Source organism: Deltaproteobacteria bacterium, from assembly GCA_016709225.1.
GTDB lineage: Bacteria > Myxococcota_A > Polyangia > Nannocystales > Nannocystaceae > Xiheibacterium > Xiheibacterium phototrophicum.
In genome coordinates, this window is sequence record JADJEE010000012.1 from 2236543 (window position 1) to 2293580 (window position 57038).

Below are 57038 nucleotides of genomic sequence, written 5' to 3' on the forward strand. Positions count from 1 at the left end.
GCGCGACCGAGCTCGAGCGCGCCACCCTGGTCGCCGAGACCCTGGCCGAGATCGTCGGCCGACGACGCATGCGACGATCGCTCCGCGCCGTGCAGCGTGCCCGCGCCTACCTGCGCGAGACCCTGAGCGAGCGCATCACGCTCGACGCGCTCGCCGAGCACGCCGCGCTCGACAAGTTTCATCTCGCCCGTGCGTTTCGCAGCGAGGTCGGCCTACCGCCCTACGAGTACCTCACGCACTTGCGCGTCGATCGTGCGCGCGAGCTGCTGCGAAACGGTGCGCGCGTCGCCGAGGTCGCCCACGCGGTCGGGTTCTACGACGAGAGCCAGCTGCACCGACACTTCCGTCGCATCATCGGGGTTGCTCCCGGCGCGTATGCGCGCAGCTTCGGGAGATCGCGAGCGCGCCGCCAACATCGCCCAAGCCCCGCGCGCGTGCCCGGCGAATGATCCGATCCATGACCGATCGAGACCACCATGCCCACCCGCCGGCGACCATCCGACTCGGCGACCTCGAGGTTGCGCGCATGGGCTACGGCGCGATGCGCCTGCCCGGCAAGGACGTGTGGGGCGAGCCCGATGATCCCGCGCGGGCGCGTGCGGTGCTACGTCGCGCCGTCGAGCTCGGCGTCGAGCTCATCGACACTGCGTGGTTCTACGGGCCGCTGGTCGCCAATCGCCTGATCGCCCAGGCGCTGCGCCCGTATCCGAGCAATCTGGTGATCGCGACCAAGCTCGGCGGCAAGCGCCTGCCCGACAAGGGCTGGGCACCGGCGCTGCGCCCCGAGGAGCTGCGCAAGGGCGCCGAGGACGACCTGCGATCGCTGGGCGTCGAGCGGCTCGACGTCGTGCACCTGCGCCACATGCCCGGCGCCGGCGTGCCGCTGATGGAGTCGCTCGATGTCCTCGTCGCGCTGCAGGCAGAGGGCAAGATCCGCCACCTCGCGCTCAGCAACGTCGGCGCACGCGAACTCGAGCAAGCACTCGCGCGCACGCCCATCGTCGCGGTGCAGAACCTCTACAATGTCGGCGGCGGCGACGGACCGATGGCGCGCCAGGCCCACGCCGTGGTCGAAGATCCCGAGGGCGTGCTCGAGCTGTGTACACGCAAGGGCATCGCGTTCCTGCCGTTCTTCCCGCTCGCGGTCGGCAACATCGCGAGCGAGCGAACCGCCCTCGCGGCCATCGCCGAGCGCCACCGGGCCAGCCCCGCTCAGATCGCGCTCGCGTGGCTGCTGGCGCGCTCGCCCGTCATGCTGCCGATCCCCGGCACATCCTCGCTCGCGCACCTCGAGGAGAACTGGGCCGCGCGCCGCATCGCGCTGACGCCCGACGACGTCGCAGCGCTCGCGGCCGAGGGTTGACCAGGGCGCTTCGCGCCACGCGCCGGCGAGCGCGACCGCCACGCGTGTCGGCGGCGCGAGGCCGGATCGGCCCCGTTGGGGTGGCGCGCTAGGGTCCGCACTGCGGTGGCATCGTGCAGTTGCGCGTCGCGAACTTCCGATCGGCACCGGCCGGCAGCAAGAAGCCGAGCGTGTAGCCGATCGGCATCGGCTGCGGGTCACCCGGGCACGGCGAGCGCATGCGTTCGATGAACGTCACCGTCGCGCCATCGTCGACGATGATCGTGCCGGCGCCGGCGGGGGACAGCGTGCGGTCCTCCACCATCAGCTGCAGCTTGCCGAAGTCGATGCCGCTCGCCACGCCGCGCGGGCACGAGAATCGCTTCGCGAATGCGGCCTCGCTGGCGATGGTGCCCAGGCCAGCAGGTCCACTGCGTCCGGTACACTCGGTGGGCGCGGCCCACGGTTTCAGCGGCCTCGCGGCCGAGAGCCCCAGCAGGGACGGCGAGCACGGGTCGATGGCCTTGGGCTGTGCCTTCGTTTCGACCTTCGTCGCTGCCTCGAGCGCGGCGTCGAGCTCGTGCTTCGGTGGCGGCTGTCGCTCGGGCTTCTCGTCCGGTCGTGAGGAGCACGCGAGCAGCGTGGTGAGAGCGACGGCGATCCTTCGCGCGTGGGTGCGTCCCATCGCGCGCGAGCATACTCGCTCGCGCGCGGATCTGGCGACGTTGGGGACTCGACGAACCGCCTGTTCGACGGGCCGGCGCGCCCGGGCACAGCGTCAGGGGACGCGCTCGGCCGCGAAGTAGTGGTTCTCGCCCCCGTCGACCCACGACCTCATCGGCGTGAGCCCGGCCGCGATCATGCGGGCGTGGTACGCCGAAGCGCCGAGCGACTGCGACGATCGTTCGGTCAGTACGTCGGTCCACGAGCACGCCTGCGCGGGCGCGCTGAAGAGGAAGCGACCTCCGGGTCGCAGCGCCGAGGCCACCCGGTCGATCACCGCCAGCTGCACCGCCTCCGCGAGCAAGAACATCAGGCCGACCGCGACCACGCCGTCGAAGCTGCGACCGAAGAAGCTCGAGTGCTCGACCGCTTCACAGATGACGCGCGCGTCTGGGCAACGGCGGCGGAACGCCGCCACCAGCGTCGGTGCGGCGTCGATGCCATGGAGCTCGAAGCCGTCGTCGAGCAGCGCTTGCGAGATCGGTAGGCCGTGGCCGCAGCCGAGATCGAGGATCGACGCGCCCGGCGTCAGACCTCGGGACCACGCACGCACGGTCTCGAGGCCGATCTCCCCGCGGCCGCGGCGGGTCATGAACTCCGTCGCGACCCCCTCGTAGCCGTTCGAGGCCGCTTCCGCGCCCACGCAGGTCGGCTCCGGTCGCGCGGCCATGGCACGACGCTAGCAAAGTCGGCGCGCCGATGGCCACCGCGCCGGCCGACGTGCTAGATGCGACGACAATCATGGCGTGGCGAGCTCTGAAGGTACTCCTGTCGATGTCGTTGGGACTCGTGGCCTGTAGAGCCGGAGTGGTCGGTGAGGCGGTGCGGCCCGTCGATCCCAAGGGTTCTGCAGCGCTCGACGGCAACCCGACCAAGTGTCGCTCGACCGCAGGCCCAGCCGAGCCGCTCGTGGTCGATTGGAAGTCCGACGCGCGCGCCGAGCTCGAGCTCGCGATGCGCGGCGGTGTCGTCGTCGTGCGCTACGACTGTGAGCAGCTCGCAGTGCTAGACCGCTGTCGCCTCGACGGCAGCTACGCGTTTGCTGGCGTGACACGAAAGGAAGAGTCGGTGCAGATCGTCAATCGCGACGAGCTCGCCGCGAACGTACCGCTCGCGAAGGCGACCTTCAGCGCCGCCCTCGACCGTGGTAGCAGCCTCGACATCGCGTTGGTGATGATCGGCAAGCAAGCGACGACGGTCGGCTCTGCGATGCGCCCGCAGCTGCAAGGCGAGTGCGATGGCGCCACCCACTACGTGCGTGGCGCCTACGTCGGCGCATTTGCGCTGCGCACCGGCACCGCCGGCAAGGTTCAGGCGGTGGCCGACATCTTCGGCGCGGGGATCAAGGCAGGCAGCGCCAGCGATCGCAACACGGCGACGAAGGAGGGCGAGCTCGATGCCTGTCGGGCCGCGACGGCGCGCGCTGAGGTGCCGCCGGAGCAGTGCGGTGCGGCGATTCGACTGCAGCTCGAGCCGATCGGCGACGCGGGCTCGAAGCCGAGCGACGACAAGGGCGAACGCAGCCCGTGTCCGTCGGGGATGGCGCTCAGCGAGGGCAAGTGCTCGGCGTCGGTCGCTTCGAAGGCACACCTTTGTGATCCCAAGTGACAAGGCCGAGTGCGAGGCGCAGTGCGAGCTCGGCGATTCCGGCAGCTGCTACAACCTCGGCGTGCAGCGTGAGGTCGGCGACCTCGAAGGTGCGCTCACGGCTTACGAGCGCGGCTGCGACGGCGGAAACGCGCGAGCATGCTCGGCGGCGGGCTTCGCCTGGATGACGCGACGCATGCAGGCCAAAGACGATCAGGCCAAGCTCGACGCACGACTGAAGGCCGAGAACCGTCTGGCACAAGCCTGCGATCGCGGCGATGCGTGGACCTGTTGGAACACCTCCACCTGGTACCTGCGCACCGGCGCACTCGAGGTCTTCCCGCGCGATCCCACGCGCGCGATGTCGTTGCTGCGGCGCGGCTGCGACCTCGGCTACGCGCCGAGCTGCAGCAGCCTCGCCGACACGCTGATGGCCGGCAAGGACGCGCCGCGCGACGTGCCGGCTGCGCTCGGGCTCTTGGTGCGCGGCTGCGACGGCGGCAGCGCCGAGGATTGCACGCGTCTGGGCGACACCCAGCGGCAGGGCAAGCTCGTGATGAAGGATCCCGCGGCCGCGGTCGCGGCCTATCGCAAGGGTTGTGATCGCGGCGGCGCGATCGCGTGCTTCAAGGCCGGCACGATGCTCGCCAACGGCGAAGGCGTGTCGAAGGACGACGCGGCAGCGGTCGCGGTGTGGTCGCAAGCCTGCAACGAGAACATCGCCGGCTGGGACGCCTGCAAGTCGCTGGGTCAGGCACTCGAGCGTGGCGAGGGCACGGCCAAGGATGCCGAGCGCGCGGCCGTGGCCTACCAGCGTGGCTGCACGCGCGGCGGGTGCCTGCGCGCCGGCGAGATCTACGAGAAGGGTCTCGGCGTCACGGTGGACTTGACCAAGGCCCGCGAGGCGTACGACCAGGGCTGCAAGCGCTTCGCCGACGCGCAGGCGTGCAAGGCCCTGAAGCGCCTCGGCGCAGGTTCGTAGTCGCGGGCCCGCTGCCCGCATCACCGCCGCCCGCGGCGTCGCGCTACCAGTCGCCCAGCTTCTCGAGGACGCCTCGTCGCTTGACGATGTTCTTGTAGTCCCACTGGATCGTCTTCGCCTTGCGCAGGCATCGCTTCACGACACGAGCATCGAGCTGCGCGAGGTCAGCGAAGCGCAGCTCGGCGGCCTTGAACTTGCCCTCGGCGTGCAGCGCCGGCTCGTCGAACGACTGACCGCTCCAGAACAGCAGCTGCACGTCCTTCTTCCGCACCCAGTAGCCGACCACGGGGTTGTCGGCGAGAAACCAGACCGGACCTCCGTGCCAGAGCTTGCTCTGTGCGCGGGTGAGCCCTGCGTCGATCAACGCCGCGAGCGCGTCGCAGATCGCTCGGGCGTCGTCGGTTTGCGCGGCGTTGTAGGCTTCGATGTCCGAGTGCATGGGGTCCTTCCGTTGGTGCGGGTGACGATCGCGTGGCCGCGGCCACGGCGAGTCTACACGCCCGTGGCGGCGCGCCACGACCACGCGAGAACGCTGACGCGGCGGAGTTATCGCGCGCGCGCGGTCCGGCAAGTGGATCGCGGCGGCGCGCGCATCGGCTCGATGGAGATGTACGGCCACACGCACTCGAGCCTTCTGCGAGGGGCCGAGATCGTCGCCTGAAGCGCGCCTGAGCGTCGATCTCGTTGCCCCGCCCACTTCAGGACGCCGGACACCCCGGAAATCGACCGTGGTCATGCGTCCGTCTGGCCGCGACCGGCAACTAGCCTGCGTGCGCCGACGTCACGCATTCTCCACCCTGTTGACCCTGGTCGCCGCCGTGAGCGGTTGCGACGTCTACGAGACGCGACCGCAGGAACCGCCGCAGGGTGACCGTGAGGGCCTGGGCGCGCGGTACGTGACCGCATTCGGCGACACCGTGTCGTTCGAGCTCGATGCCCTCGAGGTGCCGGGCGACAACGCGGGTGTGCGCGGCTTCGTGGCGATCACCCCGGCGACGCGCTCGCTGATCGCGGCGGTCGTCGTACGCGACGCCGGTGGTCAGGCGTGGCCGCTCGATGAGCTCCTCGGTGCCGCGCGCATCGACCCCGTACTGCGGCTGCGTTTCGACAACGGCACAGTCATCGACATCCCTGGACGCTCGAGTCTGACCGAGCTCGCCTTCGACCTCAGCGAGGTGGCACTGCCGCGGGGCACCAACCCCGAGGTCAGCGTGCTGCTCGGCGGTGACAGCATCGGTGGCGGTCACGCGGTTCACGTCGCGCGCATGGGCGACGTCGACCTCGACGGCGCGGTCGACTCGTCGGACCTCGTGACCCTGTTCGCAGCTGGTCGCTACGAGACCGGCGAAGCCGCGAGCTACTCCGAGGGCGACTTCAATGCGGACGGCGTGTTCGACTCGAGCGATCTCGTGGCGCTCTTCGGCGGCGGCGACTATCAGGCCCCCGGGGTCGCGACCCCGAGCGATGACGAGCTGGATGAGGCGCTGATCGTGCGCGACTATCCGCCGTACTGGCTCGCATCGGGGGAGGTCGCCGATGCGCTGTTCGAACGCCAGGCCGAGGTCGACGATGCACTCGCGTCGGAGAACCTGACCACGCCCCAGCGCGACGCGTTGAACGAGCAGCGCGAGGCACTCACGCGACAGATCGAGGCGGTCCGCGGTGCCAGCTCGCGACCGGACCTCAACTACAACGACATCGACCTGCTCGGCTACGAAGGATGTGCGGTGACCTGTTGGCTATCGGCGCGTTCGATTGGCGCAACGCTCTGGGAGGTGGAACGCACCGAATCGGGCACATTCTGCGAACAGTGGCACGACGACGACTGCGCCGGGGAGCTCGCAGTCGACGGGCGTTTCCCGATGAGCTGTGATCCGGTCGCGGGGCACGGCGGTCACGCGGACGCGCCTGGCATCGAGGGCTGGCTCGACGGCGCGCACTATCAGTACCAGGCATGCGGTCCGCACGACGTGCAACCACCGCCGCTGGGCTCGGGCAGCTCGGCCGCCACTGCGGAATGCGAGCAGCACGTCGCGTTGACCATGCACTGCGAGAACTTCGGCAAGGCCTGTGGGCAGACCGGCGCAGGCGCGGCGGCCTGCGACTATCGAGAATCGCGCGAGGCCGACGTCCACATTGGTGCGGCGACGCGACGGGCGCAGGGCTCGGTACTCGCGCCGCGGGCCGAGATCAAGGGCAAGGTCCAGTTCTCGTCGACGCTCGAGAGCGAGTTCGGCGTCATGATCACGCCCGCGACGCAATCATTGACGGGTGTCGGGATCGCGAACTCGGATGACGTGCCCACGGCCAACGACCCCTGCGAGGAACTCGAGGGCGACGCAGTCGGGACCATCGGTGTCGAATGCTACATCGAGCAGGAGTTCCTCGCGGCCAAGAAGCCCAAGGTGGCGTGCAAGCTCTTCTTGCGCGGCGAGCTCAAGGCGACGATGTCGGTGGCGGATGCGAGCGCCTGCATCGGTAAGCTCATCGGTGGCGACGAGTCGGGCGCGCGCGAGATCCAGGGCGCGGGTACCCTCGAGAATCCCGTCTATCGCCACCTCACGGTGACCACCGGAGGCATCGCTGAATCGGCCGTGCGAGACCTCCCGCTCGATCCTCTGGGCATGCGAGTCGAGAATCGTACCCACGCCGAGACGGTCACGGAGGAGGACGTCCACCCCGAGTTCGGTCTCGTCGGATACACGACGCTCTCGTCGACCGCCCAAGCCTGGGCGGACGTGTCGGTCGCAGCGACCTTGAGCGTCGACGGGCCCGGCGTGGGTGCAAACACGGTGTGCCTCACCGCCCGCCCGGCGGGTCTGCCCGAGTCGAGCTTCGTGCAGGATCACCTCCTCGGTGCCCACGACGACGAGAACGCGGCACGATTCGGCCACTGGTGGGGCTCGCAGCTGAGCCTCAACTGCGACGACAAGTGGAGCTTGTTCCCGCTCGCGCAGCGGCTGCCGCTGCCGTGCGCGGCCGAGCTGGCAGAGCAATCGGTGGGTTGGGAGTGCAAGTTCGACGAGTTGTGCGGCGCGACCGTGGGGACCTGCATCACACCCGAATCGGTGTGACCCGCCCTCGGCGCTTGACATGCGTCGGCAGCGTGGCATCTTTAGACCAGCGGTCGAACCGATGGTTGCACCGCTGGTTGAACAGGGACACGCAAGCATGGACATCCTCATCGTCGGCACCGGCATTGCCGGGCCCACGCTGGCCTACTGGCTGCGGCGCGCGGGCCATCGGCCGACGCTGGTCGAGCGCGCGCCGCAGCTGCGTACAGGCGGCTACCTGATCGACTTCTGGGGCGCCGGGTTCGAGGTCGCCGAGCGCATGGGCATCGTGCCGGAGCTGATCCGGCGGGGCTATCGCGCGCGCGAGGTCCGGCAAGTGGATCGCGACGGCGCGCGCATCACCTCGATGAACCCCGAGGTGTTCGTGGGCTCGCAGTCGCGCTACGTGAGCCTGGCCCGCAGTGATCTCGCCGCTGTGGTGTACGACACGCTCGCGGGTGAGGTCGAGACGATCTTCGACGACACCGTGCGTGTGCTCGATGACGACGGTCGTCGCGTGCACGTGGAGTTCGAGCGCACGACCGCAAGGGAGTTCGATCTGGTGGTGGGCGCCGATGGTCTACATTCCGCCGTGCGGCGGCTGGTGTTCGGCCCCCACGGCGACTTCGAGCGCTACCTCGGCTTCAAGATCGCCGCCTTCGACCTGGTCGGCTTCCGGCCGCGCGAGGAGTCGGTCGCGACCCTCTACACCGAGGTCGGCCACCAGATCACGTCGTTCCCCATGCGCGACGACGCCACGATGATCGCGATCACCTTCATCGATGAGCGCCCCGAAGTGCCGGCGACGCGTGCGGAGCAGGAGGCGCTGCTGCGCTCGCGCCTCGCGGGTGCGGGCTGGCACGCGCCCGAGATCCTCGCGCAGATGTCGGCGGCGGAGGGCCTCTACATGGATCGCGTGAGCCAGATTCGCATGCCCGGGTGGTCGCGCGGTCGTGTGGTGCTGCTCGGTGATGCCGCCGCGTGTCCATCGCTGCTGTCGGGCCAGGGTTCGGCGCTCGCGATGGTCGAGGCCTACGTGCTGGCCTCGCAGCTGGCGCACGCGCCCGATCACGAGGCGGCCTTCGCCGGCTACGAGCAACTGCTCGCGCCGCTGCTGCACTCGAAGCAACAGGCAGCCCAGCGGCTTGCGCTCGCGTTCGCCCCGAAGAACCGATTCCAGTTGTTCGTGCGCAACGGCGTGATGAAGCTGATGGGAGTACCGTGGGTCGCGAGGCTCGCCGCCGGCAAGAGCTTCAACGACGCCATCCGGCTGCCGCCGCCGCCCGACACGTGACCACCGAACATGCCCCGACCGCGCTTCCACAAGCTTCCCCCCGAGCAGCAGCAAGAGATCGTGCGATCGTGTTCGGCGTGGGCCAGGCCATCGACACCTGGCTGCTCACGCAGGAGCTCGACGCCAAGTCGCTGCGAAAGTACGGCCCGATCTTGATCGGCATGTTCCGACGAACCCTGTCACCCGAGGAGCCCTGAGATGGACATGTACGGCCACAAGCACTCGAACCTGCCGCAGAAGACGGTGATCGTCGCGATCGAGCTGGTGCTCCTCGGGATCGCAGGCCTCGTGCTGTTCGGCCCGCTGGGCGCCAGCATCCGCGCGGCACCAAGTGACACGACCGCCGAGTACCAGCCGGAGGCGATTGGAATTCTGCGTGGCTTCGGATGATTCCGGTCCCAGCCGCGGAGGTTCGCTTACGGCGGGGGCTTTTCTTTCGTAGGGTCGAGTCTTCGAGATTACGGGCACTCGACCGTGTCGGTGACTTCGCAGTCGATCCCCCACGCGCTGAAGTCGGCGCAGTCGCTCGTGCCGAAGGGCTGTCCTTGGCAGGGCTCGAAGATCTCTCCGCGCAGGGTGCAGCGTAGGATTTCTCCGTAGCTCGTCACGTCCGTGGTGCTCCAGGCCTGCACGTATAGGAAGCCGAAGCTGATGAGTAGGTCGGTACCGGAGCAGCCGATGTCGCAGTAGGACTCGGTCAGCTCGGAGACGTTGCCTTCGAGGGAGGACAGGAGTGCCTCGTGAATCGCACACTCGAGGTTCGGATCGACCGCCTCCTGGTTCGAGCCCGGATCGCGGGAGACCGGCTCGCAGGGCACAGGCGCGTCGCATCGCTCGAGCATCGACGCCGGCAGTGGGTCCCCCGTCGTCGTGTCCTCGCCCGTGTCCGAGGTTGCACCACCCGAAGCGCCCCCTTCGTCCTCGATCTGCTCCGGCCCACATCCGAGCGCCAACGTCCCGACAACAAGAGCCCCAACCAAGCCACGAATACCCACGGCTGGGAGGCTAGCACAGCTCGGCCGGCGGACTACTTCTCGAGTGACGCCGTCGCCAGCAGCGTGATCTCGATGCGCCGGTTCTTCTTCTTGCCGCGCGAATTCTTGTTGCCGTGGGCCAATCGAGTCACCTTGTGCCCAGCCTGGCTCAGCATATCCCTGAGCGGCCGGCTCGGGCCAGACGACTTCGAGCCGTCTTCATGGAAGCAGTTTCGGGCAGCAAGTTTGACGGGCCCGTCCACAGGCCTGCCGGGCCAGCCGCGGTGGACATCGGGCCGAGGGCGCGCTGCACTGCGCGGCAAAGACTCGGTGATCGCGGCGCGCTCGTGCTGGCGCACGAGCAGCAACGCCGGGCCGCGGCTTGGGCCGCGGCTTGGCCCACCGCTGTGTCACGACGCCCTACGTTCCGCGTACGACCGCGCGCAGCGATGCGGTGGCAGAACCGATTCCAGTTGTTCATGCGCAACGGCGTGATGAAGCTGATGGGAGTACCGTGGGTCGCGAGGCTCGCCGCCGGCAAGAGCTTCATCGACGCCATCCGGCTGCCGCCGCCGCCCGACACGTGACCACCGAACATGCCCCGACCGCGCTTCCACAAGCTTCCCCCCGAGCAGCAGCAAGAGATCGTGCGCGCAGCCCTCACAGAATTCTCCGAGCACGGCTTCAACGCCGCGTCGTTGAACCGCATCATCGACGCGGCCGGCATCTCCAAGGGGTCGATGTACTACTACTTCGACGGCAAGGAGGACCTCTACGGCCACGTGGTCCGCGTCGAGCTCGGGCGGCTCTTCGAGGCCTCCGGTCCGTTCCCGGTGCCCTCCGCCCGCGATGCCGCCAGCTTCTGGGCCACGCTCACGGAGTACTACGGCCGCATCATGGGCGCGCTCATGGCCTCGCCGGCCCTCGCCGCGCTCGCCCGTGGCTGGCTCGCGGCGTCGGCCAGCCCCGCGCTGCAGCAGGTCCAACGCGAGATGGAGTCGGCCGTGCTGCCGTGGTTCGAGCGGGTGCTGACCGCCGGCCAGCGCGCCCGTGCCGTCCGCAAGGACATCCCGACCAGCCTCGCGATCGCGATCGTGTTCGGCATGGGCCAGGCCATGGACACCTGGCTGCTCACGCAGGAGCTCGACGCCAAGTCGCTGCGAAAGTACGGCCCGATCTTGATCGGCATGTTCCGACGAACCCTGTCACCCGAGGAGCCCTGAGATGGACATGTACGGCCACAAGCACTCGAGCCTGCCGCAGAAGACGGTGATCGTCGCGATCGAGCTGGTGCTCCTCGGGATCGCAGGCCTCGTGCTGTTCGGCCCGCTGGGCGCCAGCTTCCGCGCGTTCGGTGATTCGCCCCACCTCGGTCGCAACCTGACGCTGCTGGTCTTCGACATCGTGGTGTTCGCGCGCTACCTCGCGACGATGTTCGTGTTCGTCGAGCGGCGGATCCCCTGGGACGAGGCATTCTCGATCCCGCTCGCGTTCGCGCTCTACCTGGTCGGCTTCCCCTTGCTCGCGAAGCCGGCGTCGACGGGCTTCGGTGCGCTCGAGCTGCTCGGGATCGGCCTGTTCGTCGGCGGATCGTTCATCAACACCTACGCCGAGTACCAGCGACGCCGCTTCAAGCGACGGCCACAGAACGCCGGCCAGCTCTACACGGGTGGATTGTTCGCCATCACGATGCACCCGAACTATTTCGGCGACCTGCTGTGGGTCGCCGGCTTCGCCTGCGTCACCCACAACGCCTTTGCCTGGCTCATCCCCGCGTTCCTGCTGGGATTCTTCTACTTCTACAACATCCCCAAGCTCGACGCCTACCTGCGCAGTCACTACGGCGCGGCGTTCACCGCCTACGCGCAGCGAACGAAGCGGCTGGTGCCGTTCGTGCTCTGACGGTGCTCTGCTTGGGTGATCCGTCACCTGTCGCCGCGGGCACCGTGTCACCGACCTCGACGAGGTTCTACGGGTGTGGCGAGTGACGGCGGTGCGAGGCACCTCGCCATCGACTCGTCGCTTGCCTCCGTCCTGATCTCCCGGCATCGTCGAGCGGTGGTTCGCACCTTCGCGTTGCTCGGCATCCTCATCGCCGCATGCGACCGCTCCGAGCCGTCGCCGGCCGGCCACGACCCCGCGTCGACGCCGACGGCCGACGAGCCGTGCGCGCGGGACGAGGACTGTGTGTTCGCGAGCGGCTGCTGCACCGGCTGCTCGTTCTTCAGTGGCCGCACCGCGAGCGCGCGCATGAGATCCGCGAGCGAACAGGCCAGCGAAGATCGCAAGTGCTGGCTGCGCGGATGGTTCGAGGACTGCCCGCATGTCGACTGCGCCTCGCCGCCGCCGTGTCGCCTCGATCTCGGCCCGGCGTGCGTGGAGGGCCGTTGCCGACCCCGCGCGACCGGGGTCGTGGGCGACGCCAACGATCGCTGTCGGGCCGACGCCTGCGGCGAGCCACCGGCGTTCACCGGCTCCGACTGCGATGACTTCGCCCAGGCGGCGTACGAGCGCTGCGCGTGCCTCGACGGCGGCGGCCCCTGCCCGCCGGAGATCTGGCGCGGCCTGTGTGCGGACGCCAGCCGCTGCGTGGGAGACTCGCCAGGCGTCGCGGTGACGCGCGCGACCGCCGACTGCCCGTGATCGATGACGCCACGACCATGTGTGCGACGCCGCGGCGGGTGCGGGACGCCGCCCACGCGGCGAATGGTCGCTCGTTCACTCCTCGAACGGGTTCGCGAACGCGGGGTCGAGGAGGAACTCGTCGTCGGTCATCGACTCGAGGAATGCGATGACGGCGTCGATCTCTTCGTCGGTCGCGGGGAATCCGCGCACCAGCCCCGACTTGAGCGGGCTGACCCGACCATCGCCGGCGTACGGGCCCGTCTCGGTCACGGTGCCACCCGCGGCGTAGTGGTCGAGCACGTCGCGGAGCGTCGCCTTGCTGCCGTCGTGCATGTACGGCCCGGTCACCGCGATGTTGCGCAGCGACGGGGGCCGGAACAACCCGCGATGGTCTGGATCGAAGGTCACCTCGAAGAGGCCCTGATCGTACGGCGGATAGCTGCCGTCGCCACCGACGTTGTAGAGCCCGTTGTTGAAGAACGGATACTGGATCGACCCCGGGTCGGAGTCCGCGTCGCGGTACGACGTGGTGAGGTTGATGCCATTGTGGCAGTGGAAGCACTCGAAGCGCTCGCCGAAGAACAGCGTCATGCCCTGGCGCTGCTGCTCGGTCAGCGCGTCGTGGTCACCGGCCACGAAGCGATCGTAGGGGCTGCGACCCGGGATCATCGTGCGACAGAAGCTCGCGAGCGCGAACACGATCTTGTTGACGGTCGCGCCCGACTCGCTCTCGGGGAACGCGGCCGCGAACATCGCTGCGTACATCGGATCGTCGTCGAAGCGCGCGAGCACCTCGGCCTCGTTGCCATCGTTGATCCCCAGCTCGACCGGATTGTCGTTGCGTAGCGGCACCTGCAGCTGGTCCTCGAGCTCGAGCAGCACGTTGCTCGCCCACGTGAACGTCGTGCGATACGCGACCATGCCGAGCGCCTGGCTGTTGCGCTCGAGCACAGTACCGGTCGAGCCGCTCGGCGTCGTCTCGGGGTCTGCAAATCCCAGCTCTTGGAAGTGGCAGTCGGCGCACGACTGCTCGAGGTTTCCCGACAGGCGACGGTCGTAGAACAGATGCCGCCCGAGCTCGATCTTCTCGGCCGTGAGCGGATTGAACTCGGGAATGTAGGGGGTCTCGAGGTGATCCGGCAGCCGCAGCAGCTCGCGAACGGGATCGACCGGGACGCCGCCGCTCGACGAATCGGCGGCGCCCGTGTCGGTCGGCACACCCGTGTCGTCGCTGCTGCCGCTCGTGCTCGTGCTCGTGCTCGTTCCGGTGCCCGTGCTGCCGCCGCTGCTGCTGCTCGCACTGGCGTGCTCACCCGCGCCGCTGGGCGACGAGCATCCGATCGACGCGCACAGCGCGAGCGCAAGCGACGTTGCCGCCCGCGCCCGCGGCCGCTCTGCCTCACTGGGCAGCGAACACCGCATCTTGATCCGCCGCCGAAACGCCATCGTCGATGTCGACGCCGAACGAGGCAAAGATGGTCCCACAGTGCGGCTGCATCGGCGACGAGTGACACTCGACGCCGGGCCCCTCGCCGATGATTTCGAACGTCTTGGGGTCATAGATCGGCGCGAGGAAGTCCACCCCCTCGAGCGCGCGCCCGAGGTCGACCGCGACCACACCGGTCGCGAGATCGAACCCGTCGAGGTCGACCTTCGGTGTGTTCAAGAATCCGCACGCGTCTTGGTTCTCGAGCGCGAGCTCGCCATCCCCCGCGCAATCGGTGCTCCCGATGTGCAGGTAGCCGCCGCCCGCGACCGCCTCGGGGTCCTCCACGGAGAAGTTGAACACGAAGTGGCGGTAGCCGGTCGCCCACGACCAGTACATCTCGCCCAGCGGCGACGGAGCCGCCTCCGCGCTCGTGGTGTTGATGAGATCCTTCATCACGGCCTGCGGCACACCGACGTCGAAGCTGATCCGCGTCACGTCCGCGACCTGCGTCATGCCGGTGATCACGTCGTTCTCGCGCGCGGTGCCTTCGGCGAAGGCAATCGCGGAGGCTTCGCAATCGCCTTCGGTGTTGCTGGTGAGATCGATGAGCGAGACCTGTCCGGCATCACTCGTGTACTGGAAGTCGTTGACGTCGAGCTCGACGGTCACCTCGCTGCCGTCGGCGGCGTACATGTGCAGGTTGCTGATGTAGAACCGCAGATCCGCTGGGCTCGCGGTGTGCTCGCCGTCGGGGCCGAGCCCGGTGATCGTGCTGCCGCAACCGACCTCTTCGCCGTTGGCGACCGCCGCGAACCGCAGGCTGAACGGCGCGAGCGCCTCGCCGGTCGTGCTTCCGCCGGAGCTGTCGAGCCCGGTCGGGTCGGTATCGCTCGTCGCCGTGGTGGCGCTGGTGGTGGTGGCGGTCGGGTCTGTCGTGGTCGTCGATGCGGTGGTCGCCGAGGTGCTCGACATCGTCGGATCGCCGGTCGAGCCGTCGGCGTTCGTCGAAGTCTCCGCGTCGTCGCCACCGCAAGCGCCGAGGACCGCAGCAAACAAAAGGGTGGGCGCGAGTGTCCGGCAGTCCATCGTCATGTGTCGCGACGCTAGCCAGGCCGACCGCGCGCCGCCAGCGAGAATGGGGGGGCGCGAAAATTCGCCACATGCCTGGTGCCGCGTAGGCTCGAGTCGCGCATTGGGCATCGCAGGTGTTCCGCGAGGTGTTCAAGACTTGGCCAGCGCCGCCGGAGGGTCGCGGTGGCTGCGATGCCGTCGCGAACAGCGATGCCTCCCGCGTGACAGATCCGCAACGGGCATTCTCCGCCGCGTGCGCTAACCTCGGCGGAGGTCCGCCTCCGACGGGCAGCGGGTAGGATCATGCGAAGGACCCTCAAGTTCCTGCACGAGGTCGGCAGCGCGGGGCTCATGGGCGCCGTCGCGGCCCAGGCAATCCTGTCGTTCGCCGCCGACGGTCGCGGGCCGCTCGAGTACGCGGCGATGCGCCACGCGATCTTGCTGGTCTCCCAGTGGCTGCTGGTCCCGTCCCTGCTGGTCGTGCTCGTCAGCGGGCTCGCCGCGATCGCAGCCCACCACCCGTTCCAGAACGCCGGCTGGGCGTGGATGAAGCCGCCACCACCTTGCTGGTGCTCGAGGGCACGCTGGTCGCCCTGTCGGGCCCCGCACAGGGGGCCGCGGTGGTCTCGGCCCGGATCGCCGCCGGTGAACCGGCCGACGCCGAGGAGCTCGCCGACTTCGTCCGTCACGAGCGCGGCGGCCTCGCGATGATCGCGTTGCTGTCGATCGTCAACATCGCGCTGGCGGTGTGGCGCCCTCGATTCAAGCGAAGGACGCCGCCGCCGCCGGAGTGAGTCCGTCGTCGATCGCGGCGCAGCTTGGTCTCGACCCGAAGGTGCCGTGCCTCAGCCGGCGGGACAGCTCGGCGCACGCAGAACTTCGACGGCTGCGGTGGCGCGATCGATGACAGCGAGGCTGCCGGTCGGCGCGTCCAGCCGAACGACGACGATCGACCCCTCCGGCTGCCAGCCGACCAGCGATGCGTGCCGCTCGCGGGGCGAATCGAACCACAGAGCGTCGAGCGAGTAGCGGGCGATCTCCGTGCCCGTCGACACGTCGAGCACGAGCAAGGTGTCGAGGCGATCGACCAGGAAAGCCCAGTGATCGCCGCCGAGCCACGCAGGCTCCGTCGCAATTCCACCTCGAGGCTCGTCGATGACGCTCGTGAGCCGGTTGCCGTGTCGGTCGTAGAGCCAGCTCCGCACGCCGGGCTCGTCGCAGCCCTCGAGCAACACGTACAACGTATCGCCCAGCCAAACGTGGCTCGCGCAGCGCAACTGCGGGTCGTCGAGCTCGAATGCGGCGACTCGTCGGTGATCCCGGTACGCCCAGATCTCCGCGCTCGCGGGGCCGCTCTCGAAGGTGTTGGTGACGGCGAGAACGCTGCGTTGCGCGGTGCTGGTGACGTGGCGGTCGAGCACGCCACTGCGCGGAACGCCGACGCGCAGCACGAAGCCCAAGTCGTTGGAGACCACGCCATCGAGGTCGATGCGGTCGATCCACTCTTGCGGTGTCGCGGGGCGGACGGTGGCGAACGCCGCTTCTGGCACGCGCGCGTCGGTACGCTGGTACTGCTTGTCGGCGAGGTCGACGAGTACGAGCACGGGCGAGATGCCGTAGTTGAACTCCAGCCCGAGCTGCCCGTCGACGATTCTCCCCATTGCGACGGACTGCGCCTCGGGAACACAGTCGCCGCTCGCCGCTTCGGACCTCGCGGACGCGGAAGACCGCGGGGCGACGGGCTCCCCGGGGCGCACCGGTGCGACGTCGACGGGAGAGGCCCTGCGCTCGGTGCTTCCAACTCGACAGCCCGCGCCGACCAAGAGCGCGATCGACAACGCCGCCCTGAGTGTCCGAGAACGCAGGTGCATCCACGCCGCAACGTCCCGGCTCATCGCCGGCGAGCGTAGCCGTCTTGCTCCGCGGGTTCCACCGACGCCAGGGAAGCCGGATCGGCTCATTGCGGGTACCCGGCGCTCAGAGTCTGCATGTCGTGCCAGACCCGCGACGCGAAGCGGAGCTCACGGGATGTGCGGCACCGTGAAGCATGTCCCGAATCCCGCACGGCGTGCTGGCCTCAGGTCTGACATGAGGACGAACGCGCCCGCGCCTGGGGTGGTGTCGGCGAGCACGCACTCGGATACGCTGCGGCCCCATGATTCGCACGGGTTCTCCGGGCTGGCTTGCGTCGGTGACATTCGGCGCGCTCGCATGCGCTGCTCGTCCAGCCGGCATCCCCAACGGTGCGCCGCACCTCGCACGCTCGAATGCGGGCTTCGACGCCGAGCAGCAGTTGAACCGGGCCCGAGGTCCGCTCGAGCTCCAGGCACCACCCCAGGGCTGGTGGGAAGCCGAGCACGCGTGCCCCGCGGGCACGACGTTGCTCGTACAGGGGAGCGACTACGATCCGGCGCACCCCGAGACCGCAAGCGACTTACCGCGCATCGGGTGTGTGCGGCCGGATGGCACACAACACGGGCCATCGACGATCTTCGCTCGCAACGGTGTCGCGATCCAGCAGGGCCACTACCGCAACGGGCGCCAGCACGGCACGTGGGAGGAGCACAGCGCCACGGAGCCCGACGACGGCGGACGCGAGTACTGGGATGACGGAGTCGGGATCGGAACGTGGTCGAGCACGTTCGGCGGCAGAGAGCGGTTGCTCGAGCATCGCGGACCCGGCGAGATCCATCGAACGATCCGTGAAGAAGGCGCCGTCGTCGAGCAGGGCCTGCTGGTCGATGGCCTGCGTCAGGGCCCGTGGACGATCACCACCGATGGTGTCACGCGCGAGGTCGAGTTCGTCGATGGACGGGCAGCCGGCGCATCCGCGTTGATCGCCGTGCAAGCATGCGACGACTTTCTCCGCCGCATCTCCGTTTGCTTGGAGAGCAAGTCGGGCGCCGAGCGCTACGAGCTATCCTCGCTCCTCATCTTGCTCGTCGACCTCTGGGAAGACTTCGGCCTCGAGGTCTCTCCAGGAAGGAGCGAGCCGCTGTGTGTCGTCAACGTGCGCAACACGCAGGACACACTCGCGGCGCACGGCTGCGAGTGACCGTCGTCGGTGACACGGGGAGCGAGTGCTGTCGTTCGGCGACACCCGCTCCCCATGTGCATCGTCACGCCCCCCTTGAACGCGAGCAACGGCCGCAGCCGTCGCACCGCGCGGGTCAGCTCCCGCTGCGCGCGCATCACCGCGCCGATGTCCTTGTACGCATCGGGGGCTTCCTCGACCAGCCGTGGCGCGACCCGGTGGTCGAACCACACGCCCTGCATCGATCGATGCAGCGATCTAGCCGGCGATGAGCGCCATCATCTCGGGGTAGTGATACGTCGCGCTCGCGGCCGGATGGCGCTTGGCGGTGGCGACCATCGCCTTGGCGATCTGCTGCACCGTGATCGATTTGTACTTGGCCGGCGTCACGAACGAGAGCAGCGGCAGGGTCTTCTCGAGCAGCCACGGCGTGTGCTGCGAGCCGATGATCATGGCCGGCCGGAACACGCTGACGATCGCAGGGCCACCGGCGCGCACCGCCTCCTCGGCCTCGCCCTTCACACGGCTGTAGCGCGCCATGCCGGCGGCACCGCTGCCGGTCGACTTGGCGGTGGGGTCGGCACCGGCGGCGCTCATGAATGCCAGGTGCTGCACCTTGCCGGAGTCGCGCAGCGCGCGGGCGAAGGCCTCGTTGAGCACGACATCGATCGCGCGGTGCTCGTCGAGGCTCAGCTTCGACGTGCCCGCACCGACGCCGAGCACACTGAACCCTTCGGCCTCGCCATCGATCACCTTCAACGCGTCCAGCGTTGCGGCCGCGAGCGACGCGGCGCTCATCTCCGGCACCAACACCTCGACCAGCCGTCGATCGCGGGCCTGTGCCATCGCGACGGCCTCGGGCAGCGATCGACGCGACAGCGTGATCACCGTGGCGAAGTCGTCGGCGAAGACCTCTTGCAAGAGCGCGGCGCCGACCGAGCCGGAGCCGCCCAAGACGATCGCTGTGCGTGGGCTGGGCATCGCGTGGGGATGGTACGCCGGCTTGGCTGCGTCCGGGGCCGCCGGCCGACACTCGAAACGTCATCGGTCGGATCCCTCATCGGCCTGCGCCAGGGCTCATGGCAACCAGCGCTGGCATCTGCCGTGCGGCGCGCGATCGCTTCACCGCGGCCAGCCGACGAACCACGCCTCGCCGCTCACCCGCTCCCACGTGAGCGTGAAGCCGCCGGCGGTCACCTCCCACTCCGACCAGCCAGCGGTATGCATGCCGGCGAAGCGATAGCTCGTGACCGCGTCGGCACTGACTTGTCTGGCCTCGACGATCTCGCCGGACAGCGGCGCTGCGGCATCAGCATGCGCGACCCAGGCCTGCGCGGCATCGTCGAACAGGCGCGCGCGCTCGCCAGCGACGTCGCGCAGCAGCAGCACGCAAGGCTGCACGCACACCGCGGTCGGCTCGGGGTTGGCGGGGTGCTCGGCGCGCAGGTTGGCGTGGCCGAGTCGCAGCGAGATGCCGTCGCGGGTGCGCTCGATCGCGAGGATCGGCGCGTCGTGCAGGTCGAGCAGGTCGAAGCGCTCGGACGTGGACGGCATCTCGTCGTGGCGATGCTAGCATCCCGCCGACATGGAACGCCCGTCGGACGACGCCGCACGCACGATGCTCGGACTCCCCATGGCCTACGTGCTGCCCGCGACCGACGTGATGATCTCGGAGGCGCGCCGCATCGTCGAGACCAACCTCGCGCTCGCGCGCGAGCTCGGCCCGCTCCAGCTGCCATCGCCGATCTGGGAGCGCAAGGGCAGCCGCGCGGGCGTACGCCTGGTGACGCTGCCCGCCGCGTTCGCGCAGCGCTACTTCACCGGGGGTGGCGCGCTCGTGCTCGGTAAGGATCGCGTGCGGACCTTGGTCGCCGAGCTCATGCCATGGATGGCCGAGGATCCCGCCGGTGCCGCGGTCGCACTCGAGGACACGCTCGAGGTGTGGACCACCGACGGCGCGCCGCTGCGCGAGCTCGAGTCGCCCTACGGCGGCCACTACAAGTTGTTGTCGCTGATGCTCGCCGACTTCGCGCGCAAGGCCGATGCCGGCCTCGACACCCTCGACTGGATCGCGTCGCTGGGGCTTCCGGTGGAGGAGTTCCGCGACGACGACGATCCCGACGCCGACGCGATCCTCGAGCGCATGGAGGCCCGCGTCGACGCGATGTGGGCCACGGAGGACGCCTGGCTCGAGGCCGCCGCGCCGCGCCCCTAGAGCGTGCATCACAGCGCGCGCACGTAGCCGCGGGTGCAGCGGGCACCGCGGATCTGCGCATCGTCGCGGACGAAGCCGTGTCGCTCGTAGAACGCGATCGCGGCCGCCATGCCCTCGATGGTGTCGAGCACGATGCGCTCGCCGCCGCGGGCCTTCACCCACGCGACCGCCTCGTCGAGCAAGCGCTTGCCGACGCCCAGCCCGCGGGACGCGGCGCAGAGGTACATCTTGCGCAGCTCGAAGCTGCCCGGTGCGACCGGGAACACGCCGCAGGTGCCGACCAGCGTGCGTCGATCGCCCTCGACCTCGTGCGCCACCCAGAACGCACCCCCGTGATCGAGGTACGACGATGGCAGACCACGCACCGCCTCGTCGGTCTCGCTACCGACGCCGAAATCGAGTCCGAACTCGGCGAGCACCGCGGTCACGTGCGCGACGACCTCGGGCACATCCGCGGCTTCGACCACCCGCACGACGATCACGGACGCGAAGGTAGCACGCCGCGACGCGGCCGCGCCTCCGCGAGCTCAGTTTGCCGGCGGCAGCGGCGTGCCGTCGTCCCACACGTTCGCGATCCACTGATTGCCCGGCCGCGTCTCGTCGAAGTCGGTGATCGGAAAGTAGTATCCACACTGCCCGCCGCGCCCGCGCTGGAACACGTTCTCCTCGAACACGATGTTGTTGGCCTGGTCGCCGTAGGGCTTCGAGCCGTCGTCGCCGCTCGAGCCTCCGTACGCGCATGCACCCCCGGTGGTGGCCATGAACAAGTTGCGATGGATGGTGTTGTTCTGGATCGGCGCAAAGTCGCCGTAGCCCGTGAGATCGGCAGAGCAGCCGGCATCGGGCGGGAAGTCGGGCGCGTTGCAGAGGATCGAGTTGTGCTCGATCGTCGAGCCGTCGCCCATGCGCACCGCGGACTCGTGGGCGGTGCCGGTCGGATCGGGCGCCTGATCGTGGATCCACGAGTCGGTCACGCTGCACGCGAATTCGCACCACACGCCCCGCTTGCCGCCGTAGACGTCGACGCGCGTGGCGGTGAAGTCGCTCTTGCCGATGCCGCTGTCGTCGTCGGTGCCCTGCACGGGGCCCGCGTCGATCTCGCTGTCGGAGATCGCGAAGGAGTAGCCCATGCCGGGCGCCTCCACCAACACGCTGCCGTTGATCTTGGTGCGCGTGATCCGAACGTCGGCCGCACGGATGACGAGGGGATCACACGTCACCGACTTCGCATCGATCTCGGTGCCGTTCTGCGTGATCGTGCATTCGCCGTCATAGTCGGTGAGCGTCGTGCCCGCGGGGATGCCCGTGCGCGTCGCATCGGGCCAGCATCCGCCGAACGGGTCGGGGCCTCCCGGCGTGTTGGCGGGTGCGTCGCACGGCAGCGAAGCTCCACCGCTGTCGCCGCTGCTGCCTTCACCACCCTCGCTGGCGTCGCCCGAGCTGCCCGCGCCGGTGCTCCCGCCCTCGCTCCCACCGCCGCCGGAGGTGCCGCCGCTGGTCGCGGTGACCACCGCGCCGCCGGTGGTGTCGGCCTCGGTGCCGGTCGCCGGCCCGCTCGACGGGCAGCCGAGGATCAGCCATCCGAACCACACGGAGCGACGATGCACGTTCGACACCTCAGCACGCTATCACCCGTCCGCACGCGCCGTCGAGGAATCCCGTGCCGGGGCGCGCCCTCGACTGCGGACGAATGCAATCTCGGTCCGCCGTCACTGCGTCCCGCGATGGCCCGCGTCGCCGCGAACGGCGACTTCGAGATCCGGCAACCCATCGAGTGCGGCATCCACCGGGTCCGCCGCCACCGCCGACGGCGCGGGTGCGATGACCTTCAGCGCGCGTGGCAACGCCGTCAGCGTCACCGGCGTCTCGCCGAAGGGCTCGCCGTCGAGCAGGATCTGCTGCCGTGGATCCGTGCGAATCGTGACGGTCGACGACGCGAGCGAGCCGACGTTGTCGCGGTTCGCGGGCTCCCCCTCGAGCGCGCTGCGGTAGAGGTGCCACGTCGTGGCAACCGCCTCGCTGATGCCCTCGGCGGCGACGATGGTCGTGTCGAGCAGGCCGTCGTCGGGCACGAGGTGAGACGGGCCCTGGGCCATCATGGCGCGCGGCGGCGCAATGTTGGCCACGCCGACGCCGATCGATCGACAGCGAATCTCGTGTGCGTCCGACGTGATTTCGACGGCGAACGACGCGAGGCTCGCGAGCTGACGCAGCGCCGAGCCCACGTACGCGAGCACGCCCCAGTGTTGCTTCGACTCGACCGTCGCGGACGCGATGGTGTCGGCGTGGATGCCGATCATGCAGTGCAAGATCATCGTGCGCTTGCCGGCCTCGGCCTCCGCCACGCCGACGTCGATCGTGCGCGTCGGGGCCGACTCGAGCAGCGCGATCGCCTCGTGGAGATCGCCCGGAATGCCGAGCGCGACCGAGAACGAGTTCGACGTGCCCATCGGCAGCACGCCGAGCGCTGGTCCGTTCTCACCCAGGCCGAGCTCGAGCAGCGCAGCGGCCACCGCCGACACCGTGCCATCGCCGCCGGCCGCGACGATGCGATCGGGCTGCGATCGCAGGCAGTGCCGCGCGCGATCGACAGGGTCCTCGTCCTCGCCGAGCTCGCACACCGTCACGCCCTCGAGCTTGGCGCGCGCCTCGTCGAGCAGCTCTGCGGTCGCACGCGAAGCCCGCGGGTTCCACACCAAGATCGTCGTCACGCGGGCATGCTACCCGAGTCGACGACAAGCGCACGCAGGCGGCACGGCGCGCGAACCCGCCGGCGAGCGCGAGGCGTCGACGCCGTGACCGAGCCGACGACCAGACCGCGTGACCGAGCGCCCGCGTCTCACATGCAGCAGTAGGTGATCGCGTCGGTCGGCGCCACGCCGCCGACGAGCGATCCGCCCGACGGGGTGCAGCTGGCGTCTGGCTCGGGATAGTAGGTCGCGTGGCTCGCCGCGGGCTGGACGGCACACGTGCCGGGCGAGGCGTCACCGAGGTAGATCACGCCGCAGCCTTGGTTGTTGAGCTCGACGTACCCGCCGCAGCTTCCGGTCGGCGTGCCGCAGCTGCACGCGGTGCAGTCGCGATCATCGTCGAGGTCGCCATACGTGATCACCTGCTGCGACCACGGCCCGGGCGGACATGCGGCCTCGCCGGCGGCCCAGATGCACATCTGATGAGCATCGGGCGTGCTCGGCAGACAGCCGCCGCCGTCGCAGCCCTCGGCAATCGCCGCGCTGCAGCTGCGAACGTCGCGGCCCCAGGTGGGCGCGGGGATCGACTCGGTCGCCTCGGGGTCACAGCTCGCGCCGCCGATCTGCAGGCTCGGCGTGCTGATCGCGTAGGTGCCGGCGGCGTTGCTGACGAACGTGCACACGTTGGGCTGGAGCACGTCCGCGAGGCCTTGGCTCGCGGTGCACATCGCGTTGGTCTGCTGCACGGTCACCGCGCCGCAGCTCACGCCCACCGCGTCACCGCACTCGCAGCCGCACGTGGCGTTGCCGGGCGAGAGCTCCGCGTGTTGATCGCCGTGCACGAGCTGCGGGAAGTCGGCGGGACACGGGTCGGCGTCGGCGCCCTCGTTGATCACCACCGGTCCCTGCCAGCCGCCGGGCACATCGGGCGCACACTGGCCGGCGCACACCGGACCGCCGCTGTCGCCCGAGGTGTTGCCGTCGTCGCCGGACGAGGTCGACGGGCCGGTCGCGGTCGGGTCGGTCTCCGAAGCGGTGCTCGAGCCTCCCGTCGACCCGTCGGTGTCGGACGAGGCTCCCGTCGGATCGCCGGACGAGGCTCCCGTCGGGTCGCCGGACGAGGCTCCCGTCGGATCGCTGGTCGCCGTGTTGCCGGTGCCGGCGGTCGACGCCGTCGTCGATGCGGTCGTCGCCGAGCTCGAGGACTCGTCGCCCGAGGTCGGCGCGCCGACGGTGCTCTCGGCCGAGGTGCCGGTGGGATCGAAGCAGGCGGGAACGAGGGCGAGCAAGCCGGCACAGGCGATCGAGGCGCGTGACATGCCCCCGAAGACCGCGGCCGCGGCGGTTCTGATCACACCGCGGGGTGGGTTTTCGGCTTGCCGAGCGAACGGCCACGCGGGCGGCCGCCGGTCAGCGATCCCCATCCGCGAGCGATTCGCCGCCACGCCCCATCGCGACGTCGGCGGCGGCACGAACCATCGAGGTTGCCGCCGCGGGCTCGGGCGCGTGCGGTGCCTCCGTATCCTCGGGCATGTGCGGCCCGTGACGCACCTTCTCGTTCACCACCACCAGCCACAGGGCGAAGAGCGCCAGATAGATCACCGCGAACATCACCAGCGACACCATCACCTGGTCGGCATCCACGGCGACGGAGTTGGCATCGCGCGTCCGCAGCAGTCCGTACACCACCCACGGCTGGCGACCGACCTCGGCGGCGACCCAGCCGCCCTCGTTGGCGGCGTAAGGGCCGAGCACCGCGAGCACGAAGATCCACAACAGCCACCGCTGCTGCCACAGCACACCGCGCCACCACAGCACGCACGCCAGCGACGTGAGGCCGATGAACGCGGTGCCGAGCATCGCCATGACGTGGTACGCGAGAAACGGGATCACGACCGGCGGGCGCTCGTCCTCGGGCACGCGATCGAGCCCGGCGACCGGCGTGTCGAAATCCTCGTGGATGAGGAAGCTGAGCATGCCGGGGATCGCGATGCCACCGCGGACCCGCTGTGCGTCGACATCGGGCCAGCCGACGAGGTACATCGGCGCACCGCCTTCGCCGGTCACGAAGTGGCCCTCGAAGGCGGCGAGCTTCGCGGGCTGGTGGCGCGCGACCATGTTGGCCTGTGCGTGCCCGGACACCAGCTCGCCCCACGACGCCAGCGTGGCGATGACGAGCCCGATCGCGAAGCTGCGCCGGGCGAAGCCGACGTGGCGCCCCCGCAGCAGGTACCACGCGCTGATGCTCATCACGAAGAAGCCACCCAGGATGAACGCGCCCAGCAGCACGTGATTGAGCCGGTGCACGGTCGAGGGGTTGAAGACCATCGCCCAGAAGTCGGTCACCTCGACGCGCGCGGCGCCATCGTGCACCACGAGGCGGTGCCCGGCCGGCGTCTGCTGCCACGAGTTGGCGATGATGATCCACACCGCGGAGAACGTGCTGCCGAGGAACACCATCACGGTCGCGAAGAAGTGCATGCGCCGCGACACGCGGTCCCAGCCGAACACCAGCACCGCGAGGAAGCCCGACTCGAGGAAGAACGCGAAGATGCCCTCGGCCGCCAGCGCCGAGCCGAACACATCGCCGACGAAGCGCGAGTAGGTGGCCCAGTTGGTGCCGAACTGGAACTCCATCACGATGCCGCTGGCGACCCCGACCGCGAAATTGACGGCGAAGATGCGGGTCCAGAAGCGAGCCATCGCCTCGTATGCGGCGTCGCCGGTGCGCAGCGCAAAGCCCTCGATCACGACCATCACCAGCCCCAAGCCGATCGAGAGCGGCGGGAACAGGTAGTGGAACATGATCGTGAACGCGAACTGGATCCGCGACAGCAGGACGACGTCGAGATCCACCGCGATCACCTCACTTGTCGAACAGACCGTCGAGGTCCTCGCGCCGCGCACCCTTGGCGTCGCAGACCGCGAACTGGCCCCCGGGATAGAGCGCCGCGCCGCCGTAGCGACCGCCGCGATCGACCGCGTAGAAGTTGACGTTGAAGTCGGGCCGCCCATCCGCGCGCAGCAATCGCTTGGCGCGGGTGGTCTCGACGATGCGCTTGCATGCGGCCATGCACGCGTCCTTGGGGTGCTTGCCCGCGCGGATGAACTCGACCACCGTGTGACTGCCGGCGCTGACGATGTTGGCCTCGCCACGCCCGGTGCTGCCGGCCGCGCCGACGAGGTTGTCGACGAACAGACCCGCGCCGATGAGCGGCGAGTCGCCGACGCGACCGGGGATCTTGAATGCGAGCCCGCTGGTGGTGGTGACACCGCCGAGGTCGCCGTTGCGATCGACGCCGCAGCAGTTGATGGTGCCGGTGATGCCGAAGTGCGCCTTGACATCGGCGGGCACGTCCTTGCCGGTCTTGGGCAGCCAGTCGTCGCGATCGGACAGCGTCGACTTCCAGTACAGCCAGATCTCGCGCGCCTCGGGCGTGAGCAACTCCTGCTCGACGAAGCCGTGGGCGTTGGCGAACGCGCGCGCGCCCTCGCCCGACAGCAGCACGTGATCGGTGTAGCGCAGCACCGCCAGTGCGACCTGGCTGGGGTTCTTGATCCGTCGCAGCGAGCACACCGCGCCCGCCAGACCGCTCGGTCCATCCATGACCGAGGCGTCGAGCTCGACCTCGCCGTCTTCGTTGGGCAGGCCGCCGAGGCCGACGCTGTGATCGTTGGGATCGTCCTCCACCAGTGTCACGCCCTTCACCACCGCGTCGACCACCGGTGCACCGTCGAGGATCGCCTTCATCGCGGTCTCGACGCAGGCGGGATGACCGTTGGCGGAGGCGACCACGACCGGGTGCTTGGGCTTGCGCAGCACCGCCGGCGCGGCCGCACTGGCGCCGCGGCTGGGCGGCGCCATCAGGCAGCCGGAGCCGAGCACCATCGACGATCGGAGCAGGAAACCGCGGCGTCGCAATCGGGGCATGGACACCCGCGAGCGTGCCAGAAAATCCGGGCTAGCCGTCGGCCAGCGAGAGATCGCCGCCGCGCTCGCGCAGCCACGCCTCGTAGGTCGCGAGCCGCGTGGTGTCCTGGATGCCGCTGTCGCGCCAGGTGACGAGGGCCTTGCGGCCGAGCTGCAGCGCGCGCGTTCGCTCCGCCGGACCCGAGCTGCTCGCGGCCCACAGCGCCTGCGCGAGCACGAAGTAGCCGGTCGAAAGCTCACCGGGATCGAACGACACCCCCTCGCGCAGTCCGACGCCGCGCTCGGCCATCGCGACCGCCTCCTCGAAGCGCTCGAGCTCGATCAACGCACGAGCTTTGTCGAGGCACTCGAAGGCCAGCCCGGGATGATCGGGGCCGAGCGCCTTGGTCTTGATCTCGAGCGAGCGATCATAGCGCGCGATCGCGGCTTCGTAGTCGCCCATGTCCAGCAACACATTGCCGGCGTTGGAGTTGGGCACCGCGACCTTGGGGTGGTCGGCGCCGAAGCGCAGTGTGTAGATGCGGATGGCCTCGGCGTAGTGCGCCAGGGCAGTCGGCCCATCGTGCTCGGCGTTGGCGACGGTGCCGAGGTGGTTGTGTGCGATCGCCACGTGGACGTGATCGGGGCCGAGCCGGTGCTCGAAGATCTGCAGCGCGCGCTGGCCATGCTCCCGTGCCGCAGCCAGCTCGTTGTTGGCGTACTCGAGCACGCCGAGGTTGAGCAAGATCTCGCCCACGCCCTTCGAATCACGGCCGAGACTCTCCTCGCGGATCGACAACGCGCGCAGATACAACGCGCGAGCCTTCTCGCCCTCACCGAGCTTCTCGGCATCGCGCGCGACGCTCATCATGTCGGTCGAGGTCTGCACGTGCGCATCGCCGTAGGCCCGCACCGCGAGGTCGTAGGCGTGCTGGTGGGCGTCGAGGGCCTCGCGATAGCGACCGAGGTCGTACAGCGTGTTGCCGTAGTTGCCGTACAACACCAGCAGGGCCGGCGCGGATGCGCCCGCGCTCTCGCCGAGCGCGATCGCAGCCTGGTGATGTGCGACGGCTTCGTCGAGCTTGCCGGCCTCGGCGTAGACCGCTCCGAGCACGGTCTCCAGGCGACGCTGCAAGAAGGCGTCGCCGCCCATCGCCGCCAGCTCGAGCTCGGCGGCCAGCTGCATCGCGAGCGCCTCTTGGGGTCGCGAGAGCGCATCTCCGACCACGAAGATGAGCTCGATCCATGCCTCGGCGGCACCTTCGTGCGCACCGACCGGCGCGAGCTCGGACAATGCGGCGCGCAGCGTGGTCTCGGCGAGCACCGACTCGCCAGCGCGGTTCTGCAGCTGCCCCTTCACCTTCAGGATGCGTCCGCGCAGCTCGGGCACCGCGACGCCGTCGATCGCCGCGAGCGCGAGGTCGGCCGCCGTGATGCCCGCGAGGTAGCGGCCGGCGATGTTGCGGGCATCCGCGACCGCGAGCTGACGTCGGCCCTCCTCGACCGCAGCGAGCGCGTCTGCATCGAGATCGGCGAAACTCGGCCCCCGCGGATCGATGCAGCGATCGACCGAGGGCAAGCCCAGCACCATGGTTTCGAGGCGCTGGAGCATCACGTCGTCGACGCTCCCGAGCTCAGCAAGCACCGCGTCGAGGCCGTCGCGATCGTCCTGCAGGCAACGCATGCGCGCATCCATGCGCTCGCCCGACTGCTGCCCACGCACCAGCGTGGCGGTGCAGGTCTCGACGTACATCTCGCGCCAGGCGGCGACGTGCGCGTCGATGTTGGGCGCCATCGTGGACCAGCGCGAGCCGGCGCCCGGCACCGAGAGGGTGCCGAATGCCTGCGCGATGGTCTCGGACCGCCCCTCGTTCCACACCGACTCGATCTCCGCCGCACCGCGCTCGCACTTGCGGGTGCCGGGATCGAACATCAACTGCACCGAGGCCGCGGTGACGGCCGCGGCGACCACCAACCCACCGGCGACGACGCCCCGACGCACCCGCGCGGGATCGTGCTCGAGGATCGCGAGCAACGCCTGCATCGAGGGGTGCCGCTGGCTGCGATCGACCCGCAGGCCGCGGAGCACGGCCTGGCGAATGCGCCACGGCACCCCAGTGCGCGACGCCGGCTCACGCACGCGCCCCGAGACCACCGCCTCCCCGAGGTCGTGCACGGTGGTGCCCTCGAACGGCCGCTCGCCGAACAACGCCTCGTAGAGCGCGACGCAGAAGCTGAACTGATCGGTCCACGGCCCGGTCGCGCGATCGCCCGCCTGTGGGAACTGCTCGGGCGCCATGTAGCGCGGCGTGCCGGCGAACGCGACGGTGTCCTCGATCGACGCGGCGTCCCGCAGCGTCTCGCCGCGATCGCTGCTGTCACGCGCGAGACCGAAGTCGGTCACGAGCACGCGCGTGACCGCGTCGGTGGCGTCGAGCGTGAGCAGCACGTTCTCGGGCTTGAAGTCGCGGTGCACGAGCCCGACCTCGTGGGCCGCGACCAGCCCGCGACCCGCCCGTGCGAACACCGAGAGCACCTGCCGCCAGCTCCGGGGCGCAGCCGCCAGCCATGCCTTGATGGTGGGCCCTGCGATGAACTCCATCGCGATGAACGTGCGCTCGTCGAACTCACCGACGTCGTGCACCGCGACCACGTTGGGGTGGGTCAGCCGTGCCATGGCCTGCGCCTCGCGGAGCATGCGGATGCGACCCTGGGTGTCTTCCGATCGCGCGCGCGACAGCAGCTTGAGCGCGACCCGACGATCGAGCTGGGGATCGTAGGCGGCGTAGACGACACCCATGCCACCCACGCCGATGCGCTGCAGCACCACGTAGCGCGACACGATGGTGCCGCGCGCGAGCGCATCGGGATCGGCGAGCACCGCCGACGTCGGCCCATCGATCGTCGGCTCCGCGCTGGGGGGCAGCAGCGTCGGCTGGTCGGCGAGGTCGATGGGCAACGCGGTCATCGGGCGCAATGGACGGGCTCGAACGGCCCCCCGGGAGGGCGACGCAGCGCCCCGCCGGTACCCGATCGAATGGCCAGTCTATCAGTCGCCCCCACCGACGTCGGCGGCCCGGCCGCTCGTGGGGGCCCTGGCCGTCGACCTGCTCCGCACGCTCGCCACCCCCATCACGACCACGAAATCGCCAACCATCGACACCCCTGCGGGGTCCGGCCTACCCTCGCGCGCCGAGGCCGCGGCGACGCACGTCCCTTCCCACGGCAGAAGAGGTTCGACCATGCTTGCGAAGTTTCTGACGCGCTCTGTTTTCTCGTGCATCGGGCTCACGCTCGTTGCGTCCGGTTGTGAAAAGCAGCAGACCACCCCGCCGCCCAGCGATCCGGTCGCGACCGCGCCGGCCAAGCCACCGGCGAAGCCGATCCCCGATGGCTTCTTCACGCTGACGCCGCAGCTGACCGTCAACGATGTCGACGCCGCGATCGCGTTCTACACCACCGCGCTCGGCGCCCAGAAGCTGTTCACACTGCCCGGCGCCGACGGCAAGACGATGCACGGCGAGATCAAGATCGGCGACTCGATCGTGATGATCGACGCCGAGAACCCGCAGGGCAAGTCGCCGCTGACGCTCGGCGGCACGCCGGCGACGCTGATGGTCTATGTCGAGAAGGTCGACGAGACCTACGCGGCCGCGCTCGCAGCCGGCGCGAAGCAGGAGCAGCCGGTGCAGGATCAGTTCTGGGGCGATCGCTACGGCGAGCTCAGCGATCCGTTCGGACACCGCTGGGCGCTCGCGACCCACGTCGAGGACCTGACGCCCGAGCAGATGCAGCAGCGCAGCGCCCTGGTGATGGCCGAGATGGCGCCGCCGGCCAAGGGCAAGAAGAAGAAGAAGGCCAAGAAGGGCGCGCCGCCGGTGTGGAAGGCGGTCGCAGGCACGCCCGCGACGCAAGCCGTGCCCGCGCCGTACCACACCGTGACCGTGGCCTACACCCTCGACAACGCTGCGGCCGCGATCGAGTTCTACAAGACCGCCCTGGGTGCACAGGAGCGCGATCGCATGGCGATGCCCGACGGTCGCATCATGCACGCCGAGATCTCCATCGGTGACTCGTTCCTCATGCTCTCCGACGAGATGCCGGGCATGTCGAAGTCGGCCAAGACCCTCGCGGGCTCGCCGGTGGCGCTGATGCTCTACACGCCCGACGTCGACGCCGCGATGACGACCGCGACCGGTGCCGGTGGCACCGCGGTGATGCCGGTCAGCGACATGTTCTGGGGCGATCGCTACGGCGCGATCGTGGATGTCGCGGGCTACCTGTGGGGCATCGCCACGCACAAGGAAGACCTGACGCCCGAGGAGATCGCCGAGCGGGCCAAGGCAGCGATGCCGCCGGCCGCAGCCGAGACCGCGCCCGCGCCCGCGCCCGCGGCTGCGCCCGCCGGGGCCGAGACCGCCGCCGCGCCGACGCCCGCGAGCTGAGCCCTCGCGAACTGTTCGCACGACGCCCGTGCAACTTGCCCAAGGCCCGCGTGATCCCGAGTCGATCGCGCGGGCCTTCGCGCGTGGCAGCGGAGCACGATCGCAGGAAGATCGCGTGCGGACTCCGTACCCGTGATTCGGGGCACACCGGTTGCAGTCCAGTGCGTCCATGCGGAAGCGATCGATCATGGAGACCCTGTGGTGCGCATGCCTGGGACTCGTCGCGGCGGCCGGCTGCAGCGCGGCGAGCTTGCAAGGCGACGACCACGGCGGCGCGTGCCGATCGCCGGCAGGCTGCGTCGGTGACGACGCCGGCACCAGCGGTGCGAGCGGCTGGGATCCCGCCGACGACAGCAGCGACGGCAGTGGAGCCGCAACCGGCGGCGACGAGGCGACCTCGTCCGAGCCACCACGAGGGCCGCAGCTGCCGTGCGACGTCGCGGCCGCGCTGTCGCGGGCGTGCGGCGAGTGCCACGGCGACACGCCGGCCTACGGCGCCCCGATGTCGCTGGTGGACTTCGATGACCTGCACGTGCCCGCGCCGACCGACCCCACCCGCTCGGTGTTCGATCTCGTCGGCGAGCGCATCACCGCCGACACGAAGATGATGCCACCCGACGACGACATCACCGACGCCGAGCGGGCCGCGTTGTTGTCGTGGATCGAGGCCGGCGCACCGGCAGATCCCGACGCCCAGTGCGGCGATCTCCCGCCGCCCGACGATGGCCCCGACGTCGGCCCCGAGGCGCTGCCGTGCGAGACCAACTTCGAGGTGCGTGCACACGCGCCCGGCGGCCAGGGTGGCTTCCAGGTGCCAGCGCAGGGCGCCGACGATCTCTACCAGTGCTTCGCCTTCAAGGCGCCGTTCACCGAGCCTCGGCAGGCGGTCGCGTGGGCCCCGATCATCGACGACGAGCGCGTCGTGCACCACTGGATCCTCTACCGCACGCCGTCACCGCAGGAGGACGGCGGTGTGTTCCCCTGCGATGTCTCGCTGCAGGTCTCGGCGGAGTTCGTCGCGGGCTGGGCCCCCGGTGGTGGCAACGTGCTGATGCCCGAGGGCGTCGGCCTCGAGCTCGGCGATCCCAACGACTGGTACGTGCTGCAGGTCCACTACCACAACACCGCGCACCACCAGGACGCCGTCGACGCCAGCGGCGTGGCCTTCTGCATGCCGGACGAGCCGCGCCCGCAGACCGCCGGCGTGCTCACCCTCGGCACCACGAGTCTGAACATCCCCGCCGGCGCGGTTGCCCACGAGGAGACCGGCAACTGTGGCGGGCTGCTGACGCTGTTCTGGCCCGGCGACCTGCACATCATCGGGAGCTCACCGCACATGCACGAGCTCGGCCGTGGCTTCCACACCGAGCTGGTGCGCGCCGGCGGCGTCACCGAGGTCGTCACGGACGTGCCGGTGTTCAACTTCGAGAGCCAGGGCATGTACTTCAACACGCCCGAGATCGTGGTGCACCCCGGCGAGTCCCTGCGCACTACCTGCGTCTTCGACAACCCCGGCGCCGAGATGGTGCACTTCGGTGAAGGCACCACCGACGAGATGTGCTTCAACTTCGTGCTCGCCTACCCCATCCAGCAGCTCAACAATCGCAACTGCGGGATCGTGTTCTAGTACCTCGACACAGCGATAGTGATGGGTCAGAACGCCGTCATGGCCGCGACTCCGCAAGGCGCCGTGCCGCCGGAATACCGGGCGTATTTCAAGGTGCGGCAACGCAGCGAGGCGCGGTCAGGGCGGTGTTATGGCCCGTCACTATCGCTGTGTCGAGGTACTAGCCGGGTGCGGTGTTGCGGCGCAGCGGCTCGGGCAGCCACGCGTCGAGCATGCTGTGCGGCGGATCGCCCAGCGGTGTCAGCAGCAACGGGGTCCGTCGCGTCGCGATCGGCGAGGCCAGTGTGGTCTCGCCGAGCGCGAGCTCGATCCGCTTGGCGGCGCCGGCGACCAGCTCGGCGCCGCTGGGCAGCCGCGCCGGGCGACCACGCACCGCCAGCACACACTCGATCGCCACGATGATCCGCGAGCGCTCCGAGACGGGCCACGCGCTGGGATCGTGCTCGCCCCACGGCACGAGCGCGTCCTCGATGAGCGGCAGTCGTCGCGTGACCTCCAGCTGCAGTGACTCGCCCGGTGGCAGAGCGCAGGCGGTCGGCCACACCGGCATCGCCGTCGCCGCGGCCCACGGCGCGGGCCGAAAGCGCCCTGCGCCCACGACGATGCAATCGTCGCCACCGTGCTGGCAGTGCCACCAAGCCCGAGTGCCGGTGGGATCGAGCAGCATGGGATGGATCGGCGCACGCGTGTCGTTGCGCAGCACGATCGCGAGTTCGAGGCGATCACCGCGCACACGTGCGTCGACCCGGAGCGGCACCGAGGTTGCGACGACGATCGTCATGGACTCCGCGACCGCAGTCGACGCAGCTCAACCGGCAAGAGATGATCGACGGTGCTCATGATCCCGCGCGGCAGCGGATCGGGAAGCACCGCGCGCGCGATCGTGCTGGGCGCGGGCAGCTCGGCCCACGCCCACGCGGCGATCACCGGCTCGACCAGCCCGATGCCATGGCTGTCGGTGCGCGCGTCGTGGGTGGCCGCGACCGCAGCGACCGGCACGACCTGCACGCCGGCCAGCACCCGCAACACCGGCACGCGCTCGACTTCGAGGGCGGCGGCGCGGGCGATGGCGGTCTCGGTGAGGCGACGCCCGAGCGAGAGCGTGCGCTGCCAGCCGCGCTCGGGATCGATGCGTTCGCCGCGGGGCAGGATCGGCGCCGCCGACAGCAAGCCGTCCGGCACGCGCACCTGACCGAACCACACCAGGGCGCCATCGTTGCCGATCGACTGCACCACCGGACGCGCGCGGGGGCCTTGGCAGTCGCGAACCAACGCGAAGCAGCTGTCCTCGATCCGCAGCCGCAGGCTCAGCCGCAGCTCGCCGCGATCGATCGCGATCGCAGCGTCGAGTCGGTGGCGAGGGCTGGCTGCGTTCATGGCTCGCGCTCGCTCACGGGAACGGCGACGTATAGGTGGTGCGGGTCGGCAGGCCGGTCTCGGTGCGGTAGCTGTTCTCGGCGGCGACCGTCGAGTACTCCTCGTGGTTCACCCACCGGCTGTCCCAGCCATGCTCGGAGTTGGTCGCGAGCTGGCGACTCGCACCCTCGGAGTGGTTCGCCGCGTGGTTCATCTCGTGGAAGAGAATCGCGTCCGAGCTGGTGCCCGGCGCGGGATGGGCGTGGCCGCCGGCGGCCCACGGATTGGCGGGGTGGTTGGCCCAGTTCGAGGGCATGTGCTCGACGGTGGTCGGCGCCCCCGGCATGCGCAGGCCCGTCGGCGTGTCCATGAACGCGTCCCAGTTGCCGTGATGATCGGCGACGGCGTTGAGCGGGCCGTTCGCGCCGTGGTACGGCACGATCGTCACCGGCTTGCCCGCGCGTTCGATCCGCTCGAGCGCCTCGCGACCGGCCCGCGTCCGCGCCATGCGTTCGAGATCGCGGGTGACGTCGTCGGCCCAGCCGGTCGGCGCACCGTGGGGGCTCACGTGCACGTGCTGCAAGTTGCGCACGTAGCGAGCCGCGGTCAGGCGCCGGAACACCGAGCCGCCCACGCGGAACAACGCCTTGAAGCCCTGGGCGATCGCGAGGCTGAACAGCGACGGGAACGGGATACCGCCGACCACCACGTTCGCCGAGCCCGGGCCGACCGTGGTGCCGATCATCGGCCCCATCGGCGGATCGCTGGGCTTCGGCGACGAGAAGGTGCAGTGCTTGGTGATGTCGACCGCGAGCCGAGCCGCGCGCGCGCCCTCGATCCACACCGACGACGAGCCCAGGAAGATCTCGAACATCGGGAAGTAGCCACCGCACCAGATGCCGAGGCCCATGTCGCCGCAGCGGGCGGCCGCGCGAGCGTTGACCATGACCGTCGAAGCGCCCGAGAGGATCGGAATCGGGATGATCGGGCCCATGCTCGGCAGCGGGATCGGCACGGGATTGGGCGGCGTCAGGTTGGGCGGGTGGTTGTGCGCGTGGGGTAGCCCGACGTCGAGGTCCCACATGCGCAACGCCGGGAACGCAGGGAACGCAGGCAGGCCGAGCGCGTCGGCGATCTGGCCCATGGTCTGGGTGATCGCCATCTCGACGTGGATCGCCGCCTGCACGCCCGCGGCCAGGGTCGCGAGCACACCACCACCACCGCCGGCGTGACCATCGGCGCCCGCCGGGCCACCGGCCTCGCCGCCGCCGGAATCGGCGTGGCCCGACGCGCGGCCGGCCGCAGCGACCGTGACCCCGCCGGCACCCGATCGACCGGCGTTGACCGTCGCGCGCTCGCCCCACTGCGAGTACAGCTCGGCGGCACGCGAGAAGCGGATGTTCGACAGATGATCGAGCACGCCCATGGCTACGGCTCCTCGCTCGGCGGCGCGATCGCCCCGTGTCGGCGTGCGGACTCGATCTCGCGCTTCTTGGCGGCACCCATGCCGAGCTTGTCGAACACCCGCGCCTTGCGCTGGAGGATGTCGGCGCGCGAGCTGTCGGCGGCATCGCCGAAGGTCTCGGGGACCGCGTTGCAGCAGGCCAGCGCGCGATCGAACTCGACCACGGCGTCGACGCGACGCCCGGCCTTGGCGTGCGACTCGGCGATCCACGTGCGCGCGTACGCTTCGGCGAGGTGGTTGCGCATGTTGGCGTAGTACTTGGCCGCGATCGTGTAGCGCTCGATCGCTCGATCGCAGGCGCCGACCATGAAGTCGCAGTGACCGATGCCGGTCATGCCACTGGCCGCGAGCACGGCGTGGTCGTGCTCGACCGCGACCTCGACGCAGCGGGCGTACGCCTCCATCGCCTTGTCGAACGCGGCGCAGTGGTACAGCGCGCCGCCCATCCCGTACCACGCGCTGGCGATCTCGATCGGCTCCTCGGTCGCGTGCGCGAGCTCGAGGCTCTCGATCTGCAGGGCCATGCCGCGCTCGGGATCGCCATTGTGCATGCGATAGGCGGCCAGCGCCGAGAGGCACCGCAGTCGTTCGATGGTCGGCAGCTCAGGCTGGGCGAGCTTGTCGGTCAGGCCCTTCTCGATCACTGGACCGTCGATGCGAAAGTCGAGGGTTCGCATCACCGCGCGCAAGGGCGCGCCAGCGAGGCGCTCGACGCCGGTGGCAACGGCGCACACACGGACCTTCGCGCTCACCAGTACACGGGCGAGTCGCGCCAGCGAGGCGAGGAACTCCTGCTGCTCGCCCGGTGGCACCTCGTCGTCGATCGCAGCGGCGAGCACGACGATGAGCTCCTGCTCGGGGTCGAGCACGGTGCGTTGCACCCGGAGCAACAGCTGCGCGAAATGGACCTCGGCACCGTGGCGCCCGATCGGAGCGGCGATCTCCGCCAACAGTGCAGCGGTGCGATCACCTCGACCCACGCGCTCGGCGTGGGCGTGGACCTGGCGCACGACCGCCTCGGCGACGCGACCATAGAAGTGAATCGGCCGCCAGAACCTGACCTCCTCGGCATGGACGACCAGCGCGCGGTTGGCCAGCCCGGCCTCGATCAACGCCGAGACCAGCCACGCCTGCCCGCGGCGCGGCGCGTCATAGACCAGCATGCGCGGCAGCGGATCGATCATGGCGTGGCGGATCGTCGCGCCGATGGCCGCCGCGTCGCCCTGCCGCAGCGCGACCACGCGCGGCCGCGCGACCTCGACGTCGCGCACGATGCCCGCACTCGGCTCGACCATCAGCAGCAGCTTGAAGCGACCGCTCTCGGTCGCCTCGGTGATCCGGCCGAGCGTCGCTGCGAGCTCGAGCGAGCGCGCGTCCTCGCGATCGATCGACAGCACCATCACCACGCCCTCGACGAAGGGGTCGAACGCGAGCGCCGATTGCTCGGCGTACTCGGCCAGCAGCTGCTCGATCGTGCGACCGCGGGAGCCCGCACGCGGATCGAACGGTGGCGGCGGCTCGATCGTGATCTCGGCCGCGGCGGCCTCGCGCACGGCGGCATCGACTGCCGCGGCGATTGCCTCGCCGATCGCCGCGCAGTACGACGCGCCATCGACGAAGCGATCGTCCATCGCCGCCCACAGCCGCCGACCATCGTCGGCGAGCCCGGCGAGCAGCTTCGCCGCCGCGGCCCGCTGATCCGCTGCGGCGCGCAGCTCGAGCACCACCGCGTCGGGCTCGGCGAGGAACCCGTGGATGGCAGTGATGCGCGACTGCACGTACTCGGCGAGCGGCATGTTCGAAGGTAGACCGAAACGTAGCGCCGAGGATCCGAGGTGTCCACGTCGCCGCGGGGTCGTGCCGCGTCGTCGCGGACCCCCGTCGGATGGCTCGATCGCGCACGATCGGGCGCGCAGACGCGAATCCGCAGGGCAGCCCGCGCACTGCTGCTGCGCGATTAATTCTCGCGCGGGGCCGTACCGCTCGCGCCGTCGCGACAAGGCCACAGGCCCACGAGGTCGTCGCCGCGACGGTACATCCAGCGCATCACCTCGCGCACGACGAGGTCGTCGTCGTCCACGCGCTGACGAGCATACGCGGGGCCCTTGGGGTCGAGCGCCATGAATGCAAAGAACCGTTCCGAGCCCTCACCGCACGGTGCGTCGAGGCGATAGACATCGAGGGCATCGTCTTGCCGCTGCCCGACTCCGAACGCGCGGCGCAGCGGTGCGCAGGCCCGCGCGGCCTCGATCAGTCGGTTCATCTCGCGCTCGTGACTGTCGCCGTCGAGCAGCGGCACCTTGCTGCGCAGGGCCGCGGCACAGGGGTACTCCGCGCAATCGACCACCTCGAGCTCCGCGTCGATGCCGCAGGCCTCGAAGGCCTCGTCGACCGTCGCGGACCACTGCTCGGGCGACTCTATGCCGGTCGGCTCGGGGAACTCGTGGCGCACCGCAGCCCGCTCGCGGCGAGACTCGGCGAGCTCCGACTCGCACCAGCGTTGCCGCAGCTCGAGTTCCTCGCACGAGGCGTCACGCCCGAGCGGGCGCCCGACCGGCGCGCACACCAGCGATCGCAACGCGCGTGGAACCGGCTGCGCTTGCGCGGGCTCGGGCTCGTCGGGGGCCGAGGTCGGCGGGATCGCGTCGATGGGCGCAGGCCACACGCAGCGCCCAAGCGCGAATGCGGACCCCAGTGCGAGCACGCCGATCGCTGCGCGCAGTACAGACGACACGTGCGATGGCGTGGACACTGCTCGCGATTGTAGCGCGCCGGCACGTCACTTCGGGCGCGGCTCGGGCAGCGGCGCGTCGCCGGGCGGCCACCGACCCTCGCGCATCACCCTGACCGCACGGCACAGCGTGATCGCGGCGTTGTGGACCTCGGCCTCGACCGCATCGTCGAGTTCGAGATCGACATGGTTGGTCGCGTACGGCCGCAGGTAGCCGATGTAGCGGCCCACGGTCGCCTGCGGCCCGGCCGAGGTGAGGCCCAGGGTCGTGAGCCAGTCGACCAGCGACGAGGTCAGTCCGCGCACACCCTCGGCGTCGCCATGCACCACCACCGAGAAGGCGCGGCCCGCCAGGTGCTTGGGGTAGTCCCAGCCATCGAGCTCGACCTGCTTGGCGCGGCGAGGATCCTTGCCGCCGGTCAGCGTGGGATCGGGGTTGCCACCGTCGGCGCACACCAACCGATCGATCATCAGCTTGAGCACGCTGGGTGCCTGATACCAGTGCACGGGGGTGATGATCATGACCCCGTGCGCGGCGATCCACCGCTCGTAGATCTCCGCCATCCAGTCCTGCACCTGACCGAGACCGTGGTTGGGGTAGCACGAGCACGGCCAGTGACACAGCGGCATCGCAGTGGAGACGCAGCCCTTGCACGGGTGGATGTTGCGCCCGTACTCGGCGGTGATGCGGCCGAGATCGAGTACGTCGGTCTCCACGTCACCCGCCGTCGCGATGCTCTCGCGCGCGAGCTCCAGCAGGCGATGGCTCTTGGGCTGCTCGCCGGGGCAGGTCTGATCGTTGCGTGGCGAGCCGCTGATGAGCAGGATTCGTCGCGGGTGCGATCGGTCGCGCCAGCGCTCACCCGCCGCCTCGATGCGCTCGCGGGTCGCGAGCCAGTCGACCGAGAGCTCGTAGCTGGGATCGTGGTAGCCGGGCCCGGCCGCACGCGTGCGCGGGGCCTTGCGACCGGCCTCGTACGCTTCGTGGGCGACGCCGACGATGCGGTCGATCGCGTCGTCGACCGCACGAAACCCGGAATCGACGAAGCGCTCGCGGGCCCGCGCACGGAAGGCTTCCGCCGTCAGGTGCACGCTGGGCTGGCCCTTGCGTGGATCGATGTCGGCCATGCGGAGGTTCTCCGGGCACAGCATGCGATCCAGGCCGAGGGGCGCCACCTCGCGCGGGGCGCTCGCGCGAGCGGTGGGCGCGAACGCGACGTCAGCAGCCGCCCAGGCCCGCGATCGCCGGCGCGTTGGGGTAGTTCGCCTTCGCCTCGCAGCCGCGTGCGCTCCGCAGCGACCGCAGCGGCTCGCGCCCGGCGGATTGGTCGGCCTTGAAGCGCGCCTCGACCATCGCGCCGAGCCCATCGTTGTCGGTGACGCACATGCCGCTGCCATCGGCACCACAGGCCTCGTCGCCGAGCTTGCCCGCGGCGAGCGCCTCGGCGAGCGCCTGCAGCGAGGCCTCGTCGGCCTTCGCGAGCGCGATGAACTTGCCCGCCGTTGGCGACGCCAGCGGAATCGAAGCCGGCAGGTCGGTGCCACCGATGCCGAAGTCGTCCTTGTGCACGGTGAGGATCTCATCGAGCAGCGGCACGAAGAGCTCGGAGTTCTTGGCGCCGGTGAAGCTCTTGGCCTTCACGCGCGGCAGCGCGTTGTGCCAAAGCCCGCAGCGGAACGACGACAGCGTCGGCGTGGTCCAGTCCAGCGCCCGCACCCGCATGACCTGGTCGGCCGTCAGCGCGCGCACCGACAGCAGCTGCTTCTCGTACGCGATCGTCGCCGCGCCGCGGGTCGGCATCATCGTGAGCGGATCGTTCGTGGCGGCCGGCGAGAAGCGCATGACCTTGTCCTGCCACCAATCCCACGGCCAGCCGGTCCCCATCAGCTGGAAGTAGACCGATGCGAGCCCCTCGTCGATGGTCGCATTGGTGGAGATGAGGCCGCTCTTGCCGTCCTCGGTGACGTACGTGAGCTGCTCGTCGCAGAACAGCGGCCGCAGCAGCGACATCGCCTCATCGACGTTGGCGGGGTTGCGACGCAGCCGCAGACGCGCCGTGGCGATGCGCTGCGTGTACGCCGAGCGGATGGTCTGCTCGAGCCGCGCGGCCGACTTGCGGAAGCTCGAACCCACGCCCGCCAGCTGCTTGAAGTGCGGCGCCGCTGCCGTCTTGTCGGGCACGTGGTGCTCGAAGCTCACCGGCTCCGCGAACCAGTGCTGCCAGGGCGCCGACAGCTCGTTCATGATCGGCGTCATCGGCATCTTCAGGCCCTCGATGTGCTCGGGCTGCTCGTGGCACTCCCGACAGTCCGACGGCGCGACCTGCAGCGCGACCGCGGTGTCGCTGCCCTCGACCGGGGTGCCCTTGTAGAAGCGATACTGGAACGCCGCCGAGTCCCACGCGAACATCTCGATGGTTCGGACATCGACGTCGACGCCATCGGCGTCGGCAAACGACAGCGCGAAGAAGGCGAGATCGGCCTTGGTGCGATCATCGGAGCACACCGTGTTGACCACGCGGGGGAACGCACCGCCGCCATCGGCCACGAGATCGTCGGAGATCACGTAGCTGTCGATGGTGGTCTCGGCGCAGCCCTGCTGCTTCGCGATGCCCTTCAACAGGTCGAGATACCCGACCTCGAACTGGCCCTCCTCGTCGACCTGCGTGCGCAGGAAGGTCGCGATGGGGTCCTGGAAGCCCGCGAGCTGCTCGGCGACCGGGCCGTTCGCGTCGCACTTGCCGTCGACACACGCCGCACCATCGTCGCCGTCCTCCTCGCCCTCCTCCGCGCAGCCGGGCAGCAGGCTTGCCAGCGCGAGCGCGAGACCCAACTCGAGGGGGGAACGGCGGCGAGACGTCGCAGACATGGCTCGCGCTAGTAGTGCGGGATCGCGGCCGGCCGTTCGCGACGATCGCCCGCGAAGGGGCATTTGGAGTGGAAACCCGTCACGCCGCAGGCGAAGGCGCGACCGCCCGTGCGGCGCCACGCCGTCTGGTTCGCGCGCGCCTGCGCGGGCAATCTCACGGTCTTTGCGGCGGGGCCGATCACGTCGGTACGCGACCGCTCAGGGCGACGCGACGATCGGTCGTCACGGCCGCACGAGCGTCGCGAGCCACGCGTCGATCTCGGCGCGCTCGGGCGCGGCCGGATCGTAGAGCGCTTGCGCGGCACGGGCGAGCTCGTCCACGTCGGATCGCGAGCCGCCGCTGGCCCAGGTCGCCTCGGCGAGTCGGCGGCGTGCGGTCGCGCGCTGATCGGCCGACGCACCGCCGCGATCGAGACGCTCCTGCGCCTCACGAGCCGTGGCAAGGGCCGCGTCGGCGTCGCCCAGCTGCAGCTGCGCGGTGCACAGATCGAGCAGGACCGCGCCGAGGTCGGGATGATCGGGCTGCGTCTTTGCCAGCAAAGTCCGAGCGCGCTCGAAATGGGCGAGCGCCGCGGCCGGGCGCCCGAACGCGAGCTCGTCGTTGCCCAGGCCCACGAGGATGGGCGGCAGCAAGGTGTGCGCGGGGCCCAGCTTCTCCTCGATGATCGCGAGCGCCCGCCGGTGATGTGCGAGCGCGTCGTCGAGGCGACCCAACGCTCGTTCGGCGTCGCCGAGGTTGCCGAGGGCGTTGGCCAGCTCGGGATGGTCCGGCCCGAGCGCGCGCTCGAAGATCGCCACGGCGCGCTCGAGCTGCCGCGCGGCGTCGGCCGGCCGCTTCGCACTGCGCGTGACGACGCCCAGATTGGTGAGGCTCTGCGCAACGCGGGGATGATCGGGCCCGAAGGCGGCCTCGTTGACCGCGAGCACGCGCGCCATCAATGCGGCAGCCTGCTCGAGATCGCCGCGACGCCAGTACACCTCGGCCTCGTTCGACAGCGCGTTGGCGACGTCAGGGTGATCCTCGCCGAAGGTGGCGACGAAGATCGCTCGCGCCTGCTCGTAGCTCGCGAGCGCATCGTCGAGGCGGCCGAGATCGACGAGCGTGGTGCCGAGGTTGTTGAGCGACAACGCCACGTCGGGGTGCTCGGGACCAAGCCGCTCGCGGAGGATCGCGAGTGCACGCGTGTGATGGGCGAGCGCATCGTCGAGGCGGCCGAGATCGCGGGCCATCACGCCGAGCTCGTTGTGCATCCGCGCACCGCGGAGGTCACCCTCCTCGCCGAGTCGCTCGACCAGCGACTCGGCCCAGCGCGCCCACAGCTGGCCTTCGGCGGGCCGCACCAGTCGCAGCGCGACGACCACCGCGAGGCGGCGCGCCGCATCGGCCGCCTCGGCATCCTCGCCCAGCTCGACGGCGGCGAGCACCGCCTGGGTCAGCTCGCGCTCGGCATCCTCGTGACGGCCGACCCTCTCGAGCAGTGCCCCGACACGCGCGCGGCTGCGGACGATGAGCGCCGGATCACCGTGCGCCTCGGCGTCGGCGAGCAAGCCCTCGGCCATCGCGAGCGCGGGTTCGGCACGGCCTGCCGCCTGCAGCGCATCGACGCGGACGAGCTGCCGTTCGATCGCGAGATCGCTCGCATCGCGCTCGGCCGGGGCATGACGAACCACCCAACCGACGTCCTGGCAGCGCTCGACCGGGGGCAGCTCGGCCGCGAGCAGCAGTGCCTTGCCGACGAACTTCCGGTCGGCCTCACGCGCGACCTCGAGAAGCGCCGCGAGCGACTCGGCCTCGAGGTCCAGACAGTCGCGCATTCCGGCGACGATCGCAGGGGGCTGCGTGCCGTCCAGCCCCGCACGGCACGCATCGACGCGCGCGGCGGACCAGCGTGCGGCATAGTCGTCGATGGCGGGCGAGAACTTCGCGATCGTCGGGGTCGCAAACGGCACCTCGGTGGTGCGCATCGCGGTCTCGACCTCGGCACGGATGCGATCGTCCCAGTGCTCGTCGATGGCATCGCCCTCGCGATCGCAACCTGCGAGCGCGCGCACGTGGGCGATCCGCCACGCCGCCGCGCCGCCGCCGGCGAGCGCGAGCAACCCACCCACCGCCAACCAACGTCGACGGCGCTGTCGCGGATCGCGGGCGAGGGCAGCGAGCAGCGCATCGAGATCTTCGAAGCGGTCGGCCGGCGCCAGGGCAAGCCCGCGATCGAGCACCCGGCGTACGAACGTGGGAACGCCAGTCGCGAGCTTCGGTTCGACACGTCGGCCCGAGAGCACCGCGGCCGCCAGTTCGGGCAGCGAACGCGCGGCGAACGGACGACTGCCGTACACGCCCTCCCACAGCGCCACGCAGAAGCTGAACTGATCCGAGCGGGGATCGATCGGCATGCTCTGGAACTGCTCGGGGGACATATACGCTGGCGTACCCACCGTCGTGCCGGTGCGCGTCAGATCGGTGGCGAGCGCGTCGGTGCGCGGCCGCGGCCCGTCGCTCGTGATCTCGTCGACGTGCTGCACCCGCACGAGCCCGAAGTCCATGACGAGCACGCGACCGTCGTCGCCGACCATCACGTTGTCGGGCTTGAAGTCGCGATGCACGAGCCCCTTGCGATGCGCGGCCGCGAGTCCGCGTCCGGCCTGCATCATGACGGCGATCACCTCGCTCCACGTGCGCGGACTCGCCTGCAGCCACTGCCGGAGCGTCACGCCCTGCACCAGCTCCATCGCGAGAAACACCTGGCCCTCGTGCGTGCCGACGTCATGCACGGCGATGACATTGGGGTGGCTCACCCGCGCCATCGCCTGGGCCTCGCGCAGCAGTCGATCGTCGACGCCGGGGCTGGCGGCCGCCTGGTCCTCGTCGCCGAAGAGCCGATGCATGAGCCGCCCCAGCACGCGGGCCTCGCCGAGCTCCGCATGCAGTCGATGCAGCAGTTTGAGCGCGACCCGGCGGTCGAGCTCGGGATCGTACGCCGCATAGACGGTCCCCATGCCGCCCGCACCGAGCCGATCGAGCACCACGTAGCGACCGATCGTCTGGCCGCGCGCGAAGCCCTCGCCGCGTGGGCGGGCACCGGTGCCGTCGGCCGGCCCCGAGCCTTTGGTCGTCTCGGTCTCGCCGCTCACATGCTTCCGCCCGCTTCGCGCTGCCCGCTGGCTGTCGTCGGGCGCTCGGCAACCTGTGCGGGACGCCGGTCGCTCGAGCGTACCAGGGTTGTACGCGGCCGCGGCACCAACCCCACCGCGCCGCCGCTCCCCACGGCGCATCGCACGGATCGGCTCGCGCCATCGAGCCACGCATGGACGCGACGCGGAGCGACGCGGCCGGCTTCGGGTAACATCGCCGCCCCGAGGGAGAGCCGACGATGCGCAAGGTGACGCCGTTTCTGATGTTCGACGACCAGCTCGAAGCCGCGATGGCGTTCTACACCGCCACGTTCCCGGACTCCGAGATCAAGAACGTCGCGCGCACCGGCGCAGATGGGCCGGTCAGTTCCGCGGAGTTCGTCGTCGGTGGTCAGGCGTTCATGGGCTACAACGGCGGGCCGTACTTTTCGTTCTCGGAGGGTTTCTCGCTGTACGTCGACTGCGAGGACCAGGCCGAGGTCGATGCGTACTGGAACAAGCTCGTCGAGGCCGGCGCCACGCCGACCCAGTGTGGTTGGATCAAGGACCCGTTCGGCGTCACCTGGCAGATCGTGCCGCGGCGCTTCACCGAGCTCATCCGCGACGCAGACCGGAAGAAGGTCAAGGCCGTAATGGACGCGATGTTGACCATGGTGAAGCTCGACGTCGCGGCGCTCGAGCGCGCCTACGACGAGGCGTAGCCCGCCGCACCGAACCGGCCTCGATGACGTGGGTCACCCTTCATCCGGGAACCCGCGGGCGCGCCGGTGGTCGTTGGTCCCGATGCGACTGGGTGCTGGCCTGCTCCTCGTGCTCACGAGCTGCTCCGCGGTCGCGTCGCCGAGCTCGCCCGACGACGTGCCGACGGCGGACGCCGACGTGCTCGCAGTGGGCAGCACCTACGCGAGCGCAGGATTCCCGGAGACCGCCGGTCGACCTTGGGTGGTGCGCGTGGAGCAGGTGCCCGGGCGCGCGAGCGCCTGTGTCGAAGGGATCCTGGTGCGATCGAGCTTGGGGGACGAGCTGTTGTTGACCCCGAATCTCGAGGTCGACTGGGAACCCAGCCTGCCGGCACGGGTGCCGCCGTGGCTGCGCACCGCCTCGCCGGTGGGGACGGACGAAGCCTTCGATCCGGTGCCCCGCGTGGCGCGTGCGGGGCGTGCACGCGAGGACGTGACGATCCACGAGGTGCGACTCGATGCGACGGCGGAGCTCTCGGCGCCCCTGCGCGGTGCAACGCCGGCGTGGACGCTCCTCGGTTGCGGCGGTGAACCGCCCGGCGGCGCCTACCGGCCGCTGGTGCTGGCGGCGTGGGCCATGGCCGCGGGGCAGCGGCAGCTGGCCGCCGACCTCGAGCGCACCAGCACAATCGACGCGCGTCGGGGATTCGCCGACCACCTCGCCACGCAGGTGGCCATCGAGGCCGCATCGGCGTTCGCATCGTTCGCGCCGCGGCCGTACGTCATCGGGCGGCTCGCGCGGGTCGTCGCGTTGGCGCCACGATCCTCGGCGGCGAAGTGGGCGAGCGACATGGCGGCGCGAATCGGCCACGATCCTCGTCCGGACGGTACTGGTCTGCAGGCGGACGCGGCGTTGCTGGCGGACGATCACGGATCAGGCGTGATCGGCCCCGAGCTGCGTTCTCCGTTCGCCGAGCTGACGCGTGCGCGATGGCGAGGACTGCCCTGGCTCGTGGCTCGGCTCGGTGACGCGACGCCCACGCGCGATGCGTATTTCTCGGATGGGGGGCGGATCCCGCGGTTTCGCACGGTCGGAGAGAAAGCACACCAGGCGATCGAGCGAATCGCCGGCCGGCGATTCGCCGACCGCGACGCGATCGTCGCGTGGTGGAAGGTCGCCGAGGCCCGCGGCGAGCGGCGCACGTGGTTCGCCGACTTCGCCGATGCCGCGGGCGTCGAGACCTGCATGCTGGCCGAACGCATCGTAGTCACGGCCGCACCGGCCGCGCTGCAGGCCGACGTCGACGCGCTGCTCGCCCTGCAGCCGCAATCACGGGCATCCACCCTCGCGTGCGTGCTCGTGTCGCTGCCCGAGTACGTGCGGATCGACGCGCCCGCCCGGACGGGCCCCTCCGTCGCGCTGCTGCAGCGCAGCCTCGACGATCCCGATCCGCAGCTGGTCGCGCGTGCGGCCGAGGTGTTGCTGGAGATCGACCCGGTCCGCGCCGCGCGTTCGGTGGTCGAACCATTGCGACGCACGCAGCCGTCCGAGTGGAACGACGAATGGTCGGTGGACGCACTGGTCTACGATCTGCTGCGTGCCGACCCGAGTGCCGGTGGCGACGCGGTGGTGGGGTTCTTGGCCGATCGCGAGGGCGAGTGGTTCGAGGCCGCGGTGCAGGGCCTGTCGGAGTGCCTCGACGACGACTGCCTGCCCACGCGGCCCCGGACGCGCCGCCGCGCCGCTGCGGTGCTGCACGCCGAGGCCGCACGCACGAGCAACCTCGCGAGCTGGGACGATCGCGTGTATCGAGCCGCGCATCTGCTCGCCACGGGCCGCCGGCTCGCCCCGTCGGAGACCTTGCTGGCCGGGCTGCGGCGCGCGCTGCCCGAGCTGCGCCGAAGGGGGCTGAGCGTCGGAATCGAGCCGCGCGTGCTGCAGCCGACCGCCGCGGCCACGAGCGACGAGGTGGCACGCGTGGTGTTCGTCGATGCATCCGCGGGCGCCGAGGTCGAGGCCCTGCGTTCGTTGCCGGGCGCAGCCTTCGACCCGGTGCGGTTCTCCGACGCGCTCATGCGTTGGGTGGGCACCCGCGGCCGCGCGACCGCGGTGATCGAACGCCACCCCGAAGGCGGGATCTCCATCTATCTCGAGCGGCGCTGCGACGACGAGCAGACCGGCGTGATGGTTCGCGTCGACGGTCTCGGCGCGGGCTGCGGTACGCTGGAGTGCTTGCCCGATCTGGTGCGCGAGCGCGTCCTTCGACGACCCACCCGCGAAGCGATCGTCTGCGTGGTGACCGACGATCCCACGCAAGGCGTGGACTAGCTCTGCCGCTCGTGCCCATGCTCGAGCGAGCTCGGCGATCCGCGTGGACGTTGCGTGATCGCATGTGACGGGCGCCAGCGTCCGTCAATTCGATTGAAGGCCGAGCGTCGCGCCGACGTAGGTGCATCGAGGCGCCGTCCGCATGGTCTTCCGCTGCACCACGAGCGCACGCATCGCGTGGCCCCTGGGCGGGGCGTCGCGATGACGCGGCGGCGTGCCGATCCCAGTGCCCTGGTCCGAGCGGGTGCCGATCGCTCCGACGCCCCCGCACCTGCGGCGCCCGCCCGCCTGCAGTCCACCGTCACCTCGTTCGGGACCGTCGCCCTCTCCCGCGGCGAGGTGCTCGCCCGGCTCGCTCCGCCGGAGCCCGAGCCGCGGGTGCTCTTCGCCGAGCGCTACGACCTGCGCATCACGGAGTCGGGCGCGCGGGCGAGTCGCGATCGCAACGGATTGTTCTTCGCCAAGGCCGCGGTCGAGATCGATCTCGTCGCCATCGACGACATGCACACGAGCGTCGCCATCCGCGCGGTCCGCCGCTGGGGCCCCGTCGAGATCGCCGTCGTCGTCGTGCCGCTGCTGGTACTCGTTCTCGAGGCGTTGATCACGATGCCGCTCGCCTCGGGGTACATGCTGCGCGCGTTCGCCCTGTTCACGCTGTTGGCCACCGGCGCCCGGCGGTACCGGGCGTGGGTCGAGCGCACACGACTGGAGCGCGAGATCCGTGCGCGTCTCGCCGCCTTCGTGGTGCCGGACCAGCCGCTCGAGCTGCCGTACCGCAAGGGCGCCGCGCAGCTGCCCGAAGGCGAACGCTCGCCACAGTGACGGGGCGTCGACCACCGCTCGCGTGGCGTCGATGTCGTCACCCGGCGGCGAAGACGTCGTGACGCAGGTGGGCGCTCTCGAATACGATCGTCGACATGCGATCGTCGTCGATCACCCGCGGGTTGCTCGTACTTCTGCTCCTCGCGCCGTCGACCGCGTACGCAGTCGAGCCGTACTGCGTCGACAACCCCGCGGTCATCTACTGCAACGACTTCGAAGAGAGCTTGGACGGCATCGAGGCGCTGCCGCGCGCCACGCTCGTTTCGGCGCAGAGCGGTCCGACCTTCGAAGGCGACGGTGCTCTGCTCGCCGACTTCACACCGCCGTACGGCGCCGACGCGGAGTTCTCGGTGCGCTTCGCCGGTGCCGATCGGGTGTACGCGCGCTTCTACATGCGCTTCGACGATTCGTGGACCGAGCCGATGCACCACTTCTACGCGATCCACGGCGATCGCACCGACGACGAATGGTCGTGCCACGGCGACGCGGGCTGTCGCCCGAACGGTGTGCAGTGCCTCAGCGGCACGACCGTCGACACACGCGTCGTCACCGACGGCGAGCTACCCGGGCAGCCGTTCTTCTACACGTACCACCCGGCGATGAACTGCGATCCGGGCGACAGCTGCGCGAACTATGCCGACCCGCAGGCGATCTGCGACGGCTGTGCCGATCGCGGGCTGCCGTGCGAGATGGGCCTCGAGTGTTGCTGGGGCGAGAACCTCGACATCTCCGATCCCTCGGTCTCGCTCGTCGCCGACACCTGGTACGCGATCGAGACGATGGTCGCCGCGAACACGCCGGGCGTCGCCGACGGCGAGATGACGCTGTGGATCGACGGGGTGGAGATCGGGCATCACGACGGCATTCTCTGGCGCGAGGATCCGACCCTGCAGCTCAACCACTTCATCGTGTGGAACTACTACCCGGAGGCTGAGGTCGCGCATCGCATCTGGTTCGACGCGCTCGTGATCAGCACCGAGCCGATCGGTGTGCTCGGTGGGGGCGCGTCCGATACGAGCGGTAGTGGCGGCGGCACCAGCGATGGCATGACCACCGCGCCGGGCGAAGGGAGCGCGACCAGCTCGGCGACGACGTCACCGGACGGAGGCAGCGCGAGCACGACGACCCCGGGCGCGGGTACGGCGGGCGAGTCGACGGGCGCTGGGGAGAACGACGATGGCGCGAGCGGCTGCGGGTGCCGCAGCGCCGGCACGCCGACCGCGTTCGCGTGGCTGCTCGTGCTCGGCGTGCTGCGACGCCGGAGGTGATGTTGGGGGTGCGTCGTCGGGCCCGAGCCCGAACGGCCGGGGCAGCGGCGAGTGCCGAAACCAACGGACGCGCCACCTACTTCGCCGCGATGTAGACCATCCCCCGCTGCCCGACGACCAGCCCCGACGGCTCCGCGAGCGCCACCACCACCTCGAGGATCTTCGTGTCGTTGCGCTCCACGGGATCATCCGTCCGCAGGTTCTTGCGACCCATGCGTCGGCCGATCTCCACCACCTCACCGCCGAGATCGCGGCCCGGCATCGCGGGCACCCGCAGGATCGCGCGCGCCCCCAGCTCGATCCTCGCGACGTCGCGCTCGTCGACATCGACGCGCACATGCAAGGTCCGCGTGTCACCCATCACCATCAACGGCTCGGCGCCGCCGGGCTGGTAGTACTCGCCCTCGCGAAACTTGCTCTGCAGGAGTTCACCTGAAAGCGGCGCGTCGACGAAACGACTCGCCAAGGTCGCGGCGGCCTGATCGCGCCGGGCCTGCGCGGCGACGAGGCGCGCGCGGGCGGCTTGGATGTCCTCGCGTCGCGAGCCGCGGATGCTCGCGTCGCGTCGCGCCTCGCTCTGTCGCGCGGCGGCGGTGTCGACGTCGGCCTGCTTGCGCGCGCGCTCGAGCTCGTCGACGGTGGTGCCGCCCTTGGCGATCACGGACTCGAGTCGCGTGAGCACGCCGGCGGAGAGCTCGGCGCGGGCGCGGGCGGCCTCGGCCTCGGCCTCGGCGGCGCGGATGTCCTCGCGACGATTGCCGCGGAGTGTCCGGTCGAGCTCGGCCTGGGCGGCGAGCACCTCGGCCTGCGCGCCGGCGAGCGCCGCCTGCTCGACGCCGTGCTCGAGCTCGACCAATCGCGCGCCCGCCTCGACGAACTGGCCCTCCTTCGCGGCGATCGCCACGATGCGTCCACCGACGTCGCCGGCGACCTTCACCTCGCGACCGCTCGGCTCGACGACCCCGTTGCCGCCGACGAAGTTGCCCTCGGGCACGGCCATGCGCTCGTCGAGGCCGCCCTCGGGGATTGTCTCGCGCGCGGCGATCTCGACGTCGGCGGGGCGCGGATCGGTGGGCGACGGCGCGACGTAGGCGCGGGCCACGACGGCGACGAGGCCGATCGTGACCGCGGGGGCGACGACGGCGGTGAACCAGCGAAAGCGACTCACGGGGCTGCTCCTGTCTGTTCCTGCACGATGTGGCCGTCCTCGATGTGCACGATGCGATCGGCGAGGTGGAAGATGCGGTTGTCGTGGGTGACGACCACGACCGTGTCGCCACGCTCGCGGCTGACCTCGCGCAACAGCTCGGTGGCCTGCAGGCCGCTTGCGGCGTCGAGGGCTGCGGTCGGCTCGTCGGCGAGCACCAGCGGCGGATCTCCGGCGAGCGCGCGGGCGATCGCGACGCGCTGGCGCTGCCCGCCCGACAGCTCTGCGGGCCGCGCATGCAGCTTGGTGCCGAGCGACACCCGCTCGAGCAGTCGCTTGGCCTCGGCGTTCGCGTCGCCCACCGACCAGCCCTTCATCTTCAGGACCAAGGCGACGTTGTCGCGCGCGGTGAGGGCCGGCAGCAGGTTGTGGCCCTGGAAGATGAAGCCGATCGTGGCCATGCGCACCGCGGGCAGCTTGCGCTCGGGCAAGCCACTGACGCGCGCGCCGAAGAGCGACAGCTCGCCTTGCGTGCTGCTGAGCACGCAGCCGAGGATCGATAGCAGCGTGGTCTTGCCGCTGCCCGAGGGCCCCGCGAGCATCACGAACTCGCCGCGGCGCACCTGCAGATCGACGCCAGCCAGCGCCTGGAATGCCAGCGCGCCGGAGCCGAAGGTCTTGGCGATGCCGCGGGCATCGATCGCGAGCTCGGCGCTCATCGGAACACCATCCCCGGCTCGAGGCCGCGTACGCGCAGCAGCGCCAGCCCCGAGGCGAGCATGCACAGCACGATCATCGCGGCGGGGGCCAGCAGGTACAGCTCGGGCACGATGATCGGCACCAGCTGCGGGCTACGGATGCCCTCGGACATGCCGGTGACCAGCGCCATGCCGAGCAGCGATCCGAACACGGCGTAGCCGATCGACTGCGCGAGCAACAGCTTGGTCAGATCGAAGTTCGTGCAGCCGATCGCCTTGAGCGTCCCGAACTCGCGGATGTGGTCGAGCACCGACGAGAACATCGACAGCGCCACGATCGCGAAGCCGACCAGCAAGCCGAACGCGGTCGAGGTGCCGAACGACACGCCCAGCTGATCGGCGATCAGGCGCCCGACGATCGAGTCGTGGAACTGCGCGCCCGTCATGACCTTGGTCTCGGGCAGCGCGGCGGCGAGTCGGGCGGCGACCTCCTCGGGATCAACGCCCGCATCGACGCGCACGAGCACGAACGTGTGCTGGTCCGCGGGCGCGCGCACGAGCTCGCGCACCAGCTCGATGTCGCCGAAGGCGTACGGCGGCCCGAACGGCAGCAATCCCCACGTGAAGCCACCGACGGTCACCAGCCGGCCGTTGAGCTCGCGGCGGCTGCCGAGGTTGAGCGCGCCGAGCTTGTCGCGCTCGGCGTCCTCGAAGATCACGGTGTCGGGCCGCGCGAGGACGTCGGGATCGCCGGCGACCATCGCCCACGGTCCGCCCAGCCGCAGCGGCGCCGCGGTGCCGATGAGCGTGACCGGCTCGGAGGCGCCCAGCGGCGTCTTGATGACGGCGCCGGCGTAGACCAACGGCTCCGCGATCGCGACGCCCGGGGTCGTGCGCGCGCGCATGAGCACCGCGTCCGACAGCGGCGCGCCGGGCTGCAGCTGCTCGGTACCCGCCGGGGTGATCCACACGTCGGCGCCGGCGTGGTCGACGAACATCGTGTTCTTGTCGAGCAGGCCGAACAGGATGCTGAGCTGCTGCAGCGACAGCACCACCGCGAACACGACGCCGACGAGCGTGCCGGCGAGCTTGGGCTTGTCGTAGATCATCATCTCGACGCCGAGCGCGGCCATGGCCCGCGCGCGGTAGCCGAACCACGCGCGACGAGGTCGTCGTGGCGATGTGGGGTTCGGCGTCATCGCAGATCCTCCACCCCGCGGCCCGCGGCGAGCCGCAGCTGCGCGCGCGCGTACGACAACTCGCTGGTCGCCTGGATGCGGCTCGCCTCGGCGACGAAGCCATCGCGCAACGCCTGCACCACCTCGAGCTGCGTCGCGGTGCCGCCCTCGTAGCGGGCCTGCGCCACCGCGATCGCGGCCTGGCTCGCCTCGGCCTCGGACGCCGCGGCGACGGCCCGCACGCGCAGCGACTCGACGCGATCGTGGGCGTCCTCGATCTCGAGTCGCTTGCTGCGCTTCGCGAGATCGAAGCGGGCCTCGCTCGCCGCCACGTTCGCCCGCTCGGCGCGGGCGCGGTGGATCGCCTGCACGTCGAAGCGCGCGGTCAGGGTCACGCCGACCGCCCACTGCGCGGGCTGGCCGAAGCCGGCGGCGTTGGTCAGCCGCTCGGTGGCGCGGGCCGACAAGAGCGGCAGGAACACCGAGCGTCGCGCGCGGAGGTTGGCCTCGGCCGCCCGGATCTTCGTCCGCGCCGACGCGACCTCGTCGGTGCCCTCGAGGCCGTCGAGCCACGTCGGCAGCGCGGCCTCGGCCCGGAGATCCGCGGGCGGCGCGGGGATCGGATCGGCCACGGCGATTCCGGTGATCGCCTCGAGTTCACGCGCGGCGCTCCGCTTGCGAAGCGACGCCTCGGCGATCGCCTGCTCGGCCGCCGCGACCTGGGCGGTCGCGCGGCGCACGTCGAGATCGGACGCCAGCCCGCCCGACTCGCGGGCGCGCACCACCTCGAGGTTCGCCCGCGCCGCCTCGAGGCCACCCTCGGCCGATCGCGAGAGCGCCTCGTAGGCGAGGAGGTTGGTGTAGGCCGCGACGATCCGGTCGTCGAGATCGACGAGCGCGACGGTGCGATCGCGAACCGCAGCCTGCTCGCTGGCGCGGGCCGACTGGGTCCGACGGATCGCCGCGAGATCGAGCAGCGGCACCGTCAGCGTCACCGAGGCGTCGAGCTGGTTGCGCGGGGTGAACGTCGCCTCGTCGAAGCCACCGGCCGCGTTGGGGATCCGCGCGACGATGTCGAACTGATTGCGCGTGTAGCCGGCCGAGGCCTCGAGCGCGGGGAACAGCCGCGCCCGCTCGGCGCGGGTCTCGGCCTTGCGCGCCGTGACGGTGGCCGCGGTCTCGCGCGCCTCGGCGGCATGGCTGCGCCCAGCCTCGAGGTAGCGCGCCAGCGGCTCGAGCGCGGCGGCGGCGGTGGGGGTGCACGCGAGTGCGCACGCGATCGCGATCGACGGAATCCTACGGCCCATGCTCGTGCCAGCGGTCTACGGCACGCCTCCGGGATCGTCGAGGTGCGCCGAGGTCACGATTGTGGCCCGCGCGACCGCAGCGAGCATGACCTTTGGCCGGTGTGGCGGCGCTGCGGGAGGCCGCTAGACTCGTCGCCGACGTGGCGACGAGCGCGATCGAGGACGGCGACGTCGAGGCCAAGTTGCGGGTGCAGATCCGCTTCTGGGCGAAGGTCGCGAGCACGGTCGTGCTGGCGTCGAACGTGACGCTCGCGCTGTGGCCCGGCGAGCCCTTTCGCTGGACGATCGTGGGCCTCGATTGCGTCTGGGCCATCGCGCTCGTGCTCGGCGCATCGCGGCCCCGCTGGTTGGCGGTGTCGGTCATCGCCGCGGTGATCGAGCTGTCGTTCTATGGCTGGGCCGCGGCCGGAGCGTTCATCGTGCTGGTCGCCGCGCTCGCGATGCGACTGCCGGCCGCCCGCGCGGGGGCGTCGACGTTGGGCATGTGGGGCGCCGCGGCGCTCGGGATCCTGTGGCTGGGCGACGGCCATCCACCGGAGTACGTCATGCAGCCGCGGGAGCTCATGTTCGCGGCCTGCAACATGTTCGTGCTCGGTGCCTTGATGCGCAGCTCGCTGCTGTCGCGGTTCCGTGCGGAGTCGCTGGCGTCGCAGCTCCACGCCGCGCACGACATGCTGCGCCGCGACCTCGCGACCACCGAGGCGCTCGCCGCCGCGCAGGAGCGCACGCGGATCGCCCACGAGCTCCACGACAGCCTCGGGCACTCGCTGGCCACGGCGCACGTGCACACCCAGCTCGCGCGTCGGCTCGCGCAGCAGTCGTGCGAGCCCGCCGACCCCGCTCACCCGGCCCTGCTGCAGGCGATCGATCAGGTCGGCGAGTCGACCCGGCGGGCGATGCACGAGCTGCGCGATGCGGTCTCACTGCTACGCCATCGCTCGGACGTCGCGACGCTGGGCACGCGGATCCGGGCGCTGCTGGCCCGCCTGCCGGAGGCCGTGCTCGCCCACGAGGTCGCCATCGTGGGCGACGAGCGAGCGCTGGCCCCGGCGACCGAGTTCGCGATCTATCGCGCGCTGCAGGAGGCGATGACCAACGTCGTCAAGCACGCGCGCGCCCGCGCGGTGTCGGTGCGGCTCGAGTACACGGCGTCGTGGGTGCGACTCGAGGTCGTCGACGACGGTGCCGGCACCGACGAGCTGCGCCCCGGCTTCGGCCTGCGCGGCATCGCCGAGCGCCTGAAGTCGGTCGGGGGTCGTCTCGACGTGTCGTCGGCGGCGGGCAAGGGGTTGCGTCTGCGGGTCGAGGTCGACGCGGCATGATCCCGCGCGTGCTCGTGGTCGACGATCAGGCGCTCTTCCGCCAGGGGCTGTGCAGCTTGCTGGCGGGCGACGGCACGCTTCAGATCGTCGGCCAGGCTGGCAACGGCCTCGAGTGCCTGCGACAGGTCGCGCTGCTGCAGCCCGACGTGGTCCTGCTCGATCTGCGCATGCCCGAGCTCGACGGCGTGCAGACGATCCGGCGGCTCCGCGAGGCGGGCAGCGATGTGCGCATCGTCGTGCTCACCACCTTCGACGACGACCAGCTGGTGTTCGAAGCGCTGCGCGAGGGTGCGCTCGCGTTCCTGCTCAAGGACGCGGATGCCGAGGAGATCGCCGATGCGATCCGTGAGGCCGCCGAGGGTCGCGGGCGTCTGGCATCCGCGGTGACGCACAAGGTCGTCACCGAGTTCGCCCGCATGGCGCGGCGGCTCGGGGACACGCCGACCGACACCGCCGGGTTGTCGCGCCGCGAGATCGAGGTACTGAAGCTGCTCGCCCGCGGCGCGACCAACAAGGAGATCGCGAGCACGCTGCACATCGCCGAGGGCACCGTGAAGAACCACCTCACCAACATCTTCACCAAGCTCGACGTGAACGATCGGACCCGCGCTGCGCTCCGGGCCCGCGAGCTCGGGTTGCTGTGAGGGTCGGCGGTCGGCGCAGCCCGACCACAATCGGTGTACGCTGGACGCATGACGCAGGCCGTCGGCCCGATCCTCCGTGCGGTCCTGGGCGTTGCTTCGAGCCTGTCGCTCGCCTGCGATCCGGCGACCCCCACGGTCCCACCGACGTCTTCGTCGGCGACGAACATCGCCCCGCAGGCTGCGGGCGTGCAGGCGACATCGGCATCGCCGTGTGCGGGCAAGCGAGCGTCGCCGCTACTGCTCCAAGTCGATGCGACCCAGCAGTCGTCGATCGCGCAGGCGATGTCGCGAGACCTCGCCGTGGTGGCGTTCGACTGCACATCGATCACGGTCCTCGAGTCGTGCCGTCTCGAGGGGCGCTATCGATTCGTGGCGGGCCGCCGCGACGAGATCCAACGCCGCGTGTCGTCGGCCGAGGATGCGGCCGCGTCGCTGTGGGGGGCGGCCACGCCACCGCTCACCCTCGAGCCCGGCGAGACGCTCGAGCTGCGCGCCATCGCCATCGGTCAGCAACGGGCCGATGTCGCCGGCGCGAGCGCGAAGCTTCTCGCGGGAGACTGCGCCAAGGCGACGCACTTCATCCGGAGCGCGCGCATCGGTGCCTACGAACTGACGGGCAGGGTGGGCACGACCAAGCACGAGTCCAAGTCGGGCGATCTGACCACCTGCCCCGGCGACGGCGTGCGCACGCGGCTCCCGCCACCGCAGTGCAGCGGGCCGCTGCAACTCGAGCTGGTTCCAATCGGTCCATGACGGCCTCCGGACCGGTCGGGGGACACCGGGCCACGACCGGTTCCCGCGCGAGCCCTAGAGAGACGAACCGCAGATGTTGGACGTGGCGCGGGCGTGACGGGCTCTACGGGCGGGTGTCGCCCTCGTCGCGAGCGGGAGGGCGCGTCTCGTTCTACGATTGCGTCGGCCTTGTTCTGCGCCCGCTCGACGTCGTGTCTGTTCGCGCTCTGCCTTCTGCTCGGCCTGCCCTGCGGCTGCGCAGGACGAACGATCCGCGGTCAGCCGGATGCATGGTATGCACCGCCTGCGTCGTGGGACTGGCCGCGAGACCGCGTGCCCGACGAACAGTTCCGCGTC

The 57038-nt window shown here is 70.4% G+C and carries 53 protein-coding genes and 1 pseudogene (2 of these 54 only partly in view); 24 read left to right on the forward strand and 30 right to left on the reverse strand.

Annotation, left to right across the window (positions count from 1 at the left end; translation table 11 throughout):
* Together IPH07_34240 and IPH07_34245 are read left to right on the forward strand one after the other, a co-directional pair.
* Positions 1 to 449, forward strand: partial view of a helix-turn-helix transcriptional regulator gene (locus IPH07_34240; protein MBK6922501.1) — the 3' portion only. The gene continues 409 nt to the left of window position 1, outside the view; only the last 449 of its 858 coding nucleotides appear in the window; its start codon lies off the left edge, out of view; it ends in the stop codon at positions 447 to 449.
* An 8-nt stretch (positions 450 to 457) separates the two neighbouring features.
* Complete coding sequence (locus IPH07_34245) at positions 458 to 1363, forward strand: aldo/keto reductase (protein ID MBK6922502.1); 906 nt, start codon at positions 458 to 460, stop codon at positions 1361 to 1363.
* An 88-nt stretch (positions 1364 to 1451) separates the two neighbouring features.
* Here the strand turns inward: IPH07_34245 and IPH07_34250 are convergent, their stop codons facing one another.
* Positions 1452 to 2027: a hypothetical protein gene (locus IPH07_34250; GenBank protein ID MBK6922503.1), complete on the reverse strand. Its 576-nt coding sequence runs from the start codon at positions 2025 to 2027 to the stop codon at positions 1452 to 1454.
* A 93-nt stretch (positions 2028 to 2120) separates the two neighbouring features.
* Entirely contained in the window at positions 2121 to 2735 is a 615-nt protein-coding gene (locus IPH07_34255) for a class I SAM-dependent methyltransferase (protein ID MBK6922504.1), read from the reverse strand.
* Between the two features lie 104 nt (positions 2736 to 2839).
* Here IPH07_34255 and IPH07_34260 point away from each other — a divergent pair, with 104 nt between their 5' ends.
* On the forward strand, positions 2840 to 3673 hold the full coding sequence (locus IPH07_34260) for a hypothetical protein (GenBank protein MBK6922505.1): 834 nt from the start codon (positions 2840 to 2842) through the stop codon (positions 3671 to 3673).
* On the forward strand, positions 3660 to 4634 hold the full coding sequence (locus tag IPH07_34265; protein ID MBK6922506.1) for a sel1 repeat family protein: 975 nt from the start codon (positions 3660 to 3662) through the stop codon (positions 4632 to 4634). Before IPH07_34260 ends, IPH07_34265 begins: the two co-directional genes overlap by 14 nt.
* Before the next feature lie 43 nt (positions 4635 to 4677).
* On the opposite strand, the gene IPH07_34270 is transcribed toward IPH07_34265, so the two are convergent.
* The gene (locus tag IPH07_34270) at positions 4678 to 5073 is read right to left on the reverse strand and encodes a DUF1801 domain-containing protein (GenBank protein MBK6922507.1); all 396 of its coding nucleotides are present in this window, start codon (positions 5071 to 5073) and stop codon (positions 4678 to 4680) included.
* Positions 5074 to 5362: 289 nt separating this feature from the next.
* Here IPH07_34270 and IPH07_34275 point away from each other — a divergent pair, with 289 nt between their 5' ends.
* The 3 genes from IPH07_34275 (at position 5363) to IPH07_34285 (ending at position 9371) form a co-directional block, all read left to right on the forward strand.
* Positions 5363 to 7708 carry a dockerin type I repeat-containing protein gene (locus IPH07_34275; protein ID MBK6922508.1) on the forward strand — a complete coding sequence of 782 codons (2346 nt, stop codon included), beginning with the start codon at positions 5363 to 5365 and terminating at the stop codon, positions 7706 to 7708.
* A gap of 97 nt (positions 7709 to 7805) precedes the next feature.
* The gene (locus IPH07_34280) at positions 7806 to 8981 is read left to right on the forward strand and encodes an FAD-binding domain (GenBank protein ID MBK6922509.1); all 1176 of its coding nucleotides are present in this window, start codon (positions 7806 to 7808) and stop codon (positions 8979 to 8981) included.
* Between the two features lie 198 nt (positions 8982 to 9179).
* Positions 9180 to 9371, forward strand: coding sequence for a hypothetical protein (locus IPH07_34285; protein ID MBK6922510.1), 192 nt, complete (start codon positions 9180 to 9182; stop codon positions 9369 to 9371).
* A 68-nt stretch (positions 9372 to 9439) separates the two neighbouring features.
* On the opposite strand, the gene IPH07_34290 is transcribed toward IPH07_34285, so the two are convergent.
* Entirely contained in the window at positions 9440 to 9823 is a 384-nt protein-coding gene (locus IPH07_34290; GenBank protein MBK6922511.1) for a hypothetical protein, read from the reverse strand.
* A gap of 581 nt (positions 9824 to 10404) precedes the next feature.
* Between IPH07_34290 and IPH07_34295 the strand changes: the two genes are divergently transcribed.
* The 4 genes from IPH07_34295 to IPH07_34310 all read left to right on the forward strand — a co-directional run bounded on the left by IPH07_34295 (position 10405) and on the right by IPH07_34310 (position 12598).
* Positions 10405 to 10542 (forward strand): hypothetical protein, encoded by a 138-nt coding sequence (locus tag IPH07_34295; protein ID MBK6922512.1) that lies wholly within the window; start codon positions 10405 to 10407, stop codon positions 10540 to 10542.
* 9 nt (positions 10543 to 10551) lie between these two features.
* Positions 10552 to 11178, forward strand: coding sequence for a TetR/AcrR family transcriptional regulator (locus IPH07_34300; GenBank protein MBK6922513.1), 627 nt, complete (start codon positions 10552 to 10554; stop codon positions 11176 to 11178).
* A gap of 1 nt (position 11179) precedes the next feature.
* A complete protein-coding gene (locus IPH07_34305) occupies positions 11180 to 11857 on the forward strand; it encodes an isoprenylcysteine carboxylmethyltransferase family protein (GenBank protein ID MBK6922514.1) in 678 nt (225 codons plus the stop codon).
* A 156-nt stretch (positions 11858 to 12013) separates the two neighbouring features.
* Positions 12014 to 12598 carry a hypothetical protein gene (locus tag IPH07_34310; protein MBK6922515.1) on the forward strand — a complete coding sequence of 195 codons (585 nt, stop codon included), beginning with the start codon at positions 12014 to 12016 and terminating at the stop codon, positions 12596 to 12598.
* Between the two features lie 75 nt (positions 12599 to 12673).
* On the opposite strand, the gene IPH07_34315 is transcribed toward IPH07_34310, so the two are convergent.
* A complete protein-coding gene (locus IPH07_34315) occupies positions 12674 to 14002 on the reverse strand; it encodes a di-heme enzyme (GenBank protein MBK6922516.1) in 1329 nt (442 codons plus the stop codon).
* The gene (locus IPH07_34320) at positions 13980 to 15209 is read right to left on the reverse strand and encodes a metallo-mystery pair system four-Cys motif protein (GenBank protein MBK6922517.1); all 1230 of its coding nucleotides are present in this window, start codon (positions 15207 to 15209) and stop codon (positions 13980 to 13982) included. The genes IPH07_34315 and IPH07_34320 overlap by 23 nt, the downstream gene beginning before the upstream one ends.
* Positions 15210 to 15383: 174 nt before the next feature.
* Here IPH07_34320 and IPH07_34325 point away from each other — a divergent pair, with 174 nt between their 5' ends.
* On the forward strand, positions 15384 to 15791 hold the full coding sequence (locus tag IPH07_34325) for a DUF2269 family protein (GenBank protein ID MBK6922518.1): 408 nt from the start codon (positions 15384 to 15386) through the stop codon (positions 15789 to 15791).
* 134 nt (positions 15792 to 15925) lie between these two features.
* Here the strand turns inward: IPH07_34325 and IPH07_34330 are convergent, their stop codons facing one another.
* The 5 genes from IPH07_34330 to IPH07_34350 form a co-directional block, all read right to left on the reverse strand.
* Positions 15926 to 16741, reverse strand: coding sequence for a hypothetical protein (locus IPH07_34330; GenBank protein ID MBK6922519.1), 816 nt, complete (start codon positions 16739 to 16741; stop codon positions 15926 to 15928).
* A gap of 773 nt (positions 16742 to 17514) precedes the next feature.
* The gene (locus IPH07_34335; protein MBK6922520.1) at positions 17515 to 17928 is read right to left on the reverse strand and encodes a hypothetical protein; all 414 of its coding nucleotides are present in this window, start codon (positions 17926 to 17928) and stop codon (positions 17515 to 17517) included.
* Positions 17929 to 17990: 62 nt separating this feature from the next.
* Positions 17991 to 18356 carry an RtcB family protein gene (locus IPH07_34340; GenBank protein ID MBK6922521.1) on the reverse strand — a complete coding sequence of 122 codons (366 nt, stop codon included), beginning with the start codon at positions 18354 to 18356 and terminating at the stop codon, positions 17991 to 17993.
* 16 nt (positions 18357 to 18372) lie between these two features.
* Complete coding sequence (locus tag IPH07_34345) at positions 18373 to 19095, reverse strand: NAD(P)H-binding protein (protein ID MBK6922522.1); 723 nt, start codon at positions 19093 to 19095, stop codon at positions 18373 to 18375.
* A gap of 141 nt (positions 19096 to 19236) precedes the next feature.
* Positions 19237 to 19668 carry a hypothetical protein gene (locus tag IPH07_34350; protein ID MBK6922523.1) on the reverse strand — a complete coding sequence of 144 codons (432 nt, stop codon included), beginning with the start codon at positions 19666 to 19668 and terminating at the stop codon, positions 19237 to 19239.
* 31 nt (positions 19669 to 19699) lie between these two features.
* Here IPH07_34350 and IPH07_34355 point away from each other — a divergent pair, with 31 nt between their 5' ends.
* The gene (locus tag IPH07_34355; protein ID MBK6922524.1) at positions 19700 to 20329 is read left to right on the forward strand and encodes a hypothetical protein; all 630 of its coding nucleotides are present in this window, start codon (positions 19700 to 19702) and stop codon (positions 20327 to 20329) included.
* An 8-nt stretch (positions 20330 to 20337) separates the two neighbouring features.
* Here the strand turns inward: IPH07_34355 and IPH07_34360 are convergent, their stop codons facing one another.
* From IPH07_34360 to IPH07_34390, 7 genes are all read right to left on the reverse strand, one after another.
* A complete protein-coding gene (locus IPH07_34360) occupies positions 20338 to 20811 on the reverse strand; it encodes a GNAT family N-acetyltransferase (GenBank protein ID MBK6922525.1) in 474 nt (157 codons plus the stop codon).
* 45 nt (positions 20812 to 20856) lie between these two features.
* Complete coding sequence (locus IPH07_34365) at positions 20857 to 21936, reverse strand: hypothetical protein (GenBank protein ID MBK6922526.1); 1080 nt, start codon at positions 21934 to 21936, stop codon at positions 20857 to 20859.
* 102 nt (positions 21937 to 22038) lie between these two features.
* Positions 22039 to 23040, reverse strand: a complete 1002-nt coding sequence (locus tag IPH07_34370) for a YegS/Rv2252/BmrU family lipid kinase (protein MBK6922527.1) — start codon at positions 23038 to 23040, stop codon at positions 22039 to 22041.
* A 128-nt stretch (positions 23041 to 23168) separates the two neighbouring features.
* Positions 23169 to 24338, reverse strand: a complete 1170-nt coding sequence (locus IPH07_34375; protein MBK6922528.1) for a hypothetical protein — start codon at positions 24336 to 24338, stop codon at positions 23169 to 23171.
* A 91-nt stretch (positions 24339 to 24429) separates the two neighbouring features.
* The gene (locus IPH07_34380; GenBank protein ID MBK6922529.1) at positions 24430 to 25824 is read right to left on the reverse strand and encodes a cytochrome ubiquinol oxidase subunit I; all 1395 of its coding nucleotides are present in this window, start codon (positions 25822 to 25824) and stop codon (positions 24430 to 24432) included.
* Between the two features lie 61 nt (positions 25825 to 25885).
* Positions 25886 to 26950 carry a N(4)-(beta-N-acetylglucosaminyl)-L-asparaginase gene (locus IPH07_34385; GenBank protein ID MBK6922530.1) on the reverse strand — a complete coding sequence of 355 codons (1065 nt, stop codon included), beginning with the start codon at positions 26948 to 26950 and terminating at the stop codon, positions 25886 to 25888.
* Positions 26951 to 26981: 31 nt separating this feature from the next.
* On the reverse strand, positions 26982 to 29897 hold the full coding sequence (locus tag IPH07_34390; protein MBK6922531.1) for a serine/threonine protein kinase: 2916 nt from the start codon (positions 29895 to 29897) through the stop codon (positions 26982 to 26984).
* A gap of 274 nt (positions 29898 to 30171) precedes the next feature.
* Between IPH07_34390 and IPH07_34395 the strand changes: the two are divergent.
* The 3 genes and pseudogenes from IPH07_34395 (at position 30172) to IPH07_34405 (ending at position 33001) form a co-directional block, all read left to right on the forward strand.
* Positions 30172 to 30726, forward strand: a pseudogene (locus IPH07_34395) (VOC family protein).
* Positions 30727 to 30750: 24 nt separating this feature from the next.
* Positions 30751 to 31374, forward strand: a complete 624-nt coding sequence (locus IPH07_34400; GenBank protein ID MBK6922532.1) for a VOC family protein — start codon at positions 30751 to 30753, stop codon at positions 31372 to 31374.
* Positions 31375 to 31543: 169 nt separating this feature from the next.
* A complete protein-coding gene (locus IPH07_34405) occupies positions 31544 to 33001 on the forward strand; it encodes a hypothetical protein (protein ID MBK6922533.1) in 1458 nt (485 codons plus the stop codon).
* A gap of 160 nt (positions 33002 to 33161) precedes the next feature.
* On the opposite strand, the gene IPH07_34410 is transcribed toward IPH07_34405, so the two are convergent.
* From IPH07_34410 to IPH07_34445, 8 genes are all read right to left on the reverse strand, one after another.
* Complete coding sequence (locus tag IPH07_34410; protein ID MBK6922534.1) at positions 33162 to 33782, reverse strand: hypothetical protein; 621 nt, start codon at positions 33780 to 33782, stop codon at positions 33162 to 33164.
* A complete protein-coding gene (locus tag IPH07_34415) occupies positions 33779 to 34378 on the reverse strand; it encodes a hypothetical protein (GenBank protein ID MBK6922535.1) in 600 nt (199 codons plus the stop codon). The genes IPH07_34410 and IPH07_34415 overlap by 4 nt, the downstream gene beginning before the upstream one ends.
* 13 nt (positions 34379 to 34391) lie before the next feature.
* Entirely contained in the window at positions 34392 to 35783 is a 1392-nt protein-coding gene (locus IPH07_34420) for a hypothetical protein (GenBank protein ID MBK6922536.1), read from the reverse strand.
* 2 nt (positions 35784 to 35785) lie between these two features.
* A complete protein-coding gene (locus tag IPH07_34425) occupies positions 35786 to 37822 on the reverse strand; it encodes a hypothetical protein (GenBank protein ID MBK6922537.1) in 2037 nt (678 codons plus the stop codon).
* Positions 37780 to 38574 carry a hypothetical protein gene (locus IPH07_34430; GenBank protein ID MBK6922538.1) on the reverse strand — a complete coding sequence of 265 codons (795 nt, stop codon included), beginning with the start codon at positions 38572 to 38574 and terminating at the stop codon, positions 37780 to 37782. Before IPH07_34430 ends, IPH07_34425 begins: the two co-directional genes overlap by 43 nt.
* A gap of 27 nt (positions 38575 to 38601) precedes the next feature.
* Positions 38602 to 39681 carry a flavodoxin family protein gene (locus tag IPH07_34435; GenBank protein MBK6922539.1) on the reverse strand — a complete coding sequence of 360 codons (1080 nt, stop codon included), beginning with the start codon at positions 39679 to 39681 and terminating at the stop codon, positions 38602 to 38604.
* A gap of 91 nt (positions 39682 to 39772) precedes the next feature.
* On the reverse strand, positions 39773 to 41422 hold the full coding sequence (locus IPH07_34440) for a hypothetical protein (GenBank protein ID MBK6922540.1): 1650 nt from the start codon (positions 41420 to 41422) through the stop codon (positions 39773 to 39775).
* A 222-nt stretch (positions 41423 to 41644) separates the two neighbouring features.
* Positions 41645 to 44554: a tetratricopeptide repeat protein gene (locus IPH07_34445; protein MBK6922541.1), complete on the reverse strand. Its 2910-nt coding sequence runs from the start codon at positions 44552 to 44554 to the stop codon at positions 41645 to 41647.
* Positions 44555 to 44793: 239 nt separating this feature from the next.
* Here IPH07_34445 and IPH07_34450 point away from each other — a divergent pair, with 239 nt between their 5' ends.
* The 4 genes from IPH07_34450 (at position 44794) to IPH07_34465 (ending at position 49653) form a co-directional block, all read left to right on the forward strand.
* On the forward strand, positions 44794 to 45255 hold the full coding sequence (locus tag IPH07_34450) for a VOC family protein (GenBank protein MBK6922542.1): 462 nt from the start codon (positions 44794 to 44796) through the stop codon (positions 45253 to 45255).
* Positions 45256 to 45337: 82 nt separating this feature from the next.
* Positions 45338 to 47563: a hypothetical protein gene (locus tag IPH07_34455; GenBank protein MBK6922543.1), complete on the forward strand. Its 2226-nt coding sequence runs from the start codon at positions 45338 to 45340 to the stop codon at positions 47561 to 47563.
* Between the two features lie 54 nt (positions 47564 to 47617).
* Positions 47618 to 48385 (forward strand): hypothetical protein, encoded by a 768-nt coding sequence (locus IPH07_34460; protein ID MBK6922544.1) that lies wholly within the window; start codon positions 47618 to 47620, stop codon positions 48383 to 48385.
* Between the two features lie 95 nt (positions 48386 to 48480).
* Positions 48481 to 49653: a hypothetical protein gene (locus tag IPH07_34465; GenBank protein ID MBK6922545.1), complete on the forward strand. Its 1173-nt coding sequence runs from the start codon at positions 48481 to 48483 to the stop codon at positions 49651 to 49653.
* 76 nt (positions 49654 to 49729) lie between these two features.
* On the opposite strand, the gene IPH07_34470 is transcribed toward IPH07_34465, so the two are convergent.
* The 4 genes from IPH07_34470 to IPH07_34485 are packed head-to-tail and all read right to left on the reverse strand — an operon-like array spanning position 49730 to position 53983.
* The gene (locus tag IPH07_34470) at positions 49730 to 50821 is read right to left on the reverse strand and encodes an efflux RND transporter periplasmic adaptor subunit (protein MBK6922546.1); all 1092 of its coding nucleotides are present in this window, start codon (positions 50819 to 50821) and stop codon (positions 49730 to 49732) included.
* Positions 50818 to 51519: an ABC transporter ATP-binding protein gene (locus IPH07_34475; GenBank protein MBK6922547.1), complete on the reverse strand. Its 702-nt coding sequence runs from the start codon at positions 51517 to 51519 to the stop codon at positions 50818 to 50820. The genes IPH07_34470 and IPH07_34475 overlap by 4 nt, the downstream gene beginning before the upstream one ends.
* The gene (locus tag IPH07_34480) at positions 51516 to 52697 is read right to left on the reverse strand and encodes an FtsX-like permease family protein (GenBank protein MBK6922548.1); all 1182 of its coding nucleotides are present in this window, start codon (positions 52695 to 52697) and stop codon (positions 51516 to 51518) included. The genes IPH07_34475 and IPH07_34480 overlap by 4 nt, the downstream gene beginning before the upstream one ends.
* Positions 52694 to 53983, reverse strand: coding sequence for a TolC family protein (locus IPH07_34485; protein MBK6922549.1), 1290 nt, complete (start codon positions 53981 to 53983; stop codon positions 52694 to 52696). Before IPH07_34485 ends, IPH07_34480 begins: the two co-directional genes overlap by 4 nt.
* Positions 53984 to 54123: 140 nt before the next feature.
* Here IPH07_34485 and IPH07_34490 point away from each other — a divergent pair, with 140 nt between their 5' ends.
* The 4 genes from IPH07_34490 to IPH07_34505 form a co-directional block, all read left to right on the forward strand.
* Positions 54124 to 55305 (forward strand): sensor histidine kinase, encoded by a 1182-nt coding sequence (locus tag IPH07_34490; GenBank protein MBK6922550.1) that lies wholly within the window; start codon positions 54124 to 54126, stop codon positions 55303 to 55305.
* Complete coding sequence (locus tag IPH07_34495) at positions 55302 to 55949, forward strand: response regulator transcription factor (protein MBK6922551.1); 648 nt, start codon at positions 55302 to 55304, stop codon at positions 55947 to 55949. The genes IPH07_34490 and IPH07_34495 overlap by 4 nt, the downstream gene beginning before the upstream one ends.
* Before the next feature lie 48 nt (positions 55950 to 55997).
* Positions 55998 to 56702, forward strand: coding sequence for a hypothetical protein (locus IPH07_34500; GenBank protein MBK6922552.1), 705 nt, complete (start codon positions 55998 to 56000; stop codon positions 56700 to 56702).
* A gap of 312 nt (positions 56703 to 57014) precedes the next feature.
* Positions 57015 to 57038 carry the start of a hypothetical protein gene (locus IPH07_34505; protein MBK6922553.1) on the forward strand. Its footprint extends 324 nt past the window's final position, so 24 of the gene's 348 nt are visible here — the first part of the coding sequence; its start codon is at positions 57015 to 57017; the stop codon falls past the right edge of the window.

Coding starts and splice junctions, on each gene's coding strand:
- IPH07_34245 (MBK6922502.1), top strand. CDS start 458: ATGACCGATCGAGACCACCATGCCCACCCGCCGGCGACCATCCGACTC.
- IPH07_34250 (MBK6922503.1), bottom strand. CDS start 2,027: ATGGGACGCACCCACGCGCGAAGGATCGCCGTCGCTCTCACCACGCTG.
- IPH07_34255 (MBK6922504.1), bottom strand. CDS start 2,735: ATGGCCGCGCGACCGGAGCCGACCTGCGTGGGCGCGGAAGCGGCCTCG.
- IPH07_34260 (MBK6922505.1), top strand. CDS start 2,840: ATGTCGTTGGGACTCGTGGCCTGTAGAGCCGGAGTGGTCGGTGAGGCG.
- IPH07_34270 (MBK6922507.1), bottom strand. CDS start 5,073: ATGCACTCGGACATCGAAGCCTACAACGCCGCGCAAACCGACGACGCC.
- IPH07_34280 (MBK6922509.1), top strand. CDS start 7,806: ATGGACATCCTCATCGTCGGCACCGGCATTGCCGGGCCCACGCTGGCC.
- IPH07_34285 (MBK6922510.1), top strand. CDS start 9,180: ATGGACATGTACGGCCACAAGCACTCGAACCTGCCGCAGAAGACGGTG.
- IPH07_34290 (MBK6922511.1), bottom strand. CDS start 9,823: ATGCTCGAGCGATGCGACGCGCCTGTGCCCTGCGAGCCGGTCTCCCGC.
- IPH07_34295 (MBK6922512.1), top strand. CDS start 10,405: ATGCGGTGGCAGAACCGATTCCAGTTGTTCATGCGCAACGGCGTGATG.
- IPH07_34300 (MBK6922513.1), top strand. CDS start 10,552: ATGCCCCGACCGCGCTTCCACAAGCTTCCCCCCGAGCAGCAGCAAGAG.
- IPH07_34305 (MBK6922514.1), top strand. CDS start 11,180: ATGGACATGTACGGCCACAAGCACTCGAGCCTGCCGCAGAAGACGGTG.
- IPH07_34315 (MBK6922516.1), bottom strand. CDS start 14,002: ATGCGGTGTTCGCTGCCCAGTGAGGCAGAGCGGCCGCGGGCGCGGGCG.
- IPH07_34320 (MBK6922517.1), bottom strand. CDS start 15,209: ATGCCCAATGCGCGACTCGAGCCTACGCGGCACCAGGCATGTGGCGAA.
- IPH07_34325 (MBK6922518.1), top strand. CDS start 15,384: ATGCGAAGGACCCTCAAGTTCCTGCACGAGGTCGGCAGCGCGGGGCTC.
- IPH07_34330 (MBK6922519.1), bottom strand. CDS start 16,741: ATGGGGAGAATCGTCGACGGGCAGCTCGGGCTGGAGTTCAACTACGGC.
- IPH07_34340 (MBK6922521.1), bottom strand. CDS start 18,356: ATGCAGGGCGTGTGGTTCGACCACCGGGTCGCGCCACGGCTGGTCGAG.
- IPH07_34345 (MBK6922522.1), bottom strand. CDS start 19,095: ATGCCCAGCCCACGCACAGCGATCGTCTTGGGCGGCTCCGGCTCGGTC.
- IPH07_34350 (MBK6922523.1), bottom strand. CDS start 19,668: ATGCCGTCCACGTCCGAGCGCTTCGACCTGCTCGACCTGCACGACGCG.
- IPH07_34355 (MBK6922524.1), top strand. CDS start 19,700: ATGGAACGCCCGTCGGACGACGCCGCACGCACGATGCTCGGACTCCCC.
- IPH07_34375 (MBK6922528.1), bottom strand. CDS start 24,338: ATGTCACGCGCCTCGATCGCCTGTGCCGGCTTGCTCGCCCTCGTTCCC.
- IPH07_34380 (MBK6922529.1), bottom strand. CDS start 25,824: ATGTTCCACTACCTGTTCCCGCCGCTCTCGATCGGCTTGGGGCTGGTG.
- IPH07_34385 (MBK6922530.1), bottom strand. CDS start 26,950: ATGCCCCGATTGCGACGCCGCGGTTTCCTGCTCCGATCGTCGATGGTG.
- IPH07_34390 (MBK6922531.1), bottom strand. CDS start 29,897: ATGACCGCGTTGCCCATCGACCTCGCCGACCAGCCGACGCTGCTGCCC.
- IPH07_34400 (MBK6922532.1), top strand. CDS start 30,751: ATGGCGCCGCCGGCCAAGGGCAAGAAGAAGAAGAAGGCCAAGAAGGGC.
- IPH07_34405 (MBK6922533.1), top strand. CDS start 31,544: ATGCGGAAGCGATCGATCATGGAGACCCTGTGGTGCGCATGCCTGGGA.
- IPH07_34410 (MBK6922534.1), bottom strand. CDS start 33,782: ATGACGATCGTCGTCGCAACCTCGGTGCCGCTCCGGGTCGACGCACGT.
- IPH07_34415 (MBK6922535.1), bottom strand. CDS start 34,378: ATGAACGCAGCCAGCCCTCGCCACCGACTCGACGCTGCGATCGCGATC.
- IPH07_34420 (MBK6922536.1), bottom strand. CDS start 35,783: ATGGGCGTGCTCGATCATCTGTCGAACATCCGCTTCTCGCGTGCCGCC.
- IPH07_34435 (MBK6922539.1), bottom strand. CDS start 39,681: ATGGCCGACATCGATCCACGCAAGGGCCAGCCCAGCGTGCACCTGACG.
- IPH07_34440 (MBK6922540.1), bottom strand. CDS start 41,422: ATGTCTGCGACGTCTCGCCGCCGTTCCCCCCTCGAGTTGGGTCTCGCG.
- IPH07_34450 (MBK6922542.1), top strand. CDS start 44,794: ATGCGCAAGGTGACGCCGTTTCTGATGTTCGACGACCAGCTCGAAGCC.
- IPH07_34455 (MBK6922543.1), top strand. CDS start 45,338: ATGCGACTGGGTGCTGGCCTGCTCCTCGTGCTCACGAGCTGCTCCGCG.
- IPH07_34465 (MBK6922545.1), top strand. CDS start 48,481: ATGCGATCGTCGTCGATCACCCGCGGGTTGCTCGTACTTCTGCTCCTC.
- IPH07_34475 (MBK6922547.1), bottom strand. CDS start 51,519: ATGAGCGCCGAGCTCGCGATCGATGCCCGCGGCATCGCCAAGACCTTC.
- IPH07_34480 (MBK6922548.1), bottom strand. CDS start 52,697: ATGACGCCGAACCCCACATCGCCACGACGACCTCGTCGCGCGTGGTTC.
- IPH07_34485 (MBK6922549.1), bottom strand. CDS start 53,983: ATGGGCCGTAGGATTCCGTCGATCGCGATCGCGTGCGCACTCGCGTGC.
- IPH07_34495 (MBK6922551.1), top strand. CDS start 55,302: ATGATCCCGCGCGTGCTCGTGGTCGACGATCAGGCGCTCTTCCGCCAG.
- IPH07_34500 (MBK6922552.1), top strand. CDS start 55,998: ATGACGCAGGCCGTCGGCCCGATCCTCCGTGCGGTCCTGGGCGTTGCT.